Source organism: Pseudomonas sp. CFII68 (assembly GCF_000416195.1).
GTDB classification, from domain to species: Bacteria; Pseudomonadota; Gammaproteobacteria; order Pseudomonadales; family Pseudomonadaceae; genus Aquipseudomonas; species Aquipseudomonas kilonensis.
In genome coordinates this window covers 1-42079 of sequence record NZ_ATLN01000109.1, presented here as the reverse complement: position 1 = coordinate 42079, position 42079 = coordinate 1, and the positions used below count along the sequence as shown (strand labels likewise).

44 protein-coding genes are annotated in these 42079 nt (G+C 61.9%); 23 read left to right on the top strand and 21 right to left on the bottom strand.

Annotation, left to right across the window (positions count from 1 at the left end; all coding sequences use genetic code 11):
* Positions 1 to 212: 212 nt before the first annotated feature.
* Positions 213 to 518 (bottom strand): DUF2288 domain-containing protein, encoded by a 306-nt coding sequence (locus CFII68_RS07700; RefSeq protein ID WP_014336893.1) that lies wholly within the window; start codon positions 516 to 518, stop codon positions 213 to 215.
* Between the two features lie 340 nt (positions 519 to 858).
* Here CFII68_RS07700 and CFII68_RS07705 point away from each other — a divergent pair, with 340 nt between their 5' ends.
* The 9 genes from CFII68_RS07705 to CFII68_RS07745 all read left to right on the top strand — a co-directional run bounded on the left by CFII68_RS07705 (position 859) and on the right by CFII68_RS07745 (position 8671).
* Positions 859 to 1986: a branched-chain amino acid ABC transporter substrate-binding protein gene (locus CFII68_RS07705; protein ID WP_014336892.1), complete on the top strand. Its 1128-nt coding sequence runs from the start codon at positions 859 to 861 to the stop codon at positions 1984 to 1986.
* A 230-nt stretch (positions 1987 to 2216) separates the two neighbouring features.
* Positions 2217 to 3140 carry a high-affinity branched-chain amino acid ABC transporter permease LivH gene (gene livH, locus CFII68_RS07710; RefSeq protein ID WP_014336891.1) on the top strand — a complete coding sequence of 308 codons (924 nt, stop codon included), beginning with the start codon at positions 2217 to 2219 and terminating at the stop codon, positions 3138 to 3140.
* Complete coding sequence (locus CFII68_RS07715) at positions 3137 to 4405, top strand: high-affinity branched-chain amino acid ABC transporter permease LivM (protein ID WP_018610816.1); 1269 nt, start codon at positions 3137 to 3139, stop codon at positions 4403 to 4405. Before livH ends, CFII68_RS07715 begins: the two co-directional genes overlap by 4 nt.
* Positions 4402 to 5169 (top strand): high-affinity branched-chain amino acid ABC transporter ATP-binding protein LivG, encoded by a 768-nt coding sequence (gene livG / locus CFII68_RS07720; RefSeq protein ID WP_014336890.1) that lies wholly within the window; start codon positions 4402 to 4404, stop codon positions 5167 to 5169. The genes CFII68_RS07715 and livG overlap by 4 nt, the downstream gene beginning before the upstream one ends.
* Positions 5170 to 5871, top strand: a complete 702-nt coding sequence (locus tag CFII68_RS07725; RefSeq protein ID WP_014336889.1) for an ABC transporter ATP-binding protein — start codon at positions 5170 to 5172, stop codon at positions 5869 to 5871.
* A gap of 371 nt (positions 5872 to 6242) precedes the next feature.
* Positions 6243 to 6548, top strand: a complete 306-nt coding sequence (locus CFII68_RS07730) for a DUF2282 domain-containing protein (RefSeq protein ID WP_014336888.1) — start codon at positions 6243 to 6245, stop codon at positions 6546 to 6548.
* A gap of 25 nt (positions 6549 to 6573) precedes the next feature.
* Positions 6574 to 7443, top strand: a complete 870-nt coding sequence (locus CFII68_RS07735; RefSeq protein WP_033062784.1) for a DUF692 domain-containing protein — start codon at positions 6574 to 6576, stop codon at positions 7441 to 7443.
* Positions 7440 to 8198, top strand: coding sequence for a DUF2063 domain-containing protein (locus CFII68_RS07740; RefSeq protein WP_018610814.1), 759 nt, complete (start codon positions 7440 to 7442; stop codon positions 8196 to 8198). The genes CFII68_RS07735 and CFII68_RS07740 overlap by 4 nt, the downstream gene beginning before the upstream one ends.
* A complete protein-coding gene (locus CFII68_RS07745; RefSeq protein WP_018610813.1) occupies positions 8195 to 8671 on the top strand; it encodes a DoxX family protein in 477 nt (158 codons plus the stop codon). The genes CFII68_RS07740 and CFII68_RS07745 overlap by 4 nt, the downstream gene beginning before the upstream one ends.
* A 137-nt stretch (positions 8672 to 8808) precedes the next feature.
* On the opposite strand, the gene CFII68_RS07750 is transcribed toward CFII68_RS07745, so the two are convergent.
* The gene (locus CFII68_RS07750; protein WP_018610812.1) at positions 8809 to 9723 is read right to left on the bottom strand and encodes a LysR family transcriptional regulator; all 915 of its coding nucleotides are present in this window, start codon (positions 9721 to 9723) and stop codon (positions 8809 to 8811) included.
* 104 nt (positions 9724 to 9827) lie between these two features.
* Between CFII68_RS07750 and CFII68_RS07755 the strand changes: the two genes are divergently transcribed.
* From CFII68_RS07755 to CFII68_RS07765, 3 genes are all read left to right on the top strand, one after another.
* Positions 9828 to 10427, top strand: coding sequence for a short chain dehydrogenase (locus tag CFII68_RS07755; protein WP_018610811.1), 600 nt, complete (start codon positions 9828 to 9830; stop codon positions 10425 to 10427).
* A 179-nt stretch (positions 10428 to 10606) separates the two neighbouring features.
* On the top strand, positions 10607 to 11281 hold the full coding sequence (locus CFII68_RS07760; RefSeq protein ID WP_018610810.1) for a COG3650 family protein: 675 nt from the start codon (positions 10607 to 10609) through the stop codon (positions 11279 to 11281).
* A gap of 73 nt (positions 11282 to 11354) precedes the next feature.
* Positions 11355 to 12968, top strand: coding sequence for an NAD(P)/FAD-dependent oxidoreductase (locus CFII68_RS07765; RefSeq protein ID WP_018610809.1), 1614 nt, complete (start codon positions 11355 to 11357; stop codon positions 12966 to 12968).
* Positions 12969 to 13136: 168 nt separating this feature from the next.
* On the opposite strand, the gene CFII68_RS07770 is transcribed toward CFII68_RS07765, so the two are convergent.
* Positions 13137 to 14231, bottom strand: a complete 1095-nt coding sequence (locus tag CFII68_RS07770) for a PLP-dependent cysteine synthase family protein (protein ID WP_018610808.1) — start codon at positions 14229 to 14231, stop codon at positions 13137 to 13139.
* A 268-nt stretch (positions 14232 to 14499) separates the two neighbouring features.
* On the opposite strand from CFII68_RS07770, the gene nhaA reads away from it, so the two are divergent.
* Positions 14500 to 15687: a Na+/H+ antiporter NhaA gene (nhaA, locus tag CFII68_RS07775; protein WP_018610807.1), complete on the top strand. Its 1188-nt coding sequence runs from the start codon at positions 14500 to 14502 to the stop codon at positions 15685 to 15687.
* Between the two features lie 976 nt (positions 15688 to 16663).
* Here the strand turns inward: nhaA and CFII68_RS07780 are convergent.
* The gene (locus CFII68_RS07780) at positions 16664 to 17128 is read right to left on the bottom strand and encodes a glycine zipper 2TM domain-containing protein (protein ID WP_003184697.1); all 465 of its coding nucleotides are present in this window, start codon (positions 17126 to 17128) and stop codon (positions 16664 to 16666) included.
* A gap of 171 nt (positions 17129 to 17299) precedes the next feature.
* On the opposite strand from CFII68_RS07780, the gene CFII68_RS27015 reads away from it, so the two are divergent.
* Entirely contained in the window at positions 17300 to 17584 is a 285-nt protein-coding gene (locus CFII68_RS27015) for a hypothetical protein (RefSeq protein ID WP_018610806.1), read from the top strand.
* Here CFII68_RS27015 and pdxH read toward each other — a convergent pair.
* From pdxH to dinG, 4 genes are all read right to left on the bottom strand, one after another.
* Positions 17532 to 18179, bottom strand: coding sequence for a pyridoxamine 5'-phosphate oxidase (gene pdxH, locus CFII68_RS07785; protein ID WP_018610805.1), 648 nt, complete (start codon positions 18177 to 18179; stop codon positions 17532 to 17534). The genes CFII68_RS27015 and pdxH overlap by 53 nt on opposite strands.
* A 24-nt stretch (positions 18180 to 18203) precedes the next feature.
* Positions 18204 to 19316: an OmpA family protein gene (locus CFII68_RS07790; RefSeq protein ID WP_018610804.1), complete on the bottom strand. Its 1113-nt coding sequence runs from the start codon at positions 19314 to 19316 to the stop codon at positions 18204 to 18206.
* 118 nt (positions 19317 to 19434) lie between these two features.
* Complete coding sequence (locus CFII68_RS07795) at positions 19435 to 20580, bottom strand: EstA family serine hydrolase (protein ID WP_018610803.1); 1146 nt, start codon at positions 20578 to 20580, stop codon at positions 19435 to 19437.
* A gap of 237 nt (positions 20581 to 20817) precedes the next feature.
* Entirely contained in the window at positions 20818 to 22962 is a 2145-nt protein-coding gene (gene dinG, locus CFII68_RS07800; RefSeq protein WP_018610802.1) for an ATP-dependent DNA helicase DinG, read from the bottom strand.
* A 99-nt stretch (positions 22963 to 23061) separates the two neighbouring features.
* Between dinG and CFII68_RS07805 the strand changes: the two genes are divergently transcribed.
* A complete protein-coding gene (locus tag CFII68_RS07805; protein ID WP_018610801.1) occupies positions 23062 to 23526 on the top strand; it encodes a CopD family protein in 465 nt (154 codons plus the stop codon).
* Positions 23527 to 23585: 59 nt separating this feature from the next.
* Here CFII68_RS07805 and sctL read toward each other — a convergent pair whose 3' ends face one another.
* The 8 genes from sctL to CFII68_RS07840 all read right to left on the bottom strand — a co-directional run bounded on the left by sctL (position 23586) and on the right by CFII68_RS07840 (position 29249).
* Positions 23586 to 24179, bottom strand: a complete 594-nt coding sequence (gene sctL, locus CFII68_RS07810) for a type III secretion system stator protein SctL (RefSeq protein WP_018610800.1) — start codon at positions 24177 to 24179, stop codon at positions 23586 to 23588.
* Complete coding sequence (locus CFII68_RS07815) at positions 24157 to 24747, bottom strand: hypothetical protein (RefSeq protein ID WP_018610799.1); 591 nt, start codon at positions 24745 to 24747, stop codon at positions 24157 to 24159. Before CFII68_RS07815 ends, sctL begins: the two co-directional genes overlap by 23 nt.
* The gene (gene sctJ, locus CFII68_RS07820) at positions 24744 to 25631 is read right to left on the bottom strand and encodes a type III secretion system inner membrane ring lipoprotein SctJ (RefSeq protein ID WP_018610798.1); all 888 of its coding nucleotides are present in this window, start codon (positions 25629 to 25631) and stop codon (positions 24744 to 24746) included. The genes CFII68_RS07815 and sctJ overlap by 4 nt, the downstream gene beginning before the upstream one ends.
* Before the next feature lie 14 nt (positions 25632 to 25645).
* On the bottom strand, positions 25646 to 26020 hold the full coding sequence (gene sctI / locus CFII68_RS07825) for a type III secretion system inner rod subunit SctI (RefSeq protein ID WP_018610797.1): 375 nt from the start codon (positions 26018 to 26020) through the stop codon (positions 25646 to 25648).
* 52 nt (positions 26021 to 26072) lie between these two features.
* On the bottom strand, positions 26073 to 26984 hold the full coding sequence (locus CFII68_RS0126125; protein ID WP_033062782.1) for a type III secretion protein: 912 nt from the start codon (positions 26982 to 26984) through the stop codon (positions 26073 to 26075).
* A gap of 58 nt (positions 26985 to 27042) precedes the next feature.
* Positions 27043 to 27252 (bottom strand): hypothetical protein, encoded by a 210-nt coding sequence (locus tag CFII68_RS07830; RefSeq protein ID WP_003206573.1) that lies wholly within the window; start codon positions 27250 to 27252, stop codon positions 27043 to 27045.
* A gap of 93 nt (positions 27253 to 27345) precedes the next feature.
* Positions 27346 to 28269 carry a sigma 54-interacting transcriptional regulator gene (locus tag CFII68_RS07835; RefSeq protein ID WP_018610792.1) on the bottom strand — a complete coding sequence of 308 codons (924 nt, stop codon included), beginning with the start codon at positions 28267 to 28269 and terminating at the stop codon, positions 27346 to 27348.
* Between the two features lie 404 nt (positions 28270 to 28673).
* Complete coding sequence (locus tag CFII68_RS07840) at positions 28674 to 29249, bottom strand: DUF6436 domain-containing protein (RefSeq protein ID WP_018610791.1); 576 nt, start codon at positions 29247 to 29249, stop codon at positions 28674 to 28676.
* Positions 29250 to 29357: 108 nt separating this feature from the next.
* Here CFII68_RS07840 and CFII68_RS07845 point away from each other — a divergent pair, with 108 nt between their 5' ends.
* Positions 29358 to 30305, top strand: a complete 948-nt coding sequence (locus CFII68_RS07845) for an alpha/beta hydrolase (RefSeq protein ID WP_018610789.1) — start codon at positions 29358 to 29360, stop codon at positions 30303 to 30305.
* Between the two features lie 129 nt (positions 30306 to 30434).
* Here the strand turns inward: CFII68_RS07845 and CFII68_RS07850 are convergent, their stop codons facing one another.
* Positions 30435 to 31178, bottom strand: a complete 744-nt coding sequence (locus tag CFII68_RS07850; RefSeq protein WP_018610787.1) for a DUF2059 domain-containing protein — start codon at positions 31176 to 31178, stop codon at positions 30435 to 30437.
* A gap of 153 nt (positions 31179 to 31331) precedes the next feature.
* Between CFII68_RS07850 and CFII68_RS07855 the strand changes: the two genes are divergently transcribed.
* The 4 genes from CFII68_RS07855 (at position 31332) to CFII68_RS07870 (ending at position 34059) form a co-directional block, all read left to right on the top strand.
* Positions 31332 to 31964: a 2OG-Fe(II) oxygenase gene (locus CFII68_RS07855; protein WP_018610785.1), complete on the top strand. Its 633-nt coding sequence runs from the start codon at positions 31332 to 31334 to the stop codon at positions 31962 to 31964.
* Positions 31965 to 31966: 2 nt separating this feature from the next.
* Positions 31967 to 32458 (top strand): DUF523 domain-containing protein, encoded by a 492-nt coding sequence (locus tag CFII68_RS07860; RefSeq protein ID WP_018610784.1) that lies wholly within the window; start codon positions 31967 to 31969, stop codon positions 32456 to 32458.
* A 303-nt stretch (positions 32459 to 32761) separates the two neighbouring features.
* On the top strand, positions 32762 to 33202 hold the full coding sequence (gene aroQ, locus CFII68_RS07865) for a type II 3-dehydroquinate dehydratase (RefSeq protein WP_014340320.1): 441 nt from the start codon (positions 32762 to 32764) through the stop codon (positions 33200 to 33202).
* Positions 33203 to 33207: 5 nt separating this feature from the next.
* The gene (locus CFII68_RS07870) at positions 33208 to 34059 is read left to right on the top strand and encodes a shikimate dehydrogenase (protein WP_371103553.1); all 852 of its coding nucleotides are present in this window, start codon (positions 33208 to 33210) and stop codon (positions 34057 to 34059) included.
* Between the two features lie 118 nt (positions 34060 to 34177).
* On the opposite strand, the gene CFII68_RS07875 is transcribed toward CFII68_RS07870, so the two are convergent.
* Positions 34178 to 34855: a TetR/AcrR family transcriptional regulator gene (locus CFII68_RS07875; RefSeq protein ID WP_024618215.1), complete on the bottom strand. Its 678-nt coding sequence runs from the start codon at positions 34853 to 34855 to the stop codon at positions 34178 to 34180.
* 103 nt (positions 34856 to 34958) lie between these two features.
* Positions 34959 to 36860, bottom strand: a complete 1902-nt coding sequence (gene quiC / locus CFII68_RS07880; RefSeq protein WP_018610775.1) for a 3-dehydroshikimate dehydratase QuiC — start codon at positions 36858 to 36860, stop codon at positions 34959 to 34961.
* Positions 36861 to 37126: 266 nt separating this feature from the next.
* Between quiC and CFII68_RS07885 the strand changes: the two genes are divergently transcribed.
* Positions 37127 to 38464, top strand: a complete 1338-nt coding sequence (locus CFII68_RS07885) for an MFS transporter (protein WP_018610772.1) — start codon at positions 37127 to 37129, stop codon at positions 38462 to 38464.
* A 139-nt stretch (positions 38465 to 38603) separates the two neighbouring features.
* Here CFII68_RS07885 and CFII68_RS07890 read toward each other — a convergent pair whose 3' ends face one another.
* Positions 38604 to 39482: a DMT family transporter gene (locus tag CFII68_RS07890; protein ID WP_018610770.1), complete on the bottom strand. Its 879-nt coding sequence runs from the start codon at positions 39480 to 39482 to the stop codon at positions 38604 to 38606.
* A 252-nt stretch (positions 39483 to 39734) separates the two neighbouring features.
* On the opposite strand from CFII68_RS07890, the gene CFII68_RS07895 reads away from it, so the two are divergent.
* Both CFII68_RS07895 and CFII68_RS07900 read left to right on the top strand, forming a co-directional pair.
* A complete protein-coding gene (locus CFII68_RS07895; RefSeq protein WP_018610767.1) occupies positions 39735 to 40619 on the top strand; it encodes a neutral zinc metallopeptidase in 885 nt (294 codons plus the stop codon).
* On the top strand, positions 40620 to 41567 hold the full coding sequence (locus tag CFII68_RS07900; RefSeq protein ID WP_018610764.1) for an alpha/beta hydrolase: 948 nt from the start codon (positions 40620 to 40622) through the stop codon (positions 41565 to 41567).
* 143 nt (positions 41568 to 41710) lie between these two features.
* Here the strand turns inward: CFII68_RS07900 and CFII68_RS07905 are convergent.
* On the bottom strand, positions 41711 to 42079 hold a 369-nt coding region (locus CFII68_RS07905; RefSeq protein ID WP_018610763.1), incomplete at its 5' end, for an HAD family hydrolase.

Genomic DNA, 42079 nt, shown 5'->3' with positions numbered 1-42079 from the left:
GTGGGAGCGGGCTTGCTCGCGAAGGCGGCCTTGAATACACCACCGAAACAACATCCAGAAACAATTGAGCAGCCCAAAGGCTGCTCCATAAACTGTTCCCGTTACGTATACGTCACCCTCCCCTGTGGCGTTTCGCCACGGCAGGACGCCATCACGCTACTCACCTACACACTTTCAGCGGACAAAAAACCCGAACCAACTTGGTGCATCGATCAGTTCGACGCCCTTTCCTGGATCATAATCCAGGGCGAAACCACCACCGCCCAAAGCGGCGGATCGCGCTCCAGAAAATCCAGCGCCCGCGTTTCAGACAGCTTGGCAAGCTGGTCGGCAGCCAGCCAGGCGGCGACTTTGGTACCTTCGTCCTGGGCGACGGCCTCGGCGGCGGCGATCAAATCCAATGCCGGATCGACCCACAATAGGGCACCCTTGGCAAAGAACGGCTCCAGCTCTTTCCAGGTGATGGATGCGGTTTCACCAAGCAGTTTGGCATAGAGGGTGCTAGGTTCTTGATTCATGGGACCTGTCCGGAAAAGAAATCGGCGCGAATGATAACGTCGGTGGTCTGGCAGAAAAACCCGGTAGCAATTGCGGTACCGAATGAAAAGCGCAGGAAAGCCAAGGATTGCCGATATGACCGGACAAAACCCCGCCGCTATTCTGTCTTTTTCTTTCAATTAAGCGACACCCTCAGGTTTTGCCCCCAAGCGCCAGCTTCCCTTGCCAACAATCGGCGCTCTACACTGTACCGGTACAGTTGCCGGGGGCATTTTCCGCGAGGGTATCCAAGATATCTGACCCGGTTCTGCTGCTACGGCGCCAGGACTATAAAAACTACAACAGCATGAGTGGAGCACTATGACTAAGGCTACTAAGCAGATTTCCAAACTGTTTGCCGCTATGGTTCTGGCCGGGGTTGCCAGCCATTCGTTCGCCGCCGACACCATCAAGATCGGCATCGCCGGCCCTAAAACCGGCCCCGTAGCCCAATACGGCGACATGCAGTTCAGCGGCGCGAAAATGGCCATCGAACAGATCAACGCCAAGGGCGGCGTCGACGGCAAGCAACTTGTCGCCGTTGAATACGATGACGCCTGTGATCCAAAACAAGCGGTAGCGGTCGCGAACAAAGTCGTCAACGACGGCATCAAGTTCGTGGTTGGCCACCTGTGCTCCAGCTCCACCCAGCCCGCTTCGGATATCTACGAAGACGAAGGCGTGATCATGATCACCCCGGCCGCTACCAGCCCGGACATCACCGCTCGCGGCTACAAGATGATCTTCCGCACCATCGGCCTGGACAGCGCCCAAGGCCCTGCGGCCGGCAACTACATCGCCGACCACGTCAAGCCGAAAGTCGTTGCGGTCCTGCACGACAAGCAGCAGTACGGTGAAGGCATCGCCAGCGCCGTGAAGAAAACCCTCGAAGGCAAAGGCGTGAAAGTGGCCGTCTTCGAAGGCGTGAACGCCGGCGACAAAGACTTCTCCTCGATGATCGCCAAGCTCAAGCAAGCCAACGTCGACTTCGTCTACTACGGCGGCTACCACCCGGAGCTGGGCCTGATCCTGCGTCAATCCCAGGAAAAAGGCCTGAAGGCCAAGTTCATGGGGCCGGAAGGCGTGGGTAACGACTCCATCTCGCAGATCGCCAAGGAATCTTCCGAAGGCTTGCTGGTAACCCTGCCGAAATCTTTCGACCAGGACCCTGCCAACATCGCCCTGGCTGACGCCTTCAAGGCCAAGAAAGAAGACCCGAGCGGTCCGTTCGTGTTCCCGTCCTACTCCGCAGTGACCGTGATCGCCGACGCTATCAAGGCTGCCAAGAGCGAAGACGCAGGCAAAGTGGCTGAAGCCATCCACGCCGGCACCTTCAAGACCCCAACCGGTGACCTGAGCTTCGACGCGAAGGGCGACCTGAAGGACTTCAAGTTCGTGGTCTACGAGTGGCACTTCGGCAAACCTAAAACCGAAGCTTCGCCTCAGTAAGGCCTGGCCTGACTGACTGCCAATAAAGCCCACGGCGTGCCGTGGGCTTTGTTTTAAATGTATTGGGCCGCGCTGGCGTGATCCGCCAGTCTCCCCACCTGAAAATCTCAAAACCGTCATCAGCGGTTCGCTGGCAAACCTCGTGTTCGAAGTGGATGCAGATCCACGGGACCCGGGCGGGAAAATGACTCCACCAGTGAAATGCGTATCAGGTTTTTAGGAGCGCTGTAATGCCTGACATCTATCACTTCTTCCAGCAGCTGGTTAACGGCCTGACCGTTGGCAGCACGTATGCCCTGATCGCCATCGGCTATACGATGGTTTACGGCATCATTGGAATGATCAACTTCGCCCACGGCGAGGTGTACATGATCGGCTCCTACGTGGCGTTCATCGCCATCGCCGGGCTGGCCATGATGGGACTCGACAGTGTCCCGCTGTTGATGACCGCGGCTTTCATCGCGAGCATCGTCGTCACCAGTTCCTATGGCTACAGCATCGAACGGATCGCCTACCGCCCCCTGCGCGGCAGCAACCGTCTGATCCCGCTGATTTCCGCCATCGGCATGTCGATTTTCCTGCAGAACACGGTACTGCTTTCGCAAGACTCCAAGGACAAATCCATACCCAACCTGATTCCGGGCAACTTTGCCATCGGACCAGGCGGGGCACATGAAGTGCTGATTTCCTACATGCAAATCGTGGTGTTCGTGGTGACCCTGGTCGCCATGCTCGGCCTCACGCTGTTCATCTCCCGTTCCCGCCTGGGCCGCGCCTGCCGCGCCTGTGCCGAGGACATCAAGATGGCCAACCTGCTGGGCATCAACACCAACAACATCATCGCCCTGACCTTCGTCATCGGTGCGGCCCTGGCGGCCATCGCCGCGGTGCTGTTGAGCATGCAATACGGCGTGATCAACCCCAACGCCGGCTTCCTCGTAGGCCTGAAAGCCTTCACCGCCGCGGTACTGGGCGGCATCGGCAGCATCCCCGGGGCAATGCTCGGCGGGCTGGTGCTGGGCGTGGCGGAAGCCTTTGGCGCCGACATCTTCGGCGACCAGTACAAGGACGTCGTGGCATTCGGCTTGTTGGTTCTGGTTCTGTTGTTCCGGCCGACCGGCATCCTGGGCCGCCCGGAGGTTGAAAAAGTATGACTAGGCATCTCAAATCGGCGCTCTTCAGCGCCCTGCTGGTCTGGGCCGTGGCCTACCCGGTACTGGGTCTTAAACTGACCATCGTCGGCATCAACCTGGAAGTGCACGGCACCAGCCCGGCCATCCTGGCGAGCATCGCCGTGTGTTCGCTGCTGATGTTCGTGCGCGTACTGTTCAGCACGCAGATCAGCGCCATGTGGAAGTCCTCGCCCGGCCTGCCGGTGATCCCGGCCAAGGCCAGCAACTTCCTGACCCTGCCGTCGACCCAGCGCTGGATCGTGCTGGGCCTGATCGTCGTGGCCCTGGTGTGGCCGTTCTTCGGCTCTCGCGGCGCGGTGGACATCGCCACGCTGATCCTGATCTACGTGATGCTCGGCCTGGGCCTGAACATCGTCGTAGGCCTGGCCGGTCTGCTGGACCTGGGTTACGTCGGCTTCTACGCCGTCGGCGCCTACAGCTATGCGCTGCTGTCCCACTACTTCGGCCTGAGCTTCTGGATCTGCCTGCCGATCGCCGGGATGATGGCCGCCACCTTCGGTTTCCTGCTGGGGTTCCCGGTCCTGCGCTTGCGCGGTGACTACCTGGCCATCGTGACCCTGGGTTTTGGCGAGATCATCCGTCTGTTCCTGCGCAACCTGACCGACATCACCGGTGGCCCGAACGGCATCAGCAACATCGAGAAACCGACGTTCTTCGGCCTGACCTTCGAACGTAAAGCCGCCGAAGGCCTGCAGACCTTCCACGAGTACTTCGGCCTGGAATACAACTCGATCAACAAGGTGATCTTCCTCTACCTGGTTGCGCTGTTGCTGGCCCTGGCCGCGCTGTTCGTCATCAACCGCCTGCTGCGCATGCCGATCGGCCGCGCCTGGGAGGCATTGCGTGAAGACGAAATCGCCTGCCGTGCGCTGGGTCTCAACCCAACCGTGATCAAACTGTCGGCCTTCACCCTCGGCGCTGCGTTCGCCGGTTTTGCCGGTAGCTTCTTCGCCGCCCGCCAGGGCCTGGTGACGCCGGAGTCCTTCACCTTCATCGAGTCGGCGATCATCCTCGCCATCGTGGTGCTGGGCGGGATGGGCTCGCAGTTGGGCGTGATCCTGGCGGCCATCGTGATGATCCTGCTGCCGGAAATGATGCGTGAATTCAGCGAATACCGCATGCTGATGTTCGGCGCCTTGATGGTGCTGATGATGATCTGGCGTCCTCAAGGTCTGCTGCCGATGCAACGCCCCGAACTTAAACTAAGAGCGGAGCTGCGCAAATGAGCCGCGAGATCCTCAAGGTTGAAAATCTAAGCATGCGCTTCGGCGGCTTGCTGGCGGTCAACGGCGTGGCCCTGACCGTGAAAGAAAAACAGGTCGTTGCGCTGATCGGGCCGAACGGCGCGGGCAAGACCACCGTGTTCAACTGCCTGACCGGCTTCTACCAGCCCACCGGCGGCACCATCGTGCTGGACGGCGAGCCGATCCAGGGCCTGCCCGGCCATCAGATCGCCCGCAAGGGTGTGGTGCGCACCTTCCAGAACGTGCGGCTGTTCAAGGACATGACGGCGGTCGAAAACCTGCTGATCGCCCAGCACCGTCACCTGAACACCAACTTCTTTGCCGGCCTGTTCAAGACCCCGGCGTTCCGCAAAAGCGAACGCGAGGCCATGGAGTACGCCGAGTACTGGCTGGAGAAGGTCAATCTCAAGGAGTTCGCCAACCGTACCGCCGGGACCCTGGCCTACGGTCAGCAACGGCGCCTGGAAATCGCCCGCTGCATGATGACCCGTCCGCGGATCCTCATGCTCGACGAGCCCGCCGCCGGCCTGAACCCCAAGGAAACCGAAGACCTGAAAGCCCTGATCGGCGTGCTGCGCGAGGAGCACAACGTCACTGTGCTGCTGATCGAGCACGACATGAAGCTGGTCATGAGCATTTCCGACCACATCGTCGTGATCAACCAGGGCACCCCCCTGGCCAACGGCTCGCCAGAGCAGATCCGCGACAATCCTGAAGTGATCAAAGCCTACCTGGGGGAAGCGTAAATGCTGCAATTCGAAAACGTTTCCACCTTCTACGGCAAGATCCAGGCCTTGCACAGCGTCAACGTCGAGGTCCGCCAGGGCGAAATCGTCACGCTGATCGGTGCCAACGGCGCCGGCAAATCCACCCTGCTGATGACGCTCTGCGGTTCGCCCCAGGCCCACAGCGGCAGCATCCGCTACATGGGTGAGGAGTTGGTGGGCCAGGACTCGTCGCACATCATGCGCAAGAGCATCGCGGTGGTGCCGGAAGGCCGTCGGGTATTTGCCCGACTGACCGTAGAAGAAAACCTCGCCATGGGCGGTTTTTTCACCGACAAGGGCGACTTTCAGGAACAAATGGACAAGGTCCTGCACCTTTTCCCACGCCTGAAAGAACGCTTTACCCAGCGCGGCGGCACCATGTCCGGCGGCGAACAGCAAATGCTCGCCATCGGCCGTGCGCTGATGAGCAAGCCCAAGCTGCTGCTGCTCGACGAGCCTTCCCTGGGCCTGGCACCGATCATCATCCAGCAGATCTTCGACATCATCGAACAACTGCGCAAGGACGGCGTGACGGTGTTCCTGGTGGAGCAGAACGCCAACCAGGCGCTGAAAATCGCCGACCGGGCGTACGTGCTGGAGAACGGTCGCGTGGTGATGCAAGGCACCGGTGAAGCCCTGCTGACCGACCCGAAAGTACGCGAGGCGTACCTGGGCGGTTGAGTCTGCAGCAATAAAAAACGGCCTTCGGGCCGTTTTTTTTTGCCCGTATTTCAAACAAGCATAACGGTGGCAGGAGAACACAATTGTGGCGAGGGGATTTATCCCCGCTGGGCTGCGGAGCAGCCCTTTGATTGCAGCTTTCGATGAACCTGACACACTGCAGAGCTGGTTTTGGGGACTGCTTCGCAGCCCAACGGGGCGGTGCGACGTTTCGCTAAATCCCCTCGCCACATATAACTCCCCTTCACATTGGATTTTTCGGGGCGAACAAAAAATCGACAGATCGCTGTAACGCTTTCCCATCTCCCCTCTCTAGTTCAGTAGACCGGCGCTAACGCCGGTTCATTTCCCTGAATGACTGGAGAATCATCATGACTGCTTCGACCCGCACCCTGTCCGCCACCGCCCTGATCCTGGCCCTGGGTTCCGCCCTGAGCATGACAGCCGTCTCGACCGTCCACGCAGCCGACGACACCATGGAAAAATGCTTCGGCGTTGCCCTCAAAGGCAAGAACGACTGCGCCGCCGGTGCCGGCACCACCTGCGCCGGTACGGCAAAAATGGACTATCAGGGCAACGCCTGGAAATCGGTACCCAAAGGCACTTGCACCACCATGGAAAGCAAAACCTCCCCGACTGGTTTCGGCCAGCTCGAAGCGTTCAAAGCCAAGTCCTGATCGCATCTGCCTGAGGCCCGCCAGCATGTTGAATCCCCCCTCCCTCGCCACTGATAGCCGGCTGCCGCCAAGGGCAGGGTTGGGGCTCAAGAGCGAGCATTTTCGTGAGGTGCTCCAGACCCGACCGGACCTGGGCTTTTTCGAGGTGCACGCGGAAAACTACATGGTGGCTGGCGGGCCGCTTCATCACTTCCTGGGGCGGATACGCGAACAGTACCCGCTGTCGCTGCACGGCGTCGGCCTGTCGATCGGTGGGGAGGGGCCGCTGGATGTTGCGCATTTACAGCGCCTGGCCGCATTGGTCGAACGCTATCAGCCCCAATCCTTTTCCGAACACCTGGCCTGGTCCAGCCACGGCCCGGTGTTCCTCAATGACCTGCTCCCCCTGGCCTACGACGAAGCGACCCTCGACCGGGTCTGCGAACACGTCGACCAAGTGCAGTCGAGCCTCAAACGTACGCTGTTGCTGGAAAACCCGGCCACCTACCTGGCGTTCGAGGCCTCGACCCTAGACGAGCCACACTTCATCAGCGAAGTGATCCGGCGCACCGGCTGCGGCCTGCTGCTGGATGTGAACAACGTCTACGTTTCGTGCGTCAACCACTGCCGCGATCCATTGGCCTACCTCGACGCCCTGCCCCTGCAAGCGACCGGTGAAATTCACCTGGCCGGCTTTGCCGAGGACACCGACAGCCTCGGCGCACGCCTGCTGATAGACAACCACGGCGCGCCCATCGACAACGACGTCTGGCAACTGTATCTCCAGGTACTGGAGCGGACCGGGCCGGTAGCCACGCTGATCGAGCGCGACAACCACATCCCTCCCTGGGGGGTACTGCTGGCCGAGGCGCGCCAGGCCGATCAACTTTTAGCCACCGCCGGAGCCCGGCCATGAGCGGCCAGCACGCATTCGCCGCCGCCCTGCTCGACCCGCGCAAGGCATGTCCACCCGGCGTGGTCAGCACCAATGGCGCCGACCCGCAGAGCCGCTTCGCGGTGTACCGCAACAACGTGCTCAGCTCGTTGATCAACGCCCTGGCCGACAATTACCCGGTGGTGGCGCAACTGGTGGGCGAGGAATTTTTCCGAGGCATGGCTGGGGTCTACGTTCAGTCGGCGCCACCGCAAAGCCCGGTGATGAGCGACTACGGGGATGATTTTGCCGGGTTCATCGAACGCTTCGAACCCGCCGCCTGCGTGCCGTACCTGGCGGACGTCGCCCGACTGGAGCGACTGCACGTGAAAGCCTGGCATGCCGCCGACGCCGAGCCCATGGCCGCAGAACAGATCGTCGAGGCGCTATCGTCCCCCACACAGACAAGGCACCTGAAGGTCGGTCTGCACCCGTCACTACGGCTGCTGCAATCGCCCTTCGCCGTGGTGACGATCTGGGCCGCCCATCAGCACCAGATGCCCGTGCCATTCGAAGCGTTCTCTGCGCAAAACGCCTTGGTGCTGCGCCACGGTCTCGACGTGGAAGTGTTTGCGATCAGTCACGCTGCCCATGGGTTCATCACGGCCCTGCAACAGAGAGTGTCCCTGACCGCGGCCATTGAAGCCTCGATCGACCTCGACCTTGAACACACCCTGGCCGGGCTCATCCGCCACCAGGCCATCACTCACCTCCTGGCTGAAGAGATATCCCCATGAACGCCCTGATTGCCGGTTCCATCCAATGGCTGGAGAAAATCCCCTACAGCCTGATCGCCTTCATCGCGCGCTTCTCGATTGCCGCGGTGTTCTGGAAGTCCGGCCAGACCAAAATCGAAGGCCTGGCCATCGACTTGTTCGACGGCACTTTCCAGATCGGCCTGCCGCGGCTGGCGGACTCGACCATTCCCCTGTTCAAAAGCGAATACGCCCTGCCGCTGCTGTCGCCGGAACTGGCCGCGTACCTGGCGGCCTCTGCCGAGCATGTGTTCCCGGTCCTGATCCTGTTTGGCCTGGCTACCCGCTTTTCAGCGCTGGCCTTGCTGGGCATGACCGTGACCATCCAGCTGTTCGTCTACCCGGACGCCTACCCGACCCATGGCACCTGGGCGGCGGTATTGCTCTACCTGATGGCCCGTGGGCCGGGGGTACTGTCCATCGACCACCTGATTGCCAAGCGCTACGCCCGCTGACTGACCCTGGGACACCTGTGGGAGCGGGCTTGCTCGCGAAGGCGGCGGCACATCCAGCATTTATGCAAGCTGACCCACCGCCTTCGCGAGCAAGCCCGCTCCCACAAGGGGGTGTCCAATGGTGTCAAATGGCTGGGCTATCGCTGCAGCCGATCCAACGCCTCGCCGCTGCGCTTGAACCAGTCGATCAAGTAGTCGGCGAGCACCTGAGTGCGCTTGGGCAGGCCGCCCTGGTACGGGTGCACCAGGTACATCGGCATGCGCCGGGTCTGGTAGTCGCGCAGCAGCCAGTGCAGGCGTCCATCGGCCAACTCTTCATGCAGCAAATACGACGGCAGCCGGGCGATTCCGGCGCCGGCCAGGGCGGCTTTTTTCAGCAGGCTGTAGTGATTGCTGGCGAATGGTCCCGACACCCGGACCCGCAGCAGCTCGTGTTGCTGGTGGTAAAGCCATTCTTCCCGACCGCTGTAGTGGCTGTTCAGCAAGCAGCGATGTTCGGCCAGGGCCTGGGGCGTCTCGGGTTCGCCATAGTGTTCGAGGTAGGCCGGACTGGCGCAGGTCATTTCGTGCCACGCCAGCAATGGCCGGGCCACCAGCCGCTCATCGATAGCGGCGTCGGAGCGGATCGCCAGGTCGAAACCATCGCGGGTCAGGTCACGGTAACCGTTGTTGAGCTCCAGTTCGATCTGTACGTGGGGATACGTACGAGCGAACTCCATCAGCAAGCCCTCGAAGAACGTTTCACCCAACGAAACCGGAACCGTCATACGCACCGGCCCAGAAATATCGTCCTTCAAACGCGCCAATGCCTGACGTGCCCGTTCCACCTGCACCAACAGCGCCTGGGCCTGGGGCAACAACGCCGCCCCTGCCGCCGTAAGGCTCAAGCGCCGCGTGGTGCGTTGCAGCAACAGCACCGAAAACCGGCTCTCCAACAGGCTGATGCGCTTGGACAACTGGCCCTTGCTGCACCCTAACTGCTGGGCCGCCTGGGTGAAGCTGCCGGCCTCCATCAACACGGCAAACGCCGCCAGGTCATCCATTTCGCTCATTGGATTGTTTCCAAATGAAAACCAAAGGTTGCCTATTAGCATGATTATCAATGGAAAGAACCTCTCTAGACTGAAAACTCATTCAACCCATTGAGGAACAGCTCATGAAAATCCTGTTGATCGGCGCCAACGGCACTATCGGTTCGGCCATTGATAACGAACTGTCGCCGCGCCACGAGATCATTCGGATCGGCCGCCACAGCGGTGACCTGCAGGTGGATATCAGCGACAGCGCTTCAATCCGCGCGCTGTTCGCAAAGACCGGCCGTTTTGATGCCCTGGTTTGCGCCGCCGGCAACGTCACCTTTGCGCCCCTGGCCGACATGACCGAAGACAGCTTTGCCCTGGGCTTGAAAGACAAGCTGATGGGCCAGGTCAACCTGCTGCTGATCGGTCGCGAATTCGCCAACGACGGTGCATCCTTCACCTTCACCACCGGCGTGCTCAGCCACGATCCGATCAAGAGTGGTGCTTCGGCGGCCCTGGTCAATGGCGCCCTGGACAGTTTCGTGCGCGCCGCGGCAATCGAGTTGCCACGGGGCTTGCGGGTCAACTCGGTGAGCCCGAACGTATTGCTGGAAGCCATGGACAAGTACGCCCCGTACTTTCGCGGCTACAAACCGGTCCCGGCCGTCGATGTTGCATTGGCCTACGCCAAGAGTGTCGAAGGCCTACAAACCGGTCAGACCTTTCACGTGGGCTAGCCGACGCTCTACCCGTAGGAGCTGCCGCAGGCTGCGATCTTTTGATCTTTCGCTTGCGGTGCAAGTGTCTGGGAAAAGATCGCAGCCTCGTTGCACTCGACAGCTCCTACACGGCTCCTACGGGTTGTGATGTGGGATCAGTCTGAGTAACGTGGCGGCACTTGTCTGGAGACCCAATGATGCGTGCCGCCCGCTCCCTGCTGTTTGTCGCCCTCCTGCCGCTCTTCACCGGCTGCCAATTGCTCGACGCCCCTCGTCAGAGCGCCTCCCACGCCGGCCAGACGCGCATGCAGGGCGAGCTCACGGCAGCCGATGGCAAGCTGGTGTTCCAGCCGTGCCAGGAACAGCGCCGCTACATCGTCAACGACAGCGGTGGCACCAGCGTGCTGCAACAGGCCGCCAGCCTGGCCGATGACCAAGGCAAACTATTTGCCGATGTGCGCGGTCGTATCGTCTCCAGCGCAGCAGCCGGCACCGACAGCCAGTTGGACCTGGAGCAGTTGTACCGCCTGGAACGCTCGGGCAGCGCTTGCGATGACGGCAATTTCAAACTGCTGGTCTTGCGTGCCGCCGGTCATGGTCCGGAGTGGAACCTCAAGGCCAGCGGCAAGGGCATGGTGCTTGAGCGTGAAGGCCAACCGACGCTGGCGGTGCCCTACCTTGAAGAACAACTGGGCGACGGCCGCTTCAACCTCAGCACCGAAGCCAACGGCCAGAAGGTCGAGCTCTGGCTGGCCGCCCAGCGCTGCGTCGACAGCACCACCGGCAGCGTGCAACACATGAGCGCCGAATTGCGGGTCAACGGTCAGGTCCAGCGTGGCTGCGCCTACTTTGGTGGTGCGCGCAACGACTGATTCACAGCTTTTGGCTTATAATCGCCGGTTCACGCCCTGGTGCAGTTGTGCATCCCGCGAACCGGATCCCACCATGTTACGAATCACCGAACTCAAGCTGCCGATCGACCACCCCGAAGAAGACCTGCGCCCTGCCATCCTGCAGCGCCTGGGCATCGCCAGCGATGACCTGCTCGACTTCACCTTGTTCAAGCGCAGCTACGACGCGCGCAAGAAATCCTCCGAACTGTGCTTCATCTACACCATCGACCTGACGGTGCGCGACGAAGCCAGCCTGCTGCGCAAGTTCGCCGATGACCGTAACGTCAACGAGGCGCCGGATGTCGGCTACAAAGTGGTGGGCCAGGCACCGGCTGACCTGAGCGAGCGGCCGATCGTGGTCGGCTTCGGCCCGTGCGGGATCTTCGCCGCCCTGCTGCTGGCACAGATGGGCTTCAAGCCAATCATCCTCGAGCGTGGCCCGGAAGTGCGCCAGCGCACCAAGGACACCTGGGGCCTGTGGCGCAAAAGCGTGCTCAACCCCGAATCCAACGTGCAGTTCGGTGAAGGCGGCGCAGGGACGTTTTCCGACGGCAAGCTCTATAGCCAGATCAAGGATCCGAAATTCCTTGGCCGCAAGGTTTTGCACGAATTCGTCAAGGCCGGGGCGCCGGAAGAAATCCTCTACGTCAGCAAGCCGCACATTGGCACGTTCCGTCTGACCGGCGTGGTGGAAACCATGCGTGAGCAGATTCGCGCCCTGGGTGGCGAAGTGCGCTTCCAGCAGCGGGTTACCGATGTGCTGATCGAGGACGGCCAACTGGTCGGCGTCGAACTGGCCAGCGGCGAACAGATTCATTCGAAACATGTGATCCTGGCCCTGGGCCACAGCGCCCGGGACACCTTCCGCATGCTCCACAGCCGCGGCGTGTACATGGAAGCCAAGCCGTTCTCGGTGGGTTTCCGTATCGAACACCCGCAATCGCTGATCGACAGCGCACGCCTGGGCAAGTACGCCGGCCATCCGAAACTCGGCGCCGCCGATTACAAACTGGTGCACCACGCCAAGAATGGCCGGTCGGTGTACAGCTTCTGCATGTGCCCGGGCGGCACCGTGGTGGCGGCGACGTCCGAGCCGAACCGCGTCGTGACCAACGGCATGAGCCAGTATTCGCGCAATGAGCGCAACGCCAACTCCGGCATTGTCGTCGGCATTACGCCGGAAGTGGATTATCCGGGTGGCCCGCTGGCCGGGATCGAGCTGCAAGAACGCCTGGAATCCCACGCCTTCGTGCTCGGCGGCAGCAACTACGAAGCCCCGGCGCAACTGGTGGGTGATTTCATCGCCGGCAAGCCGTCTACGGCACTGGGCAGCGTCGAACCTTCCTACAAGCCAGGGGTGTCCCTGGGCGACTTGGCCCTGGCCCTGCCGGACTTCGCCATCGAAGCGATCCGCGAAGCCCTGCCGGCGTTCGAGAAACAGATTCGCGGTTACTCGCTGCACGACGCCGTGCTGACCGGCATCGAAACCCGCACCTCATCGCCCCTGCGCATTACCCGCAACGAATCGCTGCAGAGCCTGAACGTCAAGGGCCTTTTCCCGGCCGGTGAAGGCGCCGGTTACGCGGGCGGGATCCTGTCGGCGGGCGTAGACGGAATCCGGATTGCCGAGGCGGTGGCGCGGGATATCCTCGGTCTCGAGGCCTGAGGGGCCAATGCTGTTCACTCAAGGCTGGATTTGTTGCTTAAGTGAACAGCATGACCCTGTGGGAGCGGGCTTGCTCGCGAATGCGGTGCATCATTCACTGATAAGTTGACTGACCCAGCGCCTTCGCGAGCAAGCCCGCTCCCACAAAAGACCTCAGGGTTTTCAGGATCAGATGTTCGCCCGCAACACACTCTCCGGCAGCACCTCGCCCCGCTCCACACTGGCCGCCACGATGTCCATCAGCTCACTCAACTCATACCCCTGGGCCTTGAGCCACGCCGGGTCGTAATAGGTCGTGGCGTAGCGCTCGCCACCGTCGCACAAAATCGCCACGATCGACCCCGACTCACCCGCATCCACCATCTGCCGGGCCGCCATGAGGGCGCCGATCAGGTTGGTGCCGCTGGACCCGCCGACCCGTCGTCCCAAGCGCTGGGCCAGGTAATGCATGGCCGCCAGCGACAAGGCGTCCGGGACCTTGACCATCGCATCGATGACTTTCGGCAAGAACGACGCTTCGACCCGGGGCCGGCCGATCCCCTCGATGCGTGAACCGCAATCCAGGCGCAGGCTGGCATCGCCGTTGCGGTAGTAGTCGAAGAACACTGAACGCTCGGCGTCGGCACACAGCACGCGGGTGCCGTGCTGGCGATAACGCACGTAGCGCCCCAGGGTGGCGGTGGTGCCGCCGGTGCCGGGGCTTGAAATCAACCAACTCGGCTCCGGGTGCCGCTCGAAGCGCATCTGCTGGAAGATCGATTCGGCAATGTTGTTATTGGCCCGCCAGTCCGTGGCGCGCTCAGCGTAGGTAAATTGGTCGATGAAGTGCCCATCATGCTCGCGGGCCAGGCGCTCGGATTCGGCGTAGATCTGCGTAGGATCGTCCACCAGGTGGCTCTGGCCGCCATAGAAAGCGATCTGTGCGATTTTTTCCCGGGAGGTGGTCGCCGGCATCACCGCAATGAACGGCAGGCCCAGCAACCTGGCGAAATAGGCCTCGGAAATCGCTGTCGAGCCGCTGGAGGCCTCGATCACCGGCGCACCGGGCTTGAGCCAGCCATTACACAACGCATAGAGAAACAGCGAACGCGCCAGCCGATGCTTGAGGCTGCCGGTGGGATGGCTGGATTCATCCTTGAAATACAGTTCGATGCCCGGCAGGCCAGGCAGCGGCAGCGGAATCAGGTGGGTATCGGCGCTGCGCTGGAAGTCAGCCTCGATGATGCGAATCGCTTCGCGCGCCCACTGGCGGTGGTCGTTCATGGTGTTTTCTCACTGGCTCGGTTCGACGCAGGGAAACCTGGTGGTCATACAGGCGCAACGTGGTCTCGGAAAAACCAGTCGCAAGCTTAGGAAAAAACCTACATCGCGCACAGGTACAGCTAAGGTCCAATATGGCCCATAACTGCCCGACTGCGTGGCGCTGGCGTTGTAACGACATATAACAAAAAAGAATATAACTTTTGTTTTAACAACTAACAGTACGGGTTAGGGTGTGCCATCTTTTTGATTCAATGAATGGAGAGCGATCGTGGCTCTACGCAATTCTCTGACACGTTTTTTCCAACTGGAGGCCGCCAGCGGCCTGCTGCTGATCGCCGCCGCCGTGTTGGCCCTGGCCATCAATAACTCGCCCCTTTCCTGGCTGTACAACGGCCTGCTGGACACGCCGGTGGTCGCCCAGGTCGGCGCATTGAAGATCGCCAAACCCTTGCTGCTGTGGATCAACGACGGCCTGATGGCGATGTTCTTCCTGCTCATCGGCCTCGAGGTCAAGCGTGAGGTCCTCGATGGGCAACTGTCGAAACCTTCGCAAATCGTCCTGCCGGGCGCAGCAGCGATCGGCGGCATGGTGGTACCGGCCCTGATCTACTGGTTCCTCAACCGCGACAATCCGGCCGCCCTCGCTGGCTGGGCGATTCCGACGGCCACCGACATCGCATTCGCCCTCGGCGTGCTGGCCTTGCTCGGCAAACGGGTGCCGGTGTCGCTCAAGCTGTTCCTGATGACCCTGGCGATCATCGACGACCTGGGCGCCATTATCATCATCGCGATTTTTTACTCCGGCGCCCTGTCGACCTTGTCGCTCATGCTGGCAGCCGCCTGCATCACTGCGCTGGTGGCGATGAACCGGATGGGTGTGGTCAAGCTCGGGCCCTATATGGTCATTGGCCTGATCCTCTGGGTCTGCGTACTCAAGAGCGGTGTCCATGCCACGCTGGCCGGGGTGACTCTGGCGTTCTGCATCCCGCTGCGCACGAAAAACGCCGAGACTTCGCCACTGCTAACCCTGGAGCATGCCCTGCATCCCTGGGTGGCCTACGGCATTCTGCCGCTGTTCGCCTTCGCCAATGCCGGCCTGTCCCTGAGTGGCATCACTGTCGAGAGTTTCACCCATGACGTGCCGATGGGCATCGCCATTGGCCTGCTGCTGGGCAAGACCATCGGCGTCTTCGGCCTGACCTGGCTGGCCGTGAAGATCGGCATCGCCAGCTTGCCCGCCGGCGCCAATTGGGGCCAGGTATTGGGTGTGGCGATTCTGTGCGGTATCGGGTTCACCATGAGCCTGTTCGTTGGGTCCCTCGCGTTCGAGCCGGGTGTGAGTGATTACGCCGGCATGGACCGGATGGGGATTCTCACGGGTTCGATCCTGGCGGCGTTGCTCGGTTATGCGGTGACGGCGGCGGCCAGTCGCAAGCAGCCTGCATTGCCAAGCTGATTCCTGGCTGCCAGGAGGGGTGTGCATATCCGTTGCTGCGGTAACGGCTGCTTAAGGTTCCGCCCTTACGGCGGCTCACTTTTGAAAAGCGCAAAAGTAAGCAAAACGCTTCTGCCCCACCACTCGGTGCCTCGCTTAGGCTCGGCATGCCCTCACTCCGGCATTGCTCCGTGGGCCGCCGCGAAGGGCCATCCATGGCCCAGCGCGGCTATCCCGGCATCCATGCCGGGATACCCACTCCACAATGCCTGCGTTCGGCCATCGTGGTTAACGGGGCGCCGAGATCAACGTCCACCACGAGGCGGCCTAGTAGCCGACCTGGTTTTGGGTGAACGTGTTTCTCCTGTGGGAGCGAGCTTGCTCGCGATGAGGCCAGCAAGCCCAGCATCCATGTGACTGAACCACCGCCATCGCGAGCAGGCTCGCTCCCACATTCAATCCTCAGCGGACACAAAACTCATATCCAACACAGCCCCCCTGTGGGAGCGGGCTTGCTCGCGATGAGGCCAGCAAGCCCAGCATCCATGTGACTGAACCACCGCCATCGCGAGCAGGCTCGCTCCCACGGGAGAAACGCGGTCCCACCCAGAACCAGGTCGGCTATCAGGCCGCCTCGGTTCTGCTTTTGATCTGGGGCGCCCCGTTAACCACGCTGGCTGAACGAAGGTATTGCGCAGTGGGCAACCCGGCATGGATGCCGGGTTAGCCGCGCTGGGCCATGGATGGCCCTTCGCGGCGGCCCACGGAGCAATGCCTTCGTTCAGGCATGCCGAGCCTAGGCGAGGCACCGAGTGGTGGGGCAGAAGCGTTTTGCTTACTTTTGCGCTTCTCAAAAGTGAGCCGCCGTAAGGGCGGAACCCTAAGTAGCCGTTACCAAAGAAACGGATATACACGCCGTCTCCCGAAACGAAGCCATAAAAAAACGACGCCTTCCCGTTCAGGAACAAGCGCCGTTTTTTCTCTTACCTAACCAAGCTTAGTGCGATACGCGACTCGTACCATCCACAGTGGAAATACGAACCCGCTCACCCACACGGAATACCTCGTTCTCCTGAACCTGCTGCACATAGGCACGCATGCTACCGTCATCTTCACGCACGGTGATTTCCACACCCTGGGTACGGGTCAAACCTTCTTCAGTAGCAGAACCAATCAGGCCACCAGCTACCGCGCCAATCACAGCGGCGACAATACTGCCACGGCCACCGCCGATGGCGCTGCCGCCAACACCACCGACCACCGCACCAGCCGCACCGCCGATGGGGGTCTTGGTGCCTTCGATCTTGACCGGACGCAAGGACTCGATGGTCCCCATGCGAATCGTCTGCACGCGACGCGCTTCGTCACGGGAGTAGGAGTCACCGGTCAGGCTCGACTGACAGCCAGTGAGCAACATCGCCATCGTGGAAAAGGAAGCAACCAGCAAAACAGACTTACGCATAGCATCAAACTCCAAAAGACAGGGATTCATTAAACTCCGCAGCTTGACGCCTGTCACGGCCTCGCCGGGATAAAATTGTTTTCATTCAGGTGGGATACAGGCGCACCCGAAAAATTCACCAAACAGTAGCGCCAATTTCCGAAACCTGCGTCATCAACCCGGGGATTTTTCATGGATTATTTCATCATCGTCGCGGTCACCGTGGCCGGTTTGTACTTCCACTGGTGGCTGTACGTACGAATCAAACGCTGGATGGACCGCGATCTGGCGCTGTCCCTGGCGGGGCAGGATGAGCAGAAAAAGACCTACATGCTGCAACAATTGGCCCGTGCCCAGGAACAAGGAGTCAAGCGTCGGGACTTGCCGCAATGGCTTAAAACCGCTGCGGCAGGTTACCCCGACACTAAGGCGCCAGACGCTCGCGCGTCCAGTTCGCCCCTTGCAGGCGGTAGTTGAGGCGATCGTGCAGGCGGCTCGGACGACCCTGCCAGAACTCGATGCGCTCGGGCAGCAAACGATAACCACCCCAATGCTCCGGGCAGTGCGGTTGGCTGTCGCTGAAGCGTTGTTCGGTGGCCTTGAGCAAGTCGTCCAGCTCAGAGCGCCCCGAAATCACTCGGCTCTGGGGTGAAGCCCAGGCGCCGAGACGGCTGCCCAGCGGGCGAACCTGGTAATAGGCGTCCGACTCCTGCGCCGTGACCTTCACCACTTTGCCCTCGATCCGCACCTGGCGCTCCAGGGCTGGCCAGAAAAACGTCATGGCCGCAAATGGGTTCGCGGCCAGTTGCTGGCCCTTGGCGCTGTCGTAGTTGGTGAAGAACGTGAAGCCCAGGGCATCCAGCCCCTTGAGCAGCAGGATCCGGCAGTGCGGGCGCCCTTCTGCATCCACCGTCGCCAGGGTCATGGCGTTAGCCTCCACCGGCGCCTGCTCGGTTTTCACCGCGTCGGCGAACCAGTGGTGGAACAGTGCAAACGGCTCGGCCGGGGCTTGCGCCTCGGTCAAGCCATCGCGGGTGTAGTCGCGGCGCATATCAGCCAGCGGTTGGGTCATGGCGCATTCCTTGTGGTTAGCCCATCACTGCTTGGGGGTATCGGCGGCCGCGACTTTCTTGGTATTGGTGGCGGCTTTGGCCGGTTGGGTTTTCTTCGCCGCAGTAGTGGCCTTGGCTGGGGCTTTCTTGGCAGGCGCCTTGGCCACGGCTTTTTTGGCCGGTGCTTTTTTGCTGGTCGGGGTCACGGCTTTTTTAGCCGCAGGCGCTGGGGCCGGCGCCGCGGGTTTCACGTCCTGGGCCGCCACCAGCGTCACTGGCGCAGGTGCCGGCATGTTGTATTTGCTCAGCAGCGCAACCATGGTGTTGGCCGGCGTGACCAGCAGTTCCACACGACGGTTCAAGGCACGACCTTCCACACTGTCGTTGGCCGCACGTGGCGCCACTGCGCCCATGCCGCGCAGCATCAGGCGATCACGTTGCAGGCCGCTGAGACGGAAAATCGCTGCCACGGACTGGGCACGCTCCTGGCTGAGTTTCAGGTTCGCGGGTGCGGCGCCCGAGGTGTCGGCGTGGCCGAGGATCAGCACGGCGGTCTTCGGGTCGGCTTCAAGGATCTTCGCCACACGGGTGAACGGGCCGAGGGTCACGGGCAGCAGCATGGCCGGGCGGTCCGGGTTGAAGGAGCCGTCGACCGGCGCGGTGACCACCAGCACATTGTCGCGGCGCTCGAGTTGGAGCTTGCTGTCCTTGATGGCGGTGCGCAGCTTCGGCTCGTAGTCGTCGAGCCAGGCCTGGGTGACTTTCGGATCGGGCATCGGCACCGCCTTGGCGGTTTCCTGATCCTTGCCGCCAAACGGCCACCACCACTTGCCGTTGCTTTCGGCTTCGGCCTTGGCAACGGCCGGTGCCTTGGCTTCGGGCTTGTCTTGAGGCTTGACGGTTTCTTTCTTCGCGACGTCGGCAGCGTCATCGGAAGAGAACGGCCACCACCCGCTCGTGGTGCTCTCGGCCTTGGCTTGCGGGGCGACGGCGGCCGGTTTCAGAGGCGCCGCTGGCGCCGTTTCCTTGGCCACGACCTTGTCGGAAGAGCCGAACGACCACCAGCTACCGCCGCCCTCGGCATCATTTTGTGGGGTTTGTGCGCAACCGGTAATAGCGAAGCACAGCGCCAGAGCGAGGGTTTTATTCGATGACATTGGATATCCACAAAATGATGTAAATGGAAAAACAAAGGCCATGTTTTGGCCGTATAAACAGACGTTTGGAAACTGAAAAGGACACGAGGTTCCGGTGCCCGCCGCCTTCAATGGCGCTTTATAGACAAGTGGCAAGTACCCTCGCAAGGTTCTGCGCGCGCGGGTCCATCAATACGTAAGGCCCGAGCGTGTTGGTCACGAAGCCAAAAGCCACATCATGTTCCGGGTCGGCAAACCCCATGGAGCCCCCGGCCCCCGGATGACCGAACGCCCGTGGGCCGAGGCCGTAGGTCGCATTCGGCACATCCGGCTGGTCGAGCATGCAACCCAGGCCGAAACGGGTCTGGGTCAACAACGTCTTGTCCTCGCCGAAGCTGTGCTGGCGAGTCAGTTCGTCGAGCATTTCACCTTCCAGCAGGCTGCCGTCCAGCAGCCCCGCATAGAACCCGGCCAGGCTGCGGGCGTTACCGTGGCCGTTGGCCGCCGGTTGCTGCATGCGCCGCCATTCCGGCTTGTTGGTACTGGTCATGATCGACGGCGGATTGGTAAAGGCCCGGGTGGTCATGGCCGTCGGCTCGCGCATCGTCACCTGCAGCAGGCGTTGGGCCGCGGCATCGCCGACGTTGCCTTTGCCACGGGCGATGTGGGCCACGCGATGAAACTCCTCGTCGGCTAGGCCAACGTGAAAATCCAGGCCCAACGGCTTGGCAATACGGGCCACGATGGACTCCCCCGGACCACGCCCATCGACCCTGCGCAACAGCTCGCCGATCAGCCAGCCATAGGTGATCGCGGCATAACCGTGGCCCTCACCCGGCGTCCACCAGGGTGTTTCTGCCGCCAGGGCATCGACCATGGCTTGCCAGTCATAAAGCGCTTCGGGCGGCAGTAATTCACGTAGCGCCGGCAACCCGGCCTGATGGCAGAGCAACTGGCGCAGGGTAATGGATTGCTTGCCGGCGGCGGCAAACTCGGGCCAATAGCGGGCTACCGGGGCATCCAGCTGCAACTTGCCTTCGGCCACCAGTTGCAGGGCGGTGACGGCGGTGAAGGTCTTGGTGCAGGAAAACAGGTTGGCGATGGTGTCGCTGTGCCAGGCTTCATGGCCATCCTTGTCGGCGGTACCGGCCCACAGATCGATCACCGTGCGACCCCCCACCTGGATGCACAACGCCGCGCCGCGCTCCTGGGGATTATCGAACAGCGCCGCGAACGCTTCACGCACCGCCTCGAACTGAAGTTCATAATGGCCTTGAATCTGCACCCGTAACTCCCTTGAAACAAACACTTTTAAGGTGGCTGGCATTGTTTCAGCCATTCAGGTTTTTGGGAACCGTCGCAAGACGGCTGGCTAAGCATGCCCCCCGTGGCAAGAAGAACCTGTGGGAGCAAGGCTTGCCCGCGATGAAGGTACCTCGGTCTCAGAAAGACCTCACAGACCTCATCGCGGGCAAGCCTTGCTCCCACAAATACATTGCCTCACCGTGAAGTTGCAGCAGCCTCAGGAAATCTCCCGCCGAAACGGCGGCAGCGCGTTGAGGATCGCCTTGCCATAGCGCTGGGTTACCAGCCTGCGGTCGAGCAAGGTGATGGTGCCGCGGTCTTCTTCGGTGCGCAGCAACCTGCCACACGCCTGGACCAGCTTCAGCGAAGCGTCCGGTACGGAGATTTCCATGAACGGGTTGCCGCCTCGGGCTTCGATCCACTCGGCCAACGCGGCTTCCACCGGGTCATCGGGGACCGAGAACGGAATCTTGGCGATCACCACGTGCTCGCAATAGGCACCCGGCAAGTCCACGCCTTCGGCAAAACTCGCCAGGCCGAACAGCACGCTGGAATCGCCGCCATCGACCCGCGCCTTGTGTTTGTTCAGGGTTTCCTGCTTCGACAGGTTGCCCTGGATGAACACCTGCTTGCGCCAGTCACGGTCAAGGCCGTCGAACACGTCCTGCATCTGTTTGCGCGAGGAAAACAGCACCAGGGTGCCCCGTGAGCCTTCCACCAGTTCTGGCAGGTCGCGGATGATCGCGGCGGTGTGAGCGGCAGCGTCACGCGGGTCGGCCTTGAGGTCCGGCACCCGCAGCACGCCAGCATCGGCGTGATGGAAGGGGCTCGGGACCACGGCGGTCACGGCTTTCTTCGGCAGGCCGGCGCGCATGCGGAAACGGTCGAACGTGCCCAGGGCGGTCAGCGTGGCGGAGGTTACCAGCGCGCCGTAGGCCACGTTCCACAGGTTGCGACGCAGCATTTCCGCCGCCAGGATCGGGCTGGCATTGACCTCGATATCGAACAGCGAACCGCTTTCGGCCAGGGTCAGCCACCGCGCCATTGGCGGGTTGTCTTCCGGGTCCTCGGCGGTGAAGGCCGTCCACAGTTCCCAATTGCCTTGTGAGCGGGACAACAGGCTACCGAACAGCGGGTACCACTCTTCGGCCTGGTTGCTGGCGATACCGATGTTGACCTCACCATCCATGCCTTCCTTGAGCAGGTCGGTCAGGCGCGTGAACAGATCGGTCAGGCGTGCGAAACCTTTCTTGAGCTCTACGCCCATTTCGCGCATGTGCTCGGGGATCACCCCGCCGACAAACCGGTGGCGTGGCCGCTCGCGGCCCTCGACGTCTTCGCCGGGCTTGAAGTCGGCCACTTGCTCGCAAGCGGTGAACATGAACTGCTGGTTCGTCTTGATTTCCCGCGCCAGCTCCGGCACTTGCTCGATGAACTTGCCCAGGTCACCCGGCAATGGATGCTGGGCCAACAGTTTGGTGAGGTTCTTGGCGGTGGTTTCCAGCCAGTCGGCGGTGGAGCGCAGCCGGGTGTAATGGGCGAAATGCCCGATGGCCTTGTCCGGCAGGTGGTGGCCTTCGTCGAACACGTAGATCGTGTCGCGCGGGTCCGGCAGCACCGCACCGCCGCCCAGGGCCAGGTCAGCCAGGACCATGTCGTGGTTGGTGACGATGACGTCGACCTTGCCCATGCCTTCGCGGGCCTTGTAGAAGGCGCACTGGCCGAAGTTCGGGCAATGGCGGTTGGTGCACTGGCTATGGTCGGTCGTCAGGCGGGACCAGTCGGCGTCTTCCAGGGCCGTGGACCAGCTGTCGCGGTCGCCGTCCCATTTATTGCCGGCCAGCTTCTCGATCATGCTGGTGAACAGCTTCTGGCTGGCCTCATCGACTTCGATCTTGAAGCCTTCTTCTTCGAAAAGCTGAGCCGTGGCGGTCTGCGCGTGGCCTTCCTGGAGCAACATGTCGAGCTTGGACAAGCACATGTAGCGCCCACGGCCCTTGGCCAGCGCGAACGTGAAGTTCAGGCCGCTGTTGCGCATCAGGTCGGGCAGGTCCTTGTAGACGATCTGCTCCTGCAGGGCGACGGTCGCCGTGGCGATCACCAGGCGTTTGCCAGCGGCCTTGGCCGTGGGAATCGCCGCCAGGCTGTAGGCCACGGTCTTGCCGGTACCGGTGCCGGCCTCCACCGCCACGATGGCGGGCTCGCCACTGCGCCGGCCTTCGTCGTCGGTGTCGATGTCACCCAGGACTTTTGCCACTTCGGCAATCATCAGGCGCTGGCCATATCGCGGCTTGAGGCTCTTGGCTTCGAGAAAACGCGAATAGGCGCCCTGGATCGTGGTTTTGAGTTCGGTGCTGATCATGAATGGTCGGGCGCAAAAAACGCTGGATAAATTTTCAGTGGTTCGGATCGGCGGCTATCATACCCCGCTAATGAATCCTGCGCAGAACGGAGTAACCCAATGACACCCTTTGCCCTCGTCTACACCCTGCATTTACTGGCGGCCCTGGTCTGGGTCGGCGGCATGTTCTTCGCCTGGATGATCCTGCGCCCCGCCGCAATGACGGCGCTTGAGGGCCCTGCCCGGCTCAAGTTGTGGGTAGAAGTGTTTCAGCGTTTTTTTGTCTGGGTCTGGGTCGCGGTGGTGCTTTTACCGATCAGCGGTGTAGGCCTGATCCATATGCGCTTCGCCGGTTTCGAAACCGCGCCGCGGTATGTGCAAGTGATGATGGGGTTGTATGTGGTGATGACGGCGCTGTTTATCCGCATCCAGGGCCTGCAACTGCCGACATTGCGTAACGCCGTGACGGCGCAGGACTGGCCGGCGGGTGCGGCGGTGCTGGGGAAGATTCGCAGGCTGGTGGGGATCAACCTGTTGATCGGGTTGCTGGTGGTAGCGATTGGCGCGGCGCGGCCGATGTTCTGAAAAAATCGGCGGCATCACACAGAACCTGTGGGAGCGGGCTTGCTCGCGAAAGCGGTGGGTCAGCTTGCGGTGATGTGTTGTGGTTCGGGCAGGCGTAGGGCTTCGACGGCGGTGGGCCAGTCGAGCAGGTATGTGCCGCCTGGCGTTTCCAGCTTCAGTTGATGTCGTTCCATGTCGGCATCGGCCACCGGCGTCCAGGGGCGTCGGCTGTCGGTGCCCAGGCTCTGGGTCAGGTTTGCCAGGTCTTCAGGATGACAGTGAAGGGTGGCGCTGACCGGGTCGTCCTGGCGCGACGCCAGTTGGCGGACGAGTGCATCGATGCGTGCCTGCTCCGGGACCTCGTTCAACAGCGTCCCCAGGGCCTCGTTGACCACGTGTGCAGCACTCGTCTCGATGCGCTCCCACATGGCTTGACGCTGGGTTTCCCACGCGGCGAGCAAGGTTTCGGCCTTTTCCCAGAATTGCGCTTGGGCCTCGAGCACGGTCGCGTCCGCCTCTGCGCTGGCGCGTTCAAGCAATTGTGCAGCTTGCACCTGGGCCTGTTCGAGGATGACCTGTGCGCGGGCACAATCAACCAGGGTTTCGCGCGCGATGTAGGGCTGCGACAGGCCTTGGCCATCGGGGCGCAGTTCAAGCGAACGCCGAGCGAGCATCGTGTCTCTCCGTTTGGATAGGGGCCGAGGGTGCCAGGCTTTGCTCAGCCTTCCAGCAGGCGGACTGCCAAAGCGTGTTCAGCTTGGCGGCTGGCGGTTGAGGGGCGGGTGCTGATTCGATGGCGATGATTCTGTCGCGTGGGAACGCCAGGCGTGCCCGTTCCCAAGCCCGTTCGCCCAACCAGGCGCGCAGCAGCGCGAGTGGGTCCTGGTCTTGTTCGAGCCAGTGCCCTGGGCGCAGGGCTTTGGCGGTGCGCTCGCACCAGGCCCGGTCCTGCGCCGAGAGTGCCTGTGTTGCCGTTAACGGCGCGCAAGTACTCGCCACCAATTCGCAGGCAAGGGCCAAGGTCCGGGGCGTGCCGCAGAACAGCGATTGCAGCGTCGGGCTGGGTTGGGGGGGCGTGCACGGCGTCATCCCGAAGCTGCGGGCAAGCGCGGCATGCTGCCCCCGGGCGAGGGTGTCGATCTGTGGCGCGGTCAGCAGGCAAAGCGCCGACGAATACCAGCCCCGGTCTGCTTCGCGCCACGCGAGGCTCCACCAGCGAACCCATGCAATCTCCGCCGTCATGCGGCGGTCCCGTTACTGTCGGGTTTGGTCCCTGGGTTTTTCACGGCGAACAGCCCGGGTGTCGCGCTGCTTTGGGGGGCGGTCGGCGCCCCGGCTGGCTTGGCGAGCGAGTGGTCGAGAAAACGTGGCAGCACCAACACGCCCTGACGCCATAGTCGGTAGAGGCCATACAAGACGCCCATCAGGATGGCGAGCAAGGTGATGCTTGCCGTCACGGTCACCGCTCGCCAATAGCCGATGTCATCGGCCTGCATGAGGAACGGCCCGAAATACGCCATCTTGCGCCGTTCCTGATACGGCGCGGCGGGAACGAAGACCACCGATAACTTGGTCGGGTTCTGGGTGGCATCGGCCATGCCGGGAATCCCACTGGCGACCAGATTGCGCACGCGCGGGGTAATGCTGTCGGGGTCCAGGGCATTGGTGTGCTTGATAAACACCGAGGCTGATGCGGGCTGGACCGGCTCACCCGGGGCCACCCGTTCCGGCAGGACCACATGGACCCGGGCGAGCAACACGCCATCTATTTGTGACAGCGTCGATTCGAGCTCCTGGGACAGCGCATAGATGTAGCGGGCACGCTCTTCCATCGGCGTGGAAATGACCCCTTCCTTGCGGAAGATCTCCCCCAGGCTGGAACGTGAGCGACGCGGCAGGCCAGCGGCTTCGAGTACCTGGACGGCGCTGTTCATGTCGGCAGGCTCGACCAGCACGGTCAGCCCCTCTTTGTCGACTTGCTTGCTCGCCTCCACGTTCTTGTTCGCCAGCTCGGCGATCACTTCGTTGGCATCCTGCTCGGAAAGATGGCTGTGCAACGCCGTCCGTTCGTCGCAACCGGTGAGCAGCAGGCACAGCAACAGTGTTGAGAACGCGCGCATGGACATGACCGGCCTTCCCTTTACTGAAGATTGGTGAGCTTCTCGATGGCCTGGGAGCCTTTGCTGACCACTTTCGCGGTCATCAGGCTTTCCAGGTGGAAGGACGACAGTGAGCGGTTCGACTGCAACATGTCCTGCGGGTCGGCAGTGCGGATAGCCTTGAGCATGTCTCGGTTGGCGCGGTCGTCCAGGCGCTGCAGTTCACCGGAGCGGCTCGACAGCGAGTCAATGATGCGTGCCGCGACGTTGTTTTCGCTGTCCGGGGCGGGGGCTTTTTCGCGCATTTGTGCGTTGAACCAACTGACATCACTGGTCTCGGCGCTCGCTTGTGGCCTGGCGCTCGTTTTGGCGGAAGTGGAGGCGAGGTTGCTGGGGTCGATGGCATGTATGTCCACGGAATGTCTCCTGTTTCAAAGGTTGGTTTGAAAACTCAAAGGTCGGGTGCCTTCAGGCGCACATCAGCCTCAAGACGTTGCGAGCGCTACCGGTGACGCTCAGGTGAAACTCGATTTCTTCCCGGTTGCGCCGGGCACGCTGGCGCAGCGGGGGCTGCTGGCCGGCCAGGCGGGCGAGGGCGAAGTCCAGCTCTTCCAGGGCAAGCTGGAACAACCGGGTTTCGCGAGCATCCAGCGCTGTGCCACGGGCAATGCGTTCGGTCCATGTCCAGCGTTCTGCGTCGAGGGTCGCCGGTGGGGGATAGCGCGCCGGGTGCTGGTCCATGAAGGCGGCGATCTCGAACAACAGGTCCTGGTCGTCCGGTTCATACCGCGCCTGCCCGTCGCCTTCGTCGATTTCCAGCAGCGTCAGCAGTTTCCTGCGGCCCAGGACCGCGATGATCTTGAGCAGCAGCGACAGGCTCGCGTCATGACGACTGCGCCGCGTGGCGTGGTCGCCCTCCATCTCCCAGGCGCCGAACAGCGCGCCACAGAAGGGGTTGTTGGCGCTGCCGAAATCGCTTTGGCTGTCGACATCGTTGTCACCGATGGGCTGCCGACGATGGGCGAACATCTGCGCCAGATCGTTGAACAGGTCTTCGTTGGAATAGGCGTCATCGATATCGACGTCGAGATTGGAGCCGGTGCCGCTGTTGATCTCTTCCAGGATGTCTTCCAGTACCAGACGCAAAGGGTCTTCGGTCTCTGCGGCAAATCTGTCCTGGGGGCTCGGCCAGCCAGACTGGGACTGTCCGCCCGTCGAACCCTTTTCGTTGCCCCACTGGACGAGCGACTCCCTCAACCGGTCGCCGGCTCCATGCAGCGCCAAGTGCAGGCCTGGTGGAGTCGGTGCAGGACGCAGCGTGGGCTCGTCATGGGACAGGTCTCTGAGAGCTCGAAGGCTGTCTGGCAAGTCGATGTGCATTGGGCCTCCTCGCATCGCGCTTGAGGTTACCCCGCCGGAGCGGGGCTGCAGCGAGAGGTCAGAATCGTATGTTTTTCGAGGCTTCCCCCATGGCGGTAATGGCTTTGGTTGCGGTGTCCATCGACCCTGCCGCGATTGCGTTCATGGTGTCGGCGACCAGTTTTTTCTGGTCGAATTGGGATTTCATGGTTGTCATCGCAGCCGAGGTCGCGTCCATCTGCTGCATGGCAGCCGTGGAAGCGGCGAGAGAAGCTCCACCAAAACTCATAGTCGTATCTCCGGGTTGTGGAATGGCGAGACGATCGTGAACGTCTCGATGGTTAAGTGGCGACCGTTGTGTAAACGGTTCCACCGATCCCACTCAACTCGTCGATATTTGCAGGCACTTCATCCGGTAATACAGCGTGCGCCGGGCGATACCCAGTTCGGCGATGACCTTGTCGATGCAGTGATGGTGGCGGCGCATGCAGTCCTCGATGAGGATTTTTTCGAACTGCTGCAGGTGTTCTTTCAACTTGAGCGTCGAGCTGTTGTGTTCCAGTTGCTCGGCGCGGGGCAGTGCCGGCAAGCCGAGCACGTATCGCTTGGCGGCGGACTGCAGTTCGCGGATGTTGCCAGGCCAGGCGTAGCCGAGCAGTTGGCGCAACAGTGCTGGCGACGGCGCGACGTAGGGCCGGTCGAGTGCCTGGGCCTCCCGGCGCACCAGCGACTGGAACAGCGGCACGATGCGCTCCTTGCGGCTGCGCAGTGGGGGCAGCTTGAGGCTGATGATGTTCAGGCGAAAATAAAGGTCCCGGCGAAACTCGCCACGTTCGACCATTTCTCCCAGCGGGCACTGGGCGGAGGCGATCACCCGCATGTTCACCGGGATGTTCTGGGTCGAGCCCAGGCGCTGGACCGTCCTGGATTCCAGGACCCGCAGCAGTTTGGCTTGCAGAGTCAACGGCATGCTGTCGATTTCGTCCAGGTACAGCGTGCCGTTATGCGCGGCTTCGACGAACCCCGCGCGATTTTGGCTGGCCCCGGTAAACGCGCCGGTGTTGGCCCCGAAAAGCTGGCTCTCGGCGAGGCTTTCGGGAATGGCGGCGCAGTTGATGGCAACGAACTTGCCGGAGCAGCCGGACATGCGATGGATCTTTTCTGCCAGCGTGTCTTTACCGGTACCCGTCTCGCCGCGCAGCAACACGTCGATCATCAGCGGAGCGACGCTTTGGACGAACGCCTCGAGGTTGAGGGCATCTTCTTTATAGGGATTGGAAAGTGCAGCGCATAGCAGCTTTTGCATCACTGACGATTCCATTTCTTGTTTGGTTAGAAGGGTCGACAAGTTGAACGATGAAAAGGCGTGTGACACTTCCTCTAGTTAGCGCCGCCGCGCGACTGCACGGGTAATGAACATTTTTCTGGTCACGAGGTTTAGAGAAGAGATTAAAAAAAAGTTCATGCTGGCACCGCCGCTGTTAATCGATTCAGCTAAACGGTCAGCCGGGCTCAAATGCCCTGCACAAGCCGTCTGGCATGGGGCACAGGCCGAAAAGGATCGGTAATGGCGTCGTTTGGAAAAATTGGATCCGACAAACGGTTCAGCCCAGGCCCTTACTTTGAGCAAGAACTCTAAAAGCAAACACTCGGCATAACTTAGTGGCATCAGCCTAGAGGCGGTTGGCAATACGTGTTGTAGTTAATTCGTCAGTTTGAAACCGACCATGGGCAATAACAGCCCACCGCTAATGTGTGAGTCGCATCAACTTCCCGGCCGGCACTCAATGCCTCGAGAATCGGCTCGATGAAGCTGTTGCTCGAGTTGCAGGTCAGGCCTTCGCTGTAGGGGCCGAAGTACGCCAGTTTGCCGCTGCGATCCCAGATCGCCACGGCCGGGCTGGCTGGAATCTGGCTCGAGCCGGGGAGCGTCGGGAGGGTTTTCAAGTGGCTCAACGTGGCCGGCAGCCGACCTTGGCTGCCGGCTTTTTGTACCGCATAAAACTCGACGCCTTGCGGCACATATTTATCGACCAGCTCGGCAAGGTGTTGTTGGTTGCCGACGTTGCACGGGCACGCCGGGTCCCAGAAATGCACCAGGCGAATGGCGCCGGGGCCGGCCAGATCGGCAGGCAGGCGCAGCGGGTCGCCGGAAAACACCACGGTGTGTTGGCTGAAAGCCCGCAGGAAACGGCCTTGGAACCAGTCATAGGCCATCCACAATACGACGGCGCATCCGAGGGCGAGCAGGCTGGCGAGCAAGGTCGTGCGGTGGGACGGGCGCATGGAGTCGATCCTCTGAGGCCGCGTAGCTTGCCATGCCTGCCGCGACAGATGAATATCGCAGGCCTACAAAGTCTGTTTCGCGCGATGCGCCTATGCCTGGAAATCTTGATGCCTGCCACTTTCGACCCCGATCTCCTGCGTGCCAGCCTGCAACCGCTGGCCCAGTGGCAAGCCCTGTCCGAGCAAGCCCAGGCCTACCAGCGGTTCTATGGCCTGGACTTTCCCCAGCGCAGCGTGCGCAAGGGATTGGGGCGTTTCGAGGTGGGTGGGTATGAGTTGGTCAGCCAGGTCTGGTGGCCGGAAAAAGCCGTGGCGACCTTGTTTGTGTTCCACGGCTACTACGATCACATGGGGCTGTACCGGCACTTGATCGAATGGGCCCTGGAGCAGAAATTCGCGGTGATCGCCTGTGACCTGCCGGGCCATGGCCTGTCCAGTGGCGAACGCGCCAGCATCGAGGATTTCGCCGAATACCAGGCCGCGCTGCAAGGCCTGTTGGCCGAGGCCGGGACGCTGGACCTGCCGCAACCCTGGCATCTGTGTGGGCAAAGCACCGGCGGGGCGATCGTCGTCGATCACGTGCTCAACCAGGGCGCGCAGAGCCCGGCCCAGGGGCAGGTCATCCTGCTGTCACCGTTGGTGCGGCCGCGGGCCTGGGGCTGGTCGCGCTTGAGTTATTACCTGCTCAAGCCCTTCGTGACCGGTATTGCCCGGCGTTTCAGCGAGAACTCTACCGACCCGCAATTCCTGTCATTCCTGCAAGCCGATCCGTTGCAACCGCTGCGCCTGCCCACCGCGTGGGTGGGTGCGCTGGGGCAATGGATCAAGCGTATCGAAGCCGCCCCGAGCAGCCCGCGCCAGCCATTGATCGTGCAGGGACAGGCGGACATGACGGTGGATTGGGCGCACAACCTGCAAGTGCTGCGCAGCAAGTTCGACCGGCCGCAGGTGTTGATGTTGCCTGAAGGGCGGCATCACCTGGCGAACGAGGCGCTGGCGATGCGGCAGGAGATGTTTGGGTTCTTGACCAAGCGGATGAGCAGGATCCGGCGGTGACTGGGCTATTGCTATCGCGAGCAGGCTCGCTCCCACACTGGATCTTAATCGATCACAAAACCTGAGTTCATCCAAATACCCTGTGGGAGCGAGCCTGCTCGCGATAGCGGTCTCAGGGATACTGAAGAACTACTGCCCGAGATTCTGCCCCACCGCCAACCCCGCCCGAATCGCCGCCAGGGCCGCTTGATAATAAGCCTGGCCCTCGGTCGATTCGGCGAAGGTGGCGAATTCTTCCAGCTCGGTATCCGTGAGGTCACGGTAGACGTACAACAGCGTGTTGTTCAGGTCCGCGCCGATCTGTTCCATTAACCGTTGGCGTTGTCCATTCAACATGCCCTGGGCCTGGCCGGCCCCCAAGAGCCCCGGGATCATCGAACTCAGGCTGTCGGCCGCCACGCCAGCGATCGCCAGGCTGACCTCGGCGCCGGCCTCGCGGGCGGGCAGGGCCTGGGCCAGGTGGCCGATGATCAACAGGCGGTTGTCGCTGGCAGGCATCTTCGGCAGGCCCTTGGCGTTTTTCGCCAATTGATCACGCCGGGTCGCCAGCAACTCAGCTGCTACGACTTTGCGGCCCAAAGGCGATTGGAAGAAGCTCAGGGCCGGCTGAGGGTCATGAAGATTCTTGCGCATTTGCGCCTCGGCCCGCTGGTCCATGGCCCGGGGGGCGAAACGTTGATTGCTGTTGTTCACCAACGCCTGGAACACCGCCGGCGGCAGGCTGCTCTGATAGCGCTGCTGGGCGGCGCTCAAGGCATCACTGAAATGCGCCCGCTGTTCCGGCCAGCCGGCGACCTTGTACAACTGGTCGTAGCTGTCTGCCCAGGCGGGCAAAACGCAGAACATCAACAGTGAGAAAAGCAAACGGCGCATAGGGACTCCTGTCAGCAGCCGACTATTCTCCGTGGGGTGTGGGGTCTTGTCGAGAATTCGTATCAAGTTCGTACTGCGGTGCAATCTGACGCAGCGAATCGACACAGCGAACCCGCTGCGTGGCGCTGTCGGTTTTGCAGGCACAGGCATACTATGCGCGCCATGCAAATACCTTCTGATCACCCGCTGCTGTTACGTATCGTCGACGACTTGGCCGAGCGCGGCTGGTCGCAGCAGAACCTCTTCCTGCCGGAGGCGCTGACCCGCGCCTTGGCGGCCGAATGCCGCCAGCGCGCCGCCGAGGGCGAACTGGCTCCGGCAGCGGTCGGGCGCGGGCCGTTCTCGGAGATCCGCGAAGGGATCCGGGGTGATCACATCCAGTGGATCGAAGCCGGCCAGGCGCAAGCCTGCGACCATTACCTGGGGCTGATGGACAGCCTGCGCGAAGCGATGAATCGCGGGTTGTTCCTGGGCCTGGAAGACTTCGAAAGCCACTTTGCCCTCTACCCACCCGGCGCGTTTTACCTCAGGCACGTCGACCGCTTCCGCGATGACGACCGACGCATGGTGTCGGCGGTGCTCTACCTCAATGACGACTGGTTGCCGGAACACGGCGGCCAGTTGCGCATGTACCTGGACGAAAACCTGGAGCAGGACGTGGTGCCCATTGGCGGTTGTCTGGTGGTGTTCCTGTCGGGGGACATTCCCCATGAAGTACTGCCCGCCACGCGTGATCGCCTGTCCTTGACCGGTTGGTTCCGCCGTCGCGGCAACGAGTTGTTCTGACGATGGAAAAAATCCTGGTCAGTCGCTGCCTGCTCGGGCATCGCGTGCGCTACGACGGCGGTACCAGCGGGCCGTTCGATCAACTTCAGCAGTGGCTCGACGAAGGCCGGATCGTGCCGCTGTGCCCGGAAGTCGCCGGCGGCTTGCCTACGCCTCGGGCGGCGGCGGAGATTCCTGGCGGACAGGGCGGGCAAGTGCTCGACGACCAGGCACGGGTCATCACCACCGACGGTGAGGATGTGAGTGCGCAGTTCCTGTCAGGCGCGTATCAAGCGCTGGAGCGGGTGCGTGAACACGGCATCCGCATCGCCGTGCTCAAGGCCAACAGCCCGTCGTGCGGCAACCTGTTGACCTATGACGGAACGTTCAGCGGTGTGAAGGTCAGCGGCGAAGGCGTGACGGCGGCGTTGCTCAAGCGCCATGGCGTGAAGGTGTTCAGTGAGCTGGAGTTGCCTGAAGCGGCGGCGGCCCTCAAGGCCTTGAACAGCGAGTAACCTTGAGCCGCGCAGTTCTCAGCGGCAAGGAACTCTCTGTGGGAGCAAGGCTTGCCCGCGATACAGGCGACTCAATTTCTGAAAGACCGCATCGCCTGTATCGCGGGCAAGCCTTGCTCCCACAAATAAATGCCCTCGCCACAAGAGCCCTCCCTCCTCTCTTGGCAAAGGTCATGTTCGATCATCGAACACTTATTGGCCGATGTCGGCTGCTTTATTTGACCAAATTAACCATCTAGTACAATTTATCTCCAGCGGCTGAAACCCCGCCGACACCAACAATAAAAATGTGGAGAAATTGCGATGCCTCCGATCGTTCTGGTGCTCAACGGCCCGAACCTGAACCTGCTCGGTACACGCGAGCCGGCGACTTATGGCCATGAAACCCTGGCTGACATCTCGGCACTGTGCGGCCGCGCCGCTGAAGAATTCGGCCTGGCGGTGGAGTTTCGCCAGACCAACCAGGAAGGCGAATTGCTCGACTGGGTTCACGGCGCCCGTGGCCGCTGCGCCGGTATCGTCATCAACCCGGCAGCCTGGACCCACACCTCCGTGGCGATCCGCGATGCCTTGGTGGCCAGCGAAGTACCGGTCATCGAAGTCCACCTGTCCAACGTCCACGCCCGTGAAACCTTCCGTCATCACTCCTTCGTCTCATCCGTCGCCATTGGCGTGATGTGCGGGTTTGGCAGCCATGGTTATCGTCTGGCCCTTGAACATTTCAGTCAGCGGTTGAAGGGTTGATGAGCATGTCGAATATCACTGTGCTGGCCGGCCTGATCGGCGCGGGCATCCAGGCCTCTCGCACGCCTGCGCTGCATGAGCATGAGGGCGATGCCCAAGGCATGCGTTACCTCTATCGGCTGATCGACCTCGATGCGCTGAAGCTCGACAGCGGCGCCCTGGCCGATCTACTGGTGGCCGCCGAACGCATGGACTTCACCGGCCTGAACATCACCTTCCCCTGCAAGCAGGCGATCATCCCGCTGCTCGATGAGTTGTCACCCGAGGCCCGTGGTATCGGCGCGGTCAATACCGTGGTGCTCAAGGACGGCAAGCGCATCGGCCACAACACCGACTGCCTGGGGTTCGCCGAAGGTTTTCGTCGCGGCCTGGGGGATGTGGCGCGCAAGCGTGTGGTCCAGATGGGCGCCGGTGGCGCCGGCGCGGCGGTGGCCCATGCGCTGTTGATGGAAGGCGTAGAAACCCTGAGCATTTTTGACGTCGAGGTCAGCCGTGCCGAGGCGCTGGCCAACAACTTGAATCAACACTTCGGCGCTGGCCGCGCCCGCGCCGGGCATGACCTGCCCACCGCCATGGCCGAGGCCGATGGCCTGGTGAACACCACGCCCATGGGCATGGCAAAACTACCGGGCATGCCGGTGCCGGTCGAGCTGTTGCGCGGCACTTTGTGGGTCGCGGAGATCGTCTACTTCCCACTGGAAACCGAACTGCTGCGCAACGCCCGCGCGGTCGGCTGCCGCACACTGGATGGCGGCAACATGGCCGTGTTCCAGGCGGTGAAGGCGTTCGAACTGTTCAGCGGCGTGGCGCCAGATGCGCAGCGGATGCTGGCGCATTTCCAGGACATGAATCACTGAAGCCTGACTACATCCCCTGTGGGAGCGGGCTTGCTCGCGAATGCGGTGTGTCAGCAAGCAAATGTGCAACTGACACACCGCATTCGCGAGCAAGCCCGCTCCCACACTGGATTCGGTGTCAGGCCTGCAGATAGCGCAATACCGATTCACAGACCATCTCACGATGCCGCTGCTTGACCGCTTCATCCGACAGGTCGATCTGAAAGATCTCACCGAACGTCTGGCGATTGGACACCCGGTAAAAACAGAACGAACTGATCAGCAGATGCACATCCAGCGGCTCGAGGCCGGCACGGAACACACCCTCTTCAGCGCCGCGCCGCAGGATCACGCCCAGGGAATCGAGGATGGTATTGGTCATCGCCTTGATCGCGCCTGACTGCTTCACGTACTCGGCGTTGTGGATGTTCTCGATGCAGACGATGCGCACGAAATCCACATTGCGATCGTGGTGGTCGAAGGTGAACTCCACCAGGCGCCGGATCGCGTCGACCGGGGCCAGTTCCGCCAGGTGCAGGCGGCTCTCGGTGGTGCGGATATCGCCGTAGAGTTTTTCCAGCACCTCGACGTACAACTGCTCCTTGCTGCCGAAGTAGTAGTAGATCATGCGCTTGGAGGTGTGGATGCGCTCGGCGATGGCGTCGACCCGGGCACCGGCCAGGCCTTGCTGGACGAACTCGACGATGGCTTCCTGAAGAATGTTTTCCCGGGTCTTCTCCGGGTTGTTCTTGCGACTCTTGCGCGGCGCGACGACGGGTTCGTCGAGCGCTGCGGAAAGCTCTGGATTCATAGTCATTGCGGGGCTCACGACCATCACTGCACAGGCTGGCGATTATGGGCCGCACCGTGCACTGAAGGAAGCCACGACACGGCCCATTACCGCCACGTTTACGATTTCCCTACAACTTGGCGTGTCGCAAACCACCGCTGCGGGACTTGGCCATGGCCGCCAGGCGCACCGCGACATTGGCGGCGCCATAACCGACGTAACCGTTCTTGCGCTGGATGATCTCGAAGAAAAAACGCCCTTCGAACGGCTCGGTGTAGACGTGGAACAGCTCGCCACCCTGGGCGTCACGGTCATACAACACGTTGAAGTAGGCCAGTTCGCTGAGGAACTCGTCGTCGAAATCGAAACGCGCCGCCAGGTCGTCGTAGTAATTGAGCGGGATGTCCAGCAACGGTACGCCCGCCTCTTTGGCACGACTGACCTGAGCGAAGATGTCGTCGCAGTCGAAGGCGATGTGATGCACGCCGGAGCCGCGATAACTCGACAGCGCGTGTGAGATCGCGGTGTTGCGGTTCTCGGAAATGTTCAGCGGCAAGCGGATCGAACTGCAGCGGCTGCGCAGCGCACGGCTTTTTACCAAGCCATAAGGGTCGGGCAAGACCACTTCGTCGTCGGCCTCGAAATCCAGCAGGCTCTTGTAGAACAGCACCCAACTGTCGAGGCTGTCGGCCGGTAGCGCCATCGCCATGTGGTCGATGCGCTTGAGCCCGGCCCCAATGACCGCACCCGGCTGCAGGTTGAAATCGGTGCCATAGACGTCGGCCTGCTGGTCCACCAGGTAAATCAGGCTACCGTCCGGTGCGCGCACCGCCGCCAGCTCCAGTTCATTGGGGCCCACCAACCCACGATAGGGCTGGCCTTTGTAGGCAACGGCCCGCTCCAGGGCGCTGGCGCTGTTTTTCACGCGCACGGCGGTGGCGCACAACGACGGTCCGTGGGCTTCGAAAAAACTGTGGGCGAAGGAGTACGGTTCGCTGTTGAGGATCAGGTTGATGTCGCCCTGGCGCAGCAGGCTGACATTCTTCGAACGATGCTGGCCGGCCTTGACGAACCCCAGCCGTTCCAGCCAATGGGAGAGCTTGGCACCGAGGTTATCGTCCACGGCGAACTCGAGGAATTCGATGCCGTCGTATTCGCTGGCCGGCGGCGTGGCGAACAGGATGTCGGCATTACGCATGGAGGGCGCTTCTTCAGCCAGGCGCTGACGGGTCTTTTCTTCCAGGTACAGCAGCGAGCGCAGGCCGTCGGCGGCATTGGCCCGTGGCGGCGCGGCGCGGAACCCGTCGTTGAAGATTTCCAGCGACAGCGGTCCGGTATAGCCACTCTTGATGATCGGCGCCAGGAAACCCGGCAAGTCGAACTCGCCCTGCCCCGGGAAACAACGGAAATGCCGGCTCCATTCCAGGACGTCCATGGCCAGGATCGGCGCGTCGGCCATCTGCACGAAGAAGATCTTGTCGCCGGGGATTTCGGCGATCGCACTCGGATCGCCCTTGAGGGACAAGGTATGGAAGCTGTCGAGCAACACGCCGAGGCTGGGGTGATCGGCCTGGCGCACGATGTTCCAGACCTGTTGATACGTATTGACGTGGCGGCCCCAGGCCAGCGCTTCGTAACCGATACGCAAGCCACGCGCACCGGCCCGTTCGGCCAGCAGGCGCAGGTCATCGATCAGGATCTGTTCATCGCCGACGCTGTCGGCCGAGGCATTGCTGCACACCAGCACCAGGTCAGTGCCCAGTTCCTGCATCAGGTCGAACTTGCGCTCGGCCCGCTCCAGGTTGCGCGACAGGCGATCGCGGCGGCAGCCTTCGAAGTCACGAAACGGTTGGAACAACGTGATGGCGATGCCCAGGTCGGCGCACATCTGCCTGATTTCCCGAGGGCTGCCATCGTAATAGAGAAGGTCGTTCTCGAAGATTTCCACCCCATCAAAACCGGCGGCGGCAATGGCTTCGAGTTTTTCCGGCAAGGTACCGCTCAAGGACACGGTGGCAATGGAACGCTGCATGACTTCGGCTCCCGGGACAGGCATCGGCTACAAAAGGTGCGCCGCTTTTTAAAGAGTCAGCCGATTATTGAGCTGCCAGTTTCTTTCAGCAATTTAATATGTACCATCCGGTTAGTTTTTTGGGCGATTATCGAACAAAATGCCCATAGCTGAATTGACGATTTTTTGCTCACTGCGCACCATCGCTCCCACATGGATGCCGGCCCTGCCGACCTCGATGGACAGACCCAGACCAACCATAAGAATTTCAAAAACGGGTACACGTTATGATTCCTTCCCAAAGTTCCCGCCTGGCCCCCGCCCTGGGAGTCTCCACCGGCACCATCGGTGACAAGATCCGCGGCGCCATGGCCGTGGGCAAGACCCGTTGGGGCATGCTCGCCCTGGTGTTTTTCGCCACGACCCTGAACTACATCGACCGCGCCGCCCTGGGCGTCATGCAGCCGATCCTGGCCAAGGAAATGAACTGGACGGCGATGGATTACGCCAACATCAACTTCTGGTTCCAGGTCGGTTATGCCGTCGGCTTCGTGTTGCAAGGGCGGCTGATCGACCGGATCGGCGTCAAGCGCGTGTTCTTCTGCGCCGTGCTGCTCTGGAGCCTGGCGACCGGCGCCCACGGCCTGGCCACCTCGGCGGTGGGCTTCATGGTCTGCCGCTTTATCCTGGGCCTCACCGAAGCCGCCAACTACCCGGCCTGCGTGAAGACCACACGGCTGTGGTTCCCGGCGGGCGAGCGGGCCGTGGCCACCGGTATCTTCAACGCCGGGACCAACGTCGGCGCGATGTTCACCCCGATGCTGCTGCCGCTGGTCCTGCACGTGTGGGGCTGGCAGGCCGCGTTCCTGTGCATGGCCGCCCTCGGCGGGATCTGGTTGCTGTTCTGGGGCCTGAAATACTTCAACCCCGAAGACCATCCCACCGTCAAACAGTCGGAACTGGACTACATCCAGGCCCAGGACGAACCGGACCAGGTCCGCGTGCCGTTCTCACGCATCCTGCGCATGCGCGGCACCTGGGCGTTCGCCCTGGCCTACTCGATCACCGCCCCGGTGTTCTGGTTCTACCTCTATTGGCTGCCGCCGTTCCTGAACCAGCAGTACAACCTGGGCATCAACGTGACCCAGATGGGCATCCCGCTGATCATCATCTACCTCACCGCCGACTTCGGCAGCGTGGGCGGCGGCATCCTGTCTTCGTTCCTGATCGGCCGTGGCCTCAATCCGATCAAGGCGCGACTGGTGTCCATGCTGCTGTTCGCCTGCTGCATCATTGGTGTGATCATGGCCGCGGGTTCCAGCAGCCTGTGGATGGCGGTGTTCGCCATTTCCCTGGCCATCGGCGCGCACCAGGCCTGGACCGCCAACATCTGGAGCCTGGTCATGGACTACACGCCCAAGCACATGATGAGTACGGTGTTCGGCTTCGGCGGCATGTGCGCGGCCATCGGCGGGATGTTCATGACACAACTGGTGGGCCACATCCTCACGATCACCAATAACAACTACACCGTGCTGTTCACCCTGATCCCGGCGATGTACTTCATTGCCCTGACCTGGCTGTACTTCATGGCACCGCGCAAGGTGCCTACGCTGGAAAACTGATACCAGTCAGCCGGGGATTATTTATCCCACTGTGGGAGCAAGGCTTGCCCGCGATGAAGGCGCCTCGGTTCACTCAGGACCGCATCGTCTTCATCGCGGGCAAGCCTTGCTCCCACAATTGCCCCCTTCACAATCGGTGTTAAGCCCGCCGCTGTTGCCACGCCGCCGCCAACCCACTCAAGCAGATCAAGGCGATGCCCACCACGGTGGTCAGCGTCGGCGTGTGGTTGAACAACAACCAGCCCAGCAGCCCGGCAAACACGATCTGGCAGTACCCGAACGGCGCGAGCAGCGCTGGGGCGGCAAAGCGGAAGGCCTGGGTCAGCATCAGGTGCGCCGTCATCCCGCAGGCGCCCAGCGCCAGCATCATCGCACCGTGCAACAGGCTCGGCACTTGCCAGAAGAACGGCACCAGCGCGCTCATCACCAAGGTATTGCACAGGCCGGCGAAGAAGTTGCTGGTGGTCGGGCTGTCGATCTCGCTGAGCTTGCGCGTGAGCAGTTGGTAGAAACAGAAGAACAGCGCCGAACAGAACGGCAGTATCACCGCCGGGGTGAACAGATCGCCGCCGGGATGGACAATGATCAACACCCCGATAAAGCCGAAGATCACCGCGATCCATTGCCCGCGTGTCACGTGTTCGCCCAGCAATGGCACCGACAAGGCGGTGACCAGCACGGGCGCGAGGAAGTTGACCGCCGTCGCCTCCGCCAGTGGAATGAACATCAACGCGGAGGTGAAAAACAGACTGGTGCCCAGCAGGCACAACGCCCGGGCCAACTGCCATAGCGGGCGCTTGGTACGCAGCACCCGCAGCCCCGAGCGCGGCAGGAAAATACCCGCCATCAACAACGTGTGCACTACGTAGCGCGCCCAGACCACCATGACGATCGGATAAAAACCCGAGAGGTATTTCGACAACGCGTCATGACTGGAGAACAGGAACGTTGCGACCAGAATAAGCACGATGCCCTTGAAAGCCTGATTGACGCCGGAGAGCGGTGTGCTGACGGTCATGAGGGAAACCTGCGTTGCTTGATGTAAGGGCCGTGACGCACGATGCAGTTGTTGGGCCAGCGAGCATACCGATAAGTTCTGAATCCGAAGTGTAATGAAAATTCCGCAGCCAGGCAGGATTGGCTCATCGCTGAACCAAACCCCGTGTTCGTTGCCTGACAGCTCAAGCGCGGCGCGCACCTTGGGCGCCTAAAAGCTAGACTCATCGCCACAGCAGTCATTTCTCGCAGCGTCATTCAGAGGGTTTCCCACATGTTATGGAAAAAAGGTCGCCGCAGTGACAACGTGGTGGACGCTCGCGGCGACGGTGGGGGCGGCGGCGGAATGCGTTTCGGCGGCGGCAAGGGATTGAGCCTGACTGCCGTCCTCCTGATCGTCGGCATCGGCTGGATCACCGGTCAGGACCCGATGCAGATTCTCGGGCAACTGGCCGGGCAGATGGACCAGTCCGCCCCCGCCACTTCACAAACCCGCCAGGCGCCACCGGCCAACGATGAACAGGCCGAGTTCGTGCGCTCGATCCTCGGCGATACCGAAGACACCTGGGGCCAGGTGTTCCAGCAGGCCGGACGCCAATACCAGCAGCCCAAACTGGTGTTGTTCAGCGGTCGGGTCAATTCGGCCTGCGGCCTTGCCTCGTCGGCGACCGGTCCGTTCTATTGCCCGGCAGACCGGCAAGTCTATCTGGACATGAGTTTCTTCAAGGAAATGTCCCAACGCTTCGCCGCGGCCGGGGACTTCGCCCAGGCCTACGTCATTGCCCACGAAGTCGGACACCATGTGCAGACGCTGCTCGGCGTGTCGGCGAAAATCCAGGAAGCGCGCCAGCAAGGCCGGCAGATGGAAGGCGACGGCGGCTTGTTGGTACGCCAGGAGTTGCAGGCCGATTGCCTGGCGGGTGTGTGGGCCAACCATGCGCAAAAACGCCTGAACTGGCTGGAGCCGGGAGACATCGAGGAGGCCTTGAACGCCGCCAATGCCATCGGCGATGACCGCTTGCAGCAACAAGGCCAGGGCCGCGTGGTGCCGGACTCCTTCACCCACGGCACGTCGGCGCAGCGCGTGCGCTGGTTCAAGACCGGGTTCGCCCAGGGCCAGGTCAGCCAGTGCGACACGTTCGCGGCGAAAGCCCTGTAGATGAAGTGGGGGGCGTTGATCGGGCTGGTGCTGTGCTGCGCCGTTGCCCAGGCCGAGGAACATGGCGTCAACGTGGTCGCCCAAGGGCGACTGCAGTTCAAGGGCGGCGCCATGGCCGTCGGCGTAAGCCCCCCGCCGGCGTCCATCCAGCGCGTGCTGATCATCCTCCACGGTCGGCTGCGCAATGCCGACACCTACCTGCACAGCGCCGAAAAGGCTGCCGGGCAGGCCGGACAACTGGGCACCACCCTGATCATCGCCCCGCAGTTTCTCAATGAACAGGACGTGGCGCGCCATCAATTGCCCAATGACCTCCTGCGCTGGCAAGGCAACGACTGGATGGCCGGCGGCCTGTCCACAGGGCCCAACCCGGTCAGTTCGTTCCAGGTACTGGACGACATCGTTGCGCGAGTCAGTGACCGGCAGCAGTTTCCCGAAGTGAAAGAGATCGTCATCGCCGGCCATTCCGGCGGCGCCCAGGTCGTGCAGCGCTATGCCCTGCTCGCCCACGGCCAATACCGGATCAGCCCACGCTTTGTCATCGCCAACCCGTCGTCCTATGCCTACTTCGATGCGCAACGGCCCATGGCTTTCGACCCTGCCAGTTGCCCTGGCTTCAACCGCTGGAAATACGGCCTGCAGGACATGCCCGCCTATGCCGCCGGACAAACACCCGCCCGGCTGGAGGAAAACTACGTCAAGCGCGACATCGTCTATCTGCTCGGGCAACAAGACACCGACCCGGAACATCCGGCGCTGGATAAAGGCTGCGAAGCACAAACCCAGGGGCCGTATCGGTTACTGCGCGGGCGTTTCTTTTTCGACTACCTGACCCGGCGCCATCCCGAGGGGTTGAACCAGCGGCTGATCGAAGTGCCCGGGGTGGGGCATAACGGGGATGGGATGTTGACTTCGCCTGAGGGGTTGAAGGTGTTGTTTGGTCAGTAAGTTTTGTAGCGGTCGAAAGGGCCTCTTCGCGAGCAGGCTCGCTCCCACAGTGGATTTGTGGCGAACAGAGATTTTGTAATCGACAGAGAGCCCCTGTGGGAGCGAGCCTGCTCGCGAAGGCGGCGGGTCAGTCACCACTTATCTCAAGCCGACAACATCCGCCGCAACGCCGAACAATCCCGCGCATGCCAATCCGTCAGCTCCGGCCATGGATTGTCCGGCAGGTTCACCAGCACCGTCCGTGCGCCCGCCGCACGTCCGCAGTCCAGGTCAAAACGGTAATCGCCCACCATCACCATCGCCTCGGGCGCCACGTTCCAAGCCTCGGCCAGCTTCAACAGGCCACCGGGGTGAGGCTTGGGCGGTGCTTCGTCGCGGCCCAGCACATTTTCCACGGCGAAACAGTCCGCCAGGCCAATGGCTTCGAGGGTGACGTGGGCCAGCTCGCGGGCGTTGCGGGTGAGGATGCCCAGGCGATGGCCGCGCCCGGCCAGCTCGCGCACCAACTCGAC

What these genes read in the sequence shown, in the direction of transcription:
- CFII68_RS07700 (WP_014336893.1), bottom strand. Translation starts at nt 518, where the DNA reads ATGAATCAAGAACCTAGCACCCTCTATGCCAAACTGCTTGGTGAAACC.
- CFII68_RS07705 (WP_014336892.1), top strand. Translation starts at nt 859, where the DNA reads ATGACTAAGGCTACTAAGCAGATTTCCAAACTGTTTGCCGCTATGGTT.
- livH (WP_014336891.1), top strand. Translation starts at nt 2,217, where the DNA reads ATGCCTGACATCTATCACTTCTTCCAGCAGCTGGTTAACGGCCTGACC.
- CFII68_RS07715 (WP_018610816.1), top strand. Translation starts at nt 3,137, where the DNA reads ATGACTAGGCATCTCAAATCGGCGCTCTTCAGCGCCCTGCTGGTCTGG.
- livG (WP_014336890.1), top strand. Translation starts at nt 4,402, where the DNA reads ATGAGCCGCGAGATCCTCAAGGTTGAAAATCTAAGCATGCGCTTCGGC.
- CFII68_RS07725 (WP_014336889.1), top strand. Translation starts at nt 5,170, where the DNA reads ATGCTGCAATTCGAAAACGTTTCCACCTTCTACGGCAAGATCCAGGCC.
- CFII68_RS07730 (WP_014336888.1), top strand. Translation starts at nt 6,243, where the DNA reads ATGACTGCTTCGACCCGCACCCTGTCCGCCACCGCCCTGATCCTGGCC.
- CFII68_RS07735 (WP_033062784.1), top strand. Translation starts at nt 6,574, where the DNA reads ATGTTGAATCCCCCCTCCCTCGCCACTGATAGCCGGCTGCCGCCAAGG.
- CFII68_RS07740 (WP_018610814.1), top strand. Translation starts at nt 7,440, where the DNA reads ATGAGCGGCCAGCACGCATTCGCCGCCGCCCTGCTCGACCCGCGCAAG.
- CFII68_RS07745 (WP_018610813.1), top strand. Translation starts at nt 8,195, where the DNA reads ATGAACGCCCTGATTGCCGGTTCCATCCAATGGCTGGAGAAAATCCCC.
- CFII68_RS07750 (WP_018610812.1), bottom strand. Translation starts at nt 9,723, where the DNA reads ATGAGCGAAATGGATGACCTGGCGGCGTTTGCCGTGTTGATGGAGGCC.
- CFII68_RS07755 (WP_018610811.1), top strand. Translation starts at nt 9,828, where the DNA reads ATGAAAATCCTGTTGATCGGCGCCAACGGCACTATCGGTTCGGCCATT.
- CFII68_RS07760 (WP_018610810.1), top strand. Translation starts at nt 10,607, where the DNA reads ATGCGTGCCGCCCGCTCCCTGCTGTTTGTCGCCCTCCTGCCGCTCTTC.
- CFII68_RS07765 (WP_018610809.1), top strand. Translation starts at nt 11,355, where the DNA reads ATGTTACGAATCACCGAACTCAAGCTGCCGATCGACCACCCCGAAGAA.
- CFII68_RS07770 (WP_018610808.1), bottom strand. Translation starts at nt 14,231, where the DNA reads ATGAACGACCACCGCCAGTGGGCGCGCGAAGCGATTCGCATCATCGAG.
- CFII68_RS07780 (WP_003184697.1), bottom strand. Translation starts at nt 17,128, where the DNA reads ATGCGTAAGTCTGTTTTGCTGGTTGCTTCCTTTTCCACGATGGCGATG.
- CFII68_RS27015 (WP_018610806.1), top strand. Translation starts at nt 17,300, where the DNA reads ATGGATTATTTCATCATCGTCGCGGTCACCGTGGCCGGTTTGTACTTC.
- pdxH (WP_018610805.1), bottom strand. Translation starts at nt 18,179, where the DNA reads ATGACCCAACCGCTGGCTGATATGCGCCGCGACTACACCCGCGATGGC.
- CFII68_RS07790 (WP_018610804.1), bottom strand. Translation starts at nt 19,316, where the DNA reads ATGTCATCGAATAAAACCCTCGCTCTGGCGCTGTGCTTCGCTATTACC.
- dinG (WP_018610802.1), bottom strand. Translation starts at nt 22,962, where the DNA reads ATGATCAGCACCGAACTCAAAACCACGATCCAGGGCGCCTATTCGCGT.
- CFII68_RS07805 (WP_018610801.1), top strand. Translation starts at nt 23,062, where the DNA reads ATGACACCCTTTGCCCTCGTCTACACCCTGCATTTACTGGCGGCCCTG.
- sctL (WP_018610800.1), bottom strand. Translation starts at nt 24,179, where the DNA reads ATGCTCGCTCGGCGTTCGCTTGAACTGCGCCCCGATGGCCAAGGCCTG.
- CFII68_RS07815 (WP_018610799.1), bottom strand. Translation starts at nt 24,747, where the DNA reads ATGACGGCGGAGATTGCATGGGTTCGCTGGTGGAGCCTCGCGTGGCGC.
- sctJ (WP_018610798.1), bottom strand. Translation starts at nt 25,631, where the DNA reads ATGTCCATGCGCGCGTTCTCAACACTGTTGCTGTGCCTGCTGCTCACC.
- CFII68_RS0126125 (WP_033062782.1), bottom strand. Translation starts at nt 26,984, where the DNA reads ATGCACATCGACTTGCCAGACAGCCTTCGAGCTCTCAGAGACCTGTCC.
- CFII68_RS07830 (WP_003206573.1), bottom strand. Translation starts at nt 27,252, where the DNA reads ATGAGTTTTGGTGGAGCTTCTCTCGCCGCTTCCACGGCTGCCATGCAG.
- CFII68_RS07835 (WP_018610792.1), bottom strand. Translation starts at nt 28,269, where the DNA reads ATGCAAAAGCTGCTATGCGCTGCACTTTCCAATCCCTATAAAGAAGAT.
- CFII68_RS07840 (WP_018610791.1), bottom strand. Translation starts at nt 29,249, where the DNA reads ATGCGCCCGTCCCACCGCACGACCTTGCTCGCCAGCCTGCTCGCCCTC.
- CFII68_RS07845 (WP_018610789.1), top strand. Translation starts at nt 29,358, where the DNA reads ATGCCTGCCACTTTCGACCCCGATCTCCTGCGTGCCAGCCTGCAACCG.
- CFII68_RS07850 (WP_018610787.1), bottom strand. Translation starts at nt 31,178, where the DNA reads ATGCGCCGTTTGCTTTTCTCACTGTTGATGTTCTGCGTTTTGCCCGCC.
- CFII68_RS07855 (WP_018610785.1), top strand. Translation starts at nt 31,332, where the DNA reads ATGCGCGCCATGCAAATACCTTCTGATCACCCGCTGCTGTTACGTATC.
- CFII68_RS07860 (WP_018610784.1), top strand. Translation starts at nt 31,967, where the DNA reads ATGGAAAAAATCCTGGTCAGTCGCTGCCTGCTCGGGCATCGCGTGCGC.
- aroQ (WP_014340320.1), top strand. Translation starts at nt 32,762, where the DNA reads ATGCCTCCGATCGTTCTGGTGCTCAACGGCCCGAACCTGAACCTGCTC.
- CFII68_RS07870 (WP_371103553.1), top strand. Translation starts at nt 33,208, where the DNA reads ATGTCGAATATCACTGTGCTGGCCGGCCTGATCGGCGCGGGCATCCAG.
- CFII68_RS07875 (WP_024618215.1), bottom strand. Translation starts at nt 34,855, where the DNA reads ATGACTATGAATCCAGAGCTTTCCGCAGCGCTCGACGAACCCGTCGTC.
- quiC (WP_018610775.1), bottom strand. Translation starts at nt 36,860, where the DNA reads ATGCAGCGTTCCATTGCCACCGTGTCCTTGAGCGGTACCTTGCCGGAA.
- CFII68_RS07885 (WP_018610772.1), top strand. Translation starts at nt 37,127, where the DNA reads ATGATTCCTTCCCAAAGTTCCCGCCTGGCCCCCGCCCTGGGAGTCTCC.
- CFII68_RS07890 (WP_018610770.1), bottom strand. Translation starts at nt 39,482, where the DNA reads ATGACCGTCAGCACACCGCTCTCCGGCGTCAATCAGGCTTTCAAGGGC.
- CFII68_RS07895 (WP_018610767.1), top strand. Translation starts at nt 39,735, where the DNA reads ATGTTATGGAAAAAAGGTCGCCGCAGTGACAACGTGGTGGACGCTCGC.
- CFII68_RS07900 (WP_018610764.1), top strand. Translation starts at nt 40,620, where the DNA reads ATGAAGTGGGGGGCGTTGATCGGGCTGGTGCTGTGCTGCGCCGTTGCC.